General features: G+C 73.8%; 58 protein-coding genes and 1 pseudogene (1 of these 59 cut by a window edge). 24 read left to right on the plus strand and 35 right to left on the minus strand.

Annotation, left to right across the window (positions count from 1 at the left end; all coding sequences use genetic code 11):
* From ABD990_RS15840 to ABD990_RS15855, 4 genes are all read right to left on the minus strand, one after another.
* On the minus strand, positions 1-913 hold a 913-nt coding region (locus ABD990_RS15840), incomplete at its 3' end, for a BCCT family transporter (RefSeq protein ID WP_345381275.1).
* Between the two features lie 405 nt (positions 914-1,318).
* Positions 1,319-2,407, minus strand: a complete 1,089-nt coding sequence (locus ABD990_RS15845; RefSeq protein WP_345381527.1) for an S-(hydroxymethyl)mycothiol dehydrogenase — start codon at positions 2,405-2,407, stop codon at positions 1,319-1,321.
* A 47-nt stretch (positions 2,408-2,454) separates the two neighbouring features.
* A complete protein-coding gene (locus ABD990_RS15850) occupies positions 2,455-3,870 on the minus strand; it encodes an MFS transporter (RefSeq protein ID WP_345381276.1) in 1,416 nt (471 codons plus the stop codon).
* Between the two features lie 167 nt (positions 3,871-4,037).
* Positions 4,038-4,829 (minus strand): IclR family transcriptional regulator, encoded by a 792-nt coding sequence (locus tag ABD990_RS15855; RefSeq protein WP_345381277.1) that lies wholly within the window; start codon positions 4,827-4,829, stop codon positions 4,038-4,040.
* 122 nt (positions 4,830-4,951) lie between these two features.
* Between ABD990_RS15855 and ABD990_RS15860 the strand changes: the two genes are divergently transcribed.
* From ABD990_RS15860 to ABD990_RS15870, 3 genes are all read left to right on the plus strand, one after another.
* Positions 4,952-5,314, plus strand: a complete 363-nt coding sequence (locus tag ABD990_RS15860; protein ID WP_345381278.1) for a bifunctional 3-phenylpropionate/cinnamic acid dioxygenase ferredoxin subunit — start codon at positions 4,952-4,954, stop codon at positions 5,312-5,314.
* The gene (locus tag ABD990_RS15865; protein ID WP_345381279.1) at positions 5,314-6,489 is read left to right on the plus strand and encodes an NAD(P)/FAD-dependent oxidoreductase; all 1,176 of its coding nucleotides are present in this window, start codon (positions 5,314-5,316) and stop codon (positions 6,487-6,489) included. The genes ABD990_RS15860 and ABD990_RS15865 overlap by 1 nt, the downstream gene beginning before the upstream one ends.
* 76 nt (positions 6,490-6,565) lie before the next feature.
* Positions 6,566-7,702: an aromatic ring-hydroxylating oxygenase subunit alpha gene (locus ABD990_RS15870; RefSeq protein WP_345381280.1), complete on the plus strand. Its 1,137-nt coding sequence runs from the start codon at positions 6,566-6,568 to the stop codon at positions 7,700-7,702.
* A gap of 7 nt (positions 7,703-7,709) precedes the next feature.
* On the opposite strand, the gene ABD990_RS15875 is transcribed toward ABD990_RS15870, so the two are convergent.
* The 5 genes from ABD990_RS15875 to ABD990_RS15895 form a co-directional block, all read right to left on the minus strand.
* Positions 7,710-8,501, minus strand: a complete 792-nt coding sequence (locus ABD990_RS15875; RefSeq protein WP_345381281.1) for an IclR family transcriptional regulator — start codon at positions 8,499-8,501, stop codon at positions 7,710-7,712.
* A gap of 121 nt (positions 8,502-8,622) precedes the next feature.
* The gene (locus ABD990_RS15880) at positions 8,623-10,044 is read right to left on the minus strand and encodes an LLM class flavin-dependent oxidoreductase (protein WP_345381282.1); all 1,422 of its coding nucleotides are present in this window, start codon (positions 10,042-10,044) and stop codon (positions 8,623-8,625) included.
* Positions 10,041-10,319 (minus strand): hypothetical protein, encoded by a 279-nt coding sequence (locus ABD990_RS15885; RefSeq protein ID WP_345381283.1) that lies wholly within the window; start codon positions 10,317-10,319, stop codon positions 10,041-10,043. The genes ABD990_RS15880 and ABD990_RS15885 overlap by 4 nt, the downstream gene beginning before the upstream one ends.
* A gap of 44 nt (positions 10,320-10,363) precedes the next feature.
* Complete coding sequence (locus ABD990_RS15890; protein ID WP_345381284.1) at positions 10,364-10,612, minus strand: flavin reductase family protein; 249 nt, start codon at positions 10,610-10,612, stop codon at positions 10,364-10,366.
* 45 nt (positions 10,613-10,657) lie between these two features.
* Positions 10,658-12,010, minus strand: coding sequence for a flavin monoamine oxidase family protein (locus ABD990_RS15895; RefSeq protein WP_425569611.1), 1,353 nt, complete (start codon positions 12,008-12,010; stop codon positions 10,658-10,660).
* A 337-nt stretch (positions 12,011-12,347) separates the two neighbouring features.
* Here ABD990_RS15895 and ABD990_RS15900 point away from each other — a divergent pair, with 337 nt between their 5' ends.
* From ABD990_RS15900 to ABD990_RS15915, 4 genes are all read left to right on the plus strand, one after another.
* A complete protein-coding gene (locus tag ABD990_RS15900; protein WP_345381286.1) occupies positions 12,348-12,818 on the plus strand; it encodes a 3,4-dihydroxy-2-butanone-4-phosphate synthase in 471 nt (156 codons plus the stop codon).
* The gene (locus tag ABD990_RS15905; RefSeq protein WP_345381287.1) at positions 12,815-13,936 is read left to right on the plus strand and encodes a zinc-binding dehydrogenase; all 1,122 of its coding nucleotides are present in this window, start codon (positions 12,815-12,817) and stop codon (positions 13,934-13,936) included. Before ABD990_RS15900 ends, ABD990_RS15905 begins: the two co-directional genes overlap by 4 nt.
* Before the next feature lie 220 nt (positions 13,937-14,156).
* Complete coding sequence (locus ABD990_RS15910) at positions 14,157-15,149, plus strand: phosphotransferase (protein WP_345381288.1); 993 nt, start codon at positions 14,157-14,159, stop codon at positions 15,147-15,149.
* Positions 15,150-15,254: 105 nt separating this feature from the next.
* Positions 15,255-15,764 carry a hypothetical protein gene (locus ABD990_RS15915; protein ID WP_345381289.1) on the plus strand — a complete coding sequence of 170 codons (510 nt, stop codon included), beginning with the start codon at positions 15,255-15,257 and terminating at the stop codon, positions 15,762-15,764.
* A gap of 53 nt (positions 15,765-15,817) precedes the next feature.
* Here the strand turns inward: ABD990_RS15915 and ABD990_RS15920 are convergent, their stop codons facing one another.
* From ABD990_RS15920 to ABD990_RS15935, 4 genes are all read right to left on the minus strand, one after another.
* A complete protein-coding gene (locus ABD990_RS15920; protein WP_345381290.1) occupies positions 15,818-16,183 on the minus strand; it encodes a Rieske (2Fe-2S) protein in 366 nt (121 codons plus the stop codon).
* The gene (locus ABD990_RS15925; protein WP_345381291.1) at positions 16,180-17,247 is read right to left on the minus strand and encodes an amidohydrolase family protein; all 1,068 of its coding nucleotides are present in this window, start codon (positions 17,245-17,247) and stop codon (positions 16,180-16,182) included. Before ABD990_RS15925 ends, ABD990_RS15920 begins: the two co-directional genes overlap by 4 nt.
* Positions 17,229-18,323, minus strand: coding sequence for an amidohydrolase family protein (locus ABD990_RS15930; RefSeq protein WP_345381292.1), 1,095 nt, complete (start codon positions 18,321-18,323; stop codon positions 17,229-17,231). Before ABD990_RS15930 ends, ABD990_RS15925 begins: the two co-directional genes overlap by 19 nt.
* 86 nt (positions 18,324-18,409) lie before the next feature.
* On the minus strand, positions 18,410-19,219 hold the full coding sequence (locus tag ABD990_RS15935; RefSeq protein ID WP_345381293.1) for an N-acyl homoserine lactonase family protein: 810 nt from the start codon (positions 19,217-19,219) through the stop codon (positions 18,410-18,412).
* Between the two features lie 233 nt (positions 19,220-19,452).
* On the opposite strand from ABD990_RS15935, the gene ABD990_RS15940 reads away from it, so the two are divergent.
* Complete coding sequence (locus tag ABD990_RS15940) at positions 19,453-21,201, plus strand: sigma-54-dependent Fis family transcriptional regulator (RefSeq protein ID WP_345381294.1); 1,749 nt, start codon at positions 19,453-19,455, stop codon at positions 21,199-21,201.
* A 320-nt stretch (positions 21,202-21,521) separates the two neighbouring features.
* Here ABD990_RS15940 and ABD990_RS15945 read toward each other — a convergent pair whose 3' ends face one another.
* The 11 genes from ABD990_RS15945 to ABD990_RS15995 all read right to left on the minus strand — a co-directional run bounded on the left by ABD990_RS15945 (position 21,522) and on the right by ABD990_RS15995 (position 29,282).
* Positions 21,522-22,661 carry a mandelate racemase/muconate lactonizing enzyme family protein gene (locus ABD990_RS15945; RefSeq protein WP_345381295.1) on the minus strand — a complete coding sequence of 380 codons (1,140 nt, stop codon included), beginning with the start codon at positions 22,659-22,661 and terminating at the stop codon, positions 21,522-21,524.
* Positions 22,662-22,695: 34 nt separating this feature from the next.
* Positions 22,696-23,040, minus strand: a complete 345-nt coding sequence (locus ABD990_RS15950) for an NIPSNAP family protein (RefSeq protein WP_232868793.1) — start codon at positions 23,038-23,040, stop codon at positions 22,696-22,698.
* A complete protein-coding gene (locus ABD990_RS15955) occupies positions 23,037-23,753 on the minus strand; it encodes an EthD domain-containing protein (RefSeq protein WP_345381297.1) in 717 nt (238 codons plus the stop codon). The genes ABD990_RS15950 and ABD990_RS15955 overlap by 4 nt, the downstream gene beginning before the upstream one ends.
* Complete coding sequence (locus ABD990_RS15960) at positions 23,735-24,331, minus strand: thiamine pyrophosphate-dependent enzyme (protein WP_345381298.1); 597 nt, start codon at positions 24,329-24,331, stop codon at positions 23,735-23,737. Before ABD990_RS15960 ends, ABD990_RS15955 begins: the two co-directional genes overlap by 19 nt.
* Positions 24,318-24,842 (minus strand): thiamine pyrophosphate-binding protein, encoded by a 525-nt coding sequence (locus ABD990_RS15965; RefSeq protein WP_345381299.1) that lies wholly within the window; start codon positions 24,840-24,842, stop codon positions 24,318-24,320. The genes ABD990_RS15960 and ABD990_RS15965 overlap by 14 nt, the downstream gene beginning before the upstream one ends.
* 29 nt (positions 24,843-24,871) lie before the next feature.
* Positions 24,872-25,087 (minus strand): dodecin, encoded by a 216-nt coding sequence (locus tag ABD990_RS15970; RefSeq protein ID WP_345381300.1) that lies wholly within the window; start codon positions 25,085-25,087, stop codon positions 24,872-24,874.
* 117 nt (positions 25,088-25,204) lie between these two features.
* A complete protein-coding gene (locus tag ABD990_RS15975) occupies positions 25,205-26,449 on the minus strand; it encodes an LLM class flavin-dependent oxidoreductase (RefSeq protein ID WP_345381301.1) in 1,245 nt (414 codons plus the stop codon).
* A gap of 137 nt (positions 26,450-26,586) precedes the next feature.
* A complete protein-coding gene (locus tag ABD990_RS15980; protein ID WP_345381302.1) occupies positions 26,587-27,006 on the minus strand; it encodes a MaoC family dehydratase in 420 nt (139 codons plus the stop codon).
* Positions 27,003-27,470: a hypothetical protein gene (locus ABD990_RS15985; RefSeq protein ID WP_345381303.1), complete on the minus strand. Its 468-nt coding sequence runs from the start codon at positions 27,468-27,470 to the stop codon at positions 27,003-27,005. Before ABD990_RS15985 ends, ABD990_RS15980 begins: the two co-directional genes overlap by 4 nt.
* The gene (locus ABD990_RS15990) at positions 27,470-28,690 is read right to left on the minus strand and encodes a CaiB/BaiF CoA transferase family protein (RefSeq protein ID WP_345381304.1); all 1,221 of its coding nucleotides are present in this window, start codon (positions 28,688-28,690) and stop codon (positions 27,470-27,472) included. Before ABD990_RS15990 ends, ABD990_RS15985 begins: the two co-directional genes overlap by 1 nt.
* A gap of 61 nt (positions 28,691-28,751) precedes the next feature.
* Positions 28,752-29,282, minus strand: coding sequence for a GNAT family N-acetyltransferase (locus tag ABD990_RS15995; protein ID WP_345381305.1), 531 nt, complete (start codon positions 29,280-29,282; stop codon positions 28,752-28,754).
* A 501-nt stretch (positions 29,283-29,783) separates the two neighbouring features.
* Between ABD990_RS15995 and ABD990_RS16000 the strand changes: the two genes are divergently transcribed.
* Positions 29,784-30,356, plus strand: coding sequence for a dihydrofolate reductase family protein (locus ABD990_RS16000; protein ID WP_345381306.1), 573 nt, complete (start codon positions 29,784-29,786; stop codon positions 30,354-30,356).
* A gap of 33 nt (positions 30,357-30,389) precedes the next feature.
* Here ABD990_RS16000 and ABD990_RS16005 read toward each other — a convergent pair whose 3' ends face one another.
* The 3 genes and pseudogenes from ABD990_RS16005 to ABD990_RS16015 form a co-directional block, all read right to left on the minus strand.
* Positions 30,390-31,076 carry a DUF899 domain-containing protein gene (locus tag ABD990_RS16005; protein WP_345381307.1) on the minus strand — a complete coding sequence of 229 codons (687 nt, stop codon included), beginning with the start codon at positions 31,074-31,076 and terminating at the stop codon, positions 30,390-30,392.
* A gap of 247 nt (positions 31,077-31,323) precedes the next feature.
* Positions 31,324-32,016: pseudogene (locus ABD990_RS16010) on the minus strand (EamA family transporter); the annotation flags it as partial.
* Positions 32,017-32,135: 119 nt separating this feature from the next.
* Complete coding sequence (locus ABD990_RS16015) at positions 32,136-32,780, minus strand: TetR/AcrR family transcriptional regulator (RefSeq protein ID WP_345381308.1); 645 nt, start codon at positions 32,778-32,780, stop codon at positions 32,136-32,138.
* 115 nt (positions 32,781-32,895) lie between these two features.
* Here ABD990_RS16015 and ABD990_RS16020 point away from each other — a divergent pair, with 115 nt between their 5' ends.
* Positions 32,896-34,035: an App1 family protein phosphatidate phosphatase gene (locus ABD990_RS16020; protein ID WP_345381528.1), complete on the plus strand. Its 1,140-nt coding sequence runs from the start codon at positions 32,896-32,898 to the stop codon at positions 34,033-34,035.
* A gap of 81 nt (positions 34,036-34,116) precedes the next feature.
* On the opposite strand, the gene ABD990_RS16025 is transcribed toward ABD990_RS16020, so the two are convergent.
* Positions 34,117-34,332 carry a hypothetical protein gene (locus ABD990_RS16025; protein WP_345381309.1) on the minus strand — a complete coding sequence of 72 codons (216 nt, stop codon included), beginning with the start codon at positions 34,330-34,332 and terminating at the stop codon, positions 34,117-34,119.
* Between the two features lie 161 nt (positions 34,333-34,493).
* On the minus strand, positions 34,494-35,591 hold the full coding sequence (locus ABD990_RS16030) for a CHASE3 domain-containing protein (RefSeq protein ID WP_345381310.1): 1,098 nt from the start codon (positions 35,589-35,591) through the stop codon (positions 34,494-34,496).
* Positions 35,592-36,251: 660 nt separating this feature from the next.
* Here ABD990_RS16030 and ABD990_RS16035 point away from each other — a divergent pair.
* Both ABD990_RS16035 and ABD990_RS16040 read left to right on the plus strand, forming a co-directional pair.
* The gene (locus ABD990_RS16035; RefSeq protein ID WP_345381311.1) at positions 36,252-37,262 is read left to right on the plus strand and encodes a TerC/Alx family metal homeostasis membrane protein; all 1,011 of its coding nucleotides are present in this window, start codon (positions 36,252-36,254) and stop codon (positions 37,260-37,262) included.
* A 3-nt stretch (positions 37,263-37,265) separates the two neighbouring features.
* On the plus strand, positions 37,266-37,406 hold the full coding sequence (locus tag ABD990_RS16040; protein ID WP_345381312.1) for a hypothetical protein: 141 nt from the start codon (positions 37,266-37,268) through the stop codon (positions 37,404-37,406).
* A gap of 82 nt (positions 37,407-37,488) precedes the next feature.
* Here the strand turns inward: ABD990_RS16040 and ABD990_RS16045 are convergent, their stop codons facing one another.
* A complete protein-coding gene (locus tag ABD990_RS16045) occupies positions 37,489-37,974 on the minus strand; it encodes a carboxymuconolactone decarboxylase family protein (protein WP_345381314.1) in 486 nt (161 codons plus the stop codon).
* A 131-nt stretch (positions 37,975-38,105) separates the two neighbouring features.
* Between ABD990_RS16045 and ABD990_RS16050 the strand changes: the two genes are divergently transcribed.
* The 5 genes from ABD990_RS16050 (at position 38,106) to ABD990_RS16070 (ending at position 43,252) form a co-directional block, all read left to right on the plus strand.
* Positions 38,106-39,011 (plus strand): RNA polymerase sigma-70 factor, encoded by a 906-nt coding sequence (locus ABD990_RS16050; protein ID WP_345381315.1) that lies wholly within the window; start codon positions 38,106-38,108, stop codon positions 39,009-39,011.
* 89 nt (positions 39,012-39,100) lie between these two features.
* A complete protein-coding gene (locus ABD990_RS16055) occupies positions 39,101-40,291 on the plus strand; it encodes a cation:proton antiporter (protein ID WP_345381316.1) in 1,191 nt (396 codons plus the stop codon).
* 68 nt (positions 40,292-40,359) lie between these two features.
* Positions 40,360-41,340, plus strand: a complete 981-nt coding sequence (locus ABD990_RS16060) for an ATP-dependent DNA ligase (RefSeq protein ID WP_345381317.1) — start codon at positions 40,360-40,362, stop codon at positions 41,338-41,340.
* Positions 41,341-41,462: 122 nt separating this feature from the next.
* Positions 41,463-42,317 (plus strand): STAS domain-containing protein, encoded by an 855-nt coding sequence (locus ABD990_RS16065; protein WP_345381318.1) that lies wholly within the window; start codon positions 41,463-41,465, stop codon positions 42,315-42,317.
* A complete protein-coding gene (locus ABD990_RS16070; protein ID WP_345381319.1) occupies positions 42,317-43,252 on the plus strand; it encodes an MEDS domain-containing protein in 936 nt (311 codons plus the stop codon). The genes ABD990_RS16065 and ABD990_RS16070 overlap by 1 nt, the downstream gene beginning before the upstream one ends.
* 59 nt (positions 43,253-43,311) lie before the next feature.
* Here ABD990_RS16070 and ABD990_RS16075 read toward each other — a convergent pair whose 3' ends face one another.
* Positions 43,312-43,809, minus strand: a complete 498-nt coding sequence (locus ABD990_RS16075) for an ATP-binding protein (RefSeq protein ID WP_345381320.1) — start codon at positions 43,807-43,809, stop codon at positions 43,312-43,314.
* A 192-nt stretch (positions 43,810-44,001) separates the two neighbouring features.
* Here ABD990_RS16075 and ABD990_RS16080 point away from each other — a divergent pair, with 192 nt between their 5' ends.
* Entirely contained in the window at positions 44,002-44,382 is a 381-nt protein-coding gene (locus ABD990_RS16080; protein ID WP_345381322.1) for an STAS domain-containing protein, read from the plus strand.
* A gap of 16 nt (positions 44,383-44,398) precedes the next feature.
* On the opposite strand, the gene ABD990_RS16085 is transcribed toward ABD990_RS16080, so the two are convergent.
* On the minus strand, positions 44,399-45,697 hold the full coding sequence (locus tag ABD990_RS16085) for a PP2C family protein-serine/threonine phosphatase (protein WP_345381323.1): 1,299 nt from the start codon (positions 45,695-45,697) through the stop codon (positions 44,399-44,401).
* A gap of 184 nt (positions 45,698-45,881) precedes the next feature.
* Here ABD990_RS16085 and ABD990_RS16090 point away from each other — a divergent pair, with 184 nt between their 5' ends.
* The 3 genes from ABD990_RS16090 to ABD990_RS16100 all read left to right on the plus strand — a co-directional run bounded on the left by ABD990_RS16090 (position 45,882) and on the right by ABD990_RS16100 (position 48,370).
* A complete protein-coding gene (locus ABD990_RS16090) occupies positions 45,882-46,181 on the plus strand; it encodes an isoamylase early set domain-containing protein (protein WP_345381324.1) in 300 nt (99 codons plus the stop codon).
* A gap of 80 nt (positions 46,182-46,261) precedes the next feature.
* Positions 46,262-47,668, plus strand: a complete 1,407-nt coding sequence (gene proS / locus ABD990_RS16095; RefSeq protein WP_345381325.1) for a proline--tRNA ligase — start codon at positions 46,262-46,264, stop codon at positions 47,666-47,668.
* Positions 47,669-47,866: 198 nt separating this feature from the next.
* Positions 47,867-48,370 carry an ATP-binding protein gene (locus ABD990_RS16100; protein WP_345381326.1) on the plus strand — a complete coding sequence of 168 codons (504 nt, stop codon included), beginning with the start codon at positions 47,867-47,869 and terminating at the stop codon, positions 48,368-48,370.
* A gap of 93 nt (positions 48,371-48,463) precedes the next feature.
* Here the strand turns inward: ABD990_RS16100 and ABD990_RS16105 are convergent, their stop codons facing one another.
* From ABD990_RS16105 to ABD990_RS16115, 3 genes are all read right to left on the minus strand, one after another.
* The gene (locus ABD990_RS16105; protein WP_345381327.1) at positions 48,464-50,326 is read right to left on the minus strand and encodes an FUSC family protein; all 1,863 of its coding nucleotides are present in this window, start codon (positions 50,324-50,326) and stop codon (positions 48,464-48,466) included.
* A gap of 64 nt (positions 50,327-50,390) precedes the next feature.
* On the minus strand, positions 50,391-51,065 hold the full coding sequence (locus ABD990_RS16110; RefSeq protein WP_345381328.1) for a hypothetical protein: 675 nt from the start codon (positions 51,063-51,065) through the stop codon (positions 50,391-50,393).
* Between the two features lie 156 nt (positions 51,066-51,221).
* On the minus strand, positions 51,222-51,842 hold the full coding sequence (locus tag ABD990_RS16115) for a TetR/AcrR family transcriptional regulator (protein ID WP_345381329.1): 621 nt from the start codon (positions 51,840-51,842) through the stop codon (positions 51,222-51,224).
* Between the two features lie 98 nt (positions 51,843-51,940).
* Between ABD990_RS16115 and ABD990_RS16120 the strand changes: the two genes are divergently transcribed.
* The 3 genes in view from ABD990_RS16120 to ABD990_RS16130 are tightly spaced (each overlapping or abutting the next) and all read left to right on the plus strand, a layout consistent with a single transcriptional unit that may run on beyond the window.
* Positions 51,941-52,909, plus strand: coding sequence for an alpha/beta fold hydrolase (locus ABD990_RS16120; protein ID WP_345381330.1), 969 nt, complete (start codon positions 51,941-51,943; stop codon positions 52,907-52,909).
* Entirely contained in the window at positions 52,909-54,102 is a 1,194-nt protein-coding gene (locus ABD990_RS16125; protein WP_345381331.1) for an LLM class flavin-dependent oxidoreductase, read from the plus strand. The genes ABD990_RS16120 and ABD990_RS16125 overlap by 1 nt, the downstream gene beginning before the upstream one ends.
* Positions 54,102-54,916 carry the 5' portion of a zinc-binding dehydrogenase gene (locus ABD990_RS16130; protein WP_345381332.1) on the plus strand. 217 nt of this gene lie beyond the right edge of the window, so 815 of the gene's 1,032 nt are visible here — the first part of the coding sequence; the start codon lies at positions 54,102-54,104; its stop codon lies off the right edge, out of view. The genes ABD990_RS16125 and ABD990_RS16130 overlap by 1 nt, the downstream gene beginning before the upstream one ends.

The following is a 54,916-nucleotide window of genomic DNA, read 5'->3' on the forward strand; positions in this document are numbered from 1 at the left end:
CGAAGAACGCCAGGATGGCGGCGAGCACCATGTTGATGTTGCTGAGGTACTGGATGCCCTTGGCCACGCCGCTGACCGCGGAGGCGATGAACGCGATGGTCAGCACCACGATGATGCCGACGAGCAGGCCCGTGCCCGGGTTGTTCATCCAGCCGAGCGCGGCGATGCCGCCGCCGATCTGCAGCGCACCCAGCCCCAGCGAGGCCGCGGATCCGAACAGGGTCGCGAAGATCGCGAAGATGTCGATCGCCTTGCCGAGCGGACCCTCCGTGCGCCGGGTCCCGAGCAGCGGGGCGAAGGCCCTGGAGATCAGCTGACAGCGGCCCCGGCGGAAGGTGCCGTAGGCGATCGCGAGCCCGACGACGGCGTAGATCGACCACGGGTGCAGGGTCCAGTGGAACAGCGTGGTCGCCATCGCCACGTCGAGCGCCTGCGGCGTGCCGGGCACTGCGGTGCCCGGTGGCGGCGAGGTGAAGAAGGACAGCGGCTCGGCCACGCCGAAGAACATCAGGCCGATGCCCATGCCCGCGGAGAACATCATCGCGACCCACGAGCTGGTGCGGAACTCCGGCCGCTCGCCGTCGCAGCCGAGCGGGATCCGGCCGAAGCGGCTCACGGCCAGCCAGAGGGCGAACACCACGAACCCGCTGGCGGCGAGGATGAAGAACCAGCCGCCCATGCTCATGATCCCGGACAGCACCGCACTGGAGACGGTGGAGAGGCTCTGGGTGCCGGCGATGCCCCACACGATGAAGGCCACGACGAGCACGGCCGAGACGCCGAAGACGACGCGGTCGGTCGGCTGCCGACGGTCGGCAGCTCCCGACCCGGTCGTCGTCACGACACCGTCGGTGTCCTCCGGGCCCGGCCCGGTGGCCGGATCCCGGCCCGTGGTGGGTTCCTTGACTGTCATCGCTGCGTTCCCTTCGTCGGAGATGGTGCGGTGCGCGTTCGGGTTCGGGCGGGTCTCGTCGAGCCGCCCCCGCGGCGCCACGGCACCGTGGTCACCTCGTGTCGCGGGACGGTGACGGGGTACGTGCACGTGCAGGTCGTGAGGAGTGGGCGAGGAACGTCCCGACGTCCGCAGCGATGTCCTGTGGGCGCCGTGCTGTCCGAGTGTCGGCCGCGTGCGGCGTGCGTCAAGGGGCTCGTCGAATTCGGCCCGCAGGTCCGGCCGGTCGGCGCAACCCCCGTGGCCGGCGACGATCGGCGCGGCGGCCACCGCCGTCCGGGGTTCGGTGACCGCGAGCGGTCCACTTCTCGAGGTAGGGACCCTCGGGACCGGCGGCGGGGGAGCCGCCGGGCCCGGAGCCGGGGATCAGAGGACGGCCACCGAACGGAGGACATCGCCGTGGTGCATCTTCTCGAAGGCGGTCTCGATGTCGTCGAGGCCGATCTCCTCGGTCACGAACCTCTCCAGCGGCAGCCGGCCCTGCAGGTACAGGTCGACCAGCATCGGGAAGTCGCGGGAGGGCAGGCAGTCGCCGTACCAGGAGGACTTGAGCGCGCCGCCGCGGCCGAAGTACTCGATCAGCGGGATCTCCGGGGCGACCAGGTCCGGGGTCGGGACCCCGACGAGCACGACGGTGCCGGCCAGGTCGCGGGCGAAGAAGGCCTGCTTCCAGGTCTCGGGGCGGCCGACCGCGTCGACCACGACGTCCGCGCCGAACCCGCCGGTGGCCTCCTTGATCGCCTCCACGGCGTCGGTCTTCCTGGCGTTGACGGTGTGGGTGGCGCCGAACTCGCGGGCCCAGTCGAGCTTCCGGTCGTCGGTGTCGACCGCGATGATCGTGGTCGCACCGGCGAGGGTGGCCCCGGCGATGGCGGCGTCCCCGACTCCGCCGCAGCCGATGACGGCGATGGAGTCGCCGCGGCCCACGCCGCCGGTGTTGATGGCCGCGCCGAGGCCGGCCATGACGCCGCAGCCGAGCAGGCCGGCGACCTGCGGCGTGGCGGCGGGGTCGACCTTGGTGCACTGGCCTGCGGCGACGAGGGTCTTCTCGGCGAAGGCGCCGATGCCCAGGGCGGGGGAGAGTTCAGTGCCGTCGGCGAGGGTCATCTTCTGCCGGGCGTTGTGGGTGTCGAAGCAGTACTGCGGCCTGCCCTTGCGGCACGCGCGGCACTGCCCGCACACGGCGCGCCAGTTGAGGACGACGAAGTCGCCGGGCGCGACGTCGGTGACGCCCTCGCCCACGCTCTCGACGATCCCGGCGGCCTCGTGGCCGAGCAGGAACGGGAACTCGTCGGTGATCCCGCCCTCCCGGTAGTGCAGGTCGGTGTGGCAGACCCCGCACGCCTGGACCTGCACGACCGCCTCGGCGGGACCGGGGTCCGGGACGAGGATCGTCTCGACGGAGACCGGCTGCCCCTTGGCGAGGGCGACCACGCCGTTGACCTTCTGCGCCAACGTCAACACTTCCAATCTGTGGTGGACGGCTCCCGGTCGGACCGCGGTCACGGCCCCGACCGGGAGGGGTTCTCGAGCGGCACCCCGTCGGGCGACAGGACGGGTGCGGGGAGATCGGCGCTGGACTGCAGCGGTGCGGCACCGGCGAGGGCCCGCCCGGCCGGCTCGCGCAGGAACCACGTGCTGACCAGACCGACCACTCCCGCGCCGACGAGGTAGTAGCCGGGCCAGTCGAGGTTGCCGGTGACGGCCACGGCGGCGCCGATCGCCGTCGGCGCCGTGCCGGCCACGGCGGAGACCGCGACGTTGAAGATGATCGCCAGGCTCCCGTAGCGGATCAGGGTCGGGAAGAGCGCCGGGAGCGTCGACGGGGCCACCGCGGCGAAGCAGAGCAACGCGCCGCCCATGATGAGGAGACCGGCGACCTGGCCGGCCGGGCCCTGCCGGAGCAGCCACACCGAGGGCAGCCCGAGGACCACGAGCGCCGTGCTGCCGACGAAGAGGATGGGCTTGCGGCCGATCCGGTCGCTCATCCGGCCCACCCCGAGGATCACGCACAGCATCAGCACCATCACGGCGACCTGCATCGTGGTGGTCACCGTCTCGCTCGTCCCGCTCTCGCCGAAGTCCGGCAGCGTGCGCGTCAGATAGGTCGGCACGTAGTTGGTGAGGACGTAGTTGGTGACGTTCCAGGCGACGACGAGGCCTGCGGCGACCATCGCCGCCCGGCGGTAGCGCCGGACGAGGATCTGGAAGGCCCGCCGGGGCGACATGGTCGAGATCGCCGGCGAGCGCTCCAGGAGCTGCCGGAAGGCCGGTGTCTCCTCCAGGCGCAGCCGGAGGAAGATGCCGGTGATCCCGAGGGGGAGCGCCAGCATGAACGGCAGCCGCCAGCCCCAGGAGAGCAGGTCGTCCTCGGACAGCAGGGCGACCAGGACCGCCGAGGTGCCGGCGCCGAGCGTGTAGCCGACGAGGGTGCCGAACTCCAGCCAGCTGCCGAAGAAGCCCCGGCGCCGGTCGGGGGCGTACTCGGCGACCAGGGTCAGGGCGCCGGTGTACTCGCCGCCCACCGAGAAGCCCTGCAGCATGCGGATCACCAGCACGATCAGCGGGGCGGCGACGCCGATGCTCGCGTACCCCGGGACCAGGCCGAGCGCCACCGTCGCGACCGCCATCATGATCACGGTCGCCGCGAGCACCCTGGTGCGCCCGATCCGGTCGCCGAGCGGCCCGAACACCACCCCGCCCAGCGGACGGACCAGGAAGGCCGCGGCGAAGGTGCCGAGGGTGAAGACCGGGGCCCAGGGGCCCGCGTCGGGGAAGAACACCCGGTCCAGCGCGACGGCGGCCAGGTAGGAGTAGATCCCGAAGTCGTACCACTCGGCGACGTTGCCCACCGCGGCCGCCAGGGTGGCGCGGCGGACCGTGTGCTCCCGCTCGATGGCGGGCGGGCCGACGGTCACGAGGCGGTCCCCGGGGTCGCCGCTCGTGTCCCCTCTCCGAGCCGCCGGACCTGCGACGTGGAGCGGTGGTGACGGGTCATGAGCACCCTCGGTCGTGATCGAAGAACTGATATATCTGTTGACCGTAAGAGGTGTGTCACACCACGTCAACCCCCTCCCCGCCCGGATCAGGGGCTGCTCAGGTGTTGCAGGCGGGCGAAGATCGCGTCGGCTCCGCGGGTCAGCGCCGCCGCGACGGACCGGAAGTCGGCGGGGCCGAGCAGGCCGCCCCGGGCGGACACGCTGAGGGCGCCGGCGATCTGCCCGCTCCCGCCGCGCAGGGGCACGGCGACCGCGTCGAGGTCGGCCTCGAACTCCCCCTGCGTCACCGCCCAGCCCCGGTCGCGGACCCGGGTCAGCTCGGCGAGCAGGGCGCCGCGGGCGACCACGGTCCGGTCCGTGAAGCGCTGCCGCGGCCGGTCGAGCGCGTCCTGCAGGGCCTCGAAGCCGAAGCTCGCGAGCAGGACCTTGCCGGCGGCGGTCGCGTGCAGCGGCGAGCGCATGCCGATCCAGTTCCGGTCGGTCGGCGGCTCCTGCGCGACCACGGTCGCGTACCCGCCCTCGAGCACGCTGACGCTCACGGTGCCCGACAGCTCGGCCGCCAGCCGGGCGCAGACCGGCCTGCTCTCCGCGGCGATGTCGAGCTGCGCCGCGGTCGCGCCGGCCAGGCGCACGATGCCGAAGCCGAGCCGGTACTTGCCGCGGCCGCCGGCGGGCTCGACGAGCCGGTGCTTCTCGAGCACGGCGAGCAGGCGCGACACCGTGGACTTGTGGACCCCCAGTTCCCGCGCGAGTTCGGTGGCGCCGGACGGGCCGTGCCGCGCGAGCAGCGGAAGGATCGACAGCGCGCGATCGACGGCCTGGGAGGCGGAGCGGGTCCCGGCGGTCTGCTCGGGCCGCTCCTCGTCGTTGTTGCACATGCTGCAACTCCGAAACTCGTTGCCGACGAACCGGTCGTCGTCTGTTGACGACGTAGCGTGCACCACCGCATCCTCCGTTGCGAATCGCATGGCGAGTTCCGCAATAAGCAACAGGAGCGAGCATGATCTATGTCGGCACGGTCGCGGACATCCCCGACGGGGAGGCCGTCCGGGTGCAGGGCGAGGTGGCCATCGCGGTCTTCCACGTCGAGGGCACCCTCTACGCGATCGACGACACGTGCACCCACCAGGACGCCTCGCTGTCCGACGGCTGGGTCGACGGCTGCGCGGTCGAGTGCCCGCTGCACGCGGCCTGCTTCGACCTCCGCACCGGCCGGCCCAGCGGGCCGCCGGCGAAGAAGGCCGTCCGGACGCACCGGGTGGTCCTCGCCGACGGCCACGTCTGGGTCGAGGAGACGGTGGGTGTCGAGGCCGAGGCCCGGGCCGGCGTCCCGGTCGCCGTGGGTGCGGGGGAGTCCGCCTGATGCGCGCCATCACCGTCGTCGGGGCCTCGCTCGCCGGGCTCGCCGCCACCCGGGCGTTGCGCGACCAGGGCTTCGACGGCCGGATCGTGGTGGTCGGGGACGAGACGCACGCGCCCTACGACCGGCCACCGCTGTCCAAGGAGTTCCTGGCCGGGGCCCTGTCGGCCGAGGACCTCGCGCTGACGACACCGGAGGACGCCGAGCTGGCCGCCGAGTGGCGGCTGGGCCGCCGGGCGACCGGGCTCGACGCGGCCGAGCGCACCGTCGTGCTCGACGACGGGGAGCGCATCACCACCGACGGTGTCGTGCTGGCCACCGGCGCCCGGGCCCGGCCCCTGCCGGGGACCGTGCCGGCCGGCGTGCACACGCTGCGCAGCCTGGACGACGCCCTCGCGCTGGGGGCCGACCTGGCCCCGGGCGTGCGGCTGGTCGTGGTCGGTGCCGGCTTCATCGGTTCCGAGATCGCCTCGACCGCCGTGGGCCTGGGCGCCGAGGTCGAGGTCGTCGAGGCCGCCGCGGTCCCGCTGGAGCGTCCGCTCGGCACGGAGATGGGCCTGGTCTGCGCGGGGCTGCACGCCGCCGCCGGCGTCCGGCTGCACACCGGGTGCGGGGTCGCGGAGATCGTCGGGTCGCCGCGCGTCACCGCCGTCCGGCTGACCGACGGGCGGGAGCTCCCCGCCGACGTCGTCGTGGTCGGGATCGGGGCGATCCCCAACGTCGAGTGGCTGGCCGGGGCGGGCGTCGTGCTCGACGACGGGGTGGCCACGGACGCGCAGGGCGCGACCTCGGTCCCCGGCGTCGTGGCGGTCGGGGACTGCGCGAACGCGCACCGCGGCTACACCGGCTCCACGATGCGGCTGGAGCACTGGACCAACGCGGTGCAGCAGCCGGTCGGTGCCGTCGCCGCCCTGCTCGGCCGGGTGCACACGCCGGCGCCGCACCACGAGGTGCCCTACTTCTGGTCCGACCAGTACGGGCACCGGATCCAGTTCGCCGGCCACCGCACGCCGGACTGCCGCGTCGAGATCGCCGAGGGCGATCCCGCGGCGGCCGACTTCCTCGCCGTGTACCTCGATCCCGCCGGGAACCCGGTCGCCGCGCTCGGCGTCGACCGCGCCCGCTCGTTCGGCCGGATGCGCCGCCAGCTCGGCAGCCGTCTCGCCGCCGCCAGCTGACCCGCTGCACACGACCCGCCGCACACCGACCCGCCCGCACACCGACCCGCCGCCCGCCACCTGTGAAAGGACCCCAGTGAGCACCGTCGAGATCCCTGGACAGCAGTCCACCACCAGCCTGATCCCGACCCTGCCCGGTTCGCACTACACCGACCCCGCCGTCTTCGAGCTCGAGCAGTCCCGCATCTTCCAGGCCAACTGGTTCGCCGCCGCGCGCAGCAGCGACCTCGCCAAGCCCGGCAGCTTCCGGAAGGTCGAGGTCGGCGGCGAGAGCGTGCTGCTCGTCCGCGGGCGGGACGGCGGCGTGCGGGCCTTCCTCAACGTCTGCCGGCACCGCGGCGCCCAGCTCTGCGTCGAGCCCGAGGGCTCGCTGCGCAACAAGATCCAGTGTCCGTACCACGCCTGGACCTACGGCCTCGACGGCGCGCTGATCGCGGCCCCGAACCTGAACTCGATGGCCGACGTCAACCGCGACGAGTACGGCCTCCACACGGTCCACCTGCGGGAGTGGCTCGGCACGATCTGGATCTGCCTCGCCGAGCAGCCGCCGTCCTTCGCCGACACCGTCGAGGCCGCGGTGACCGCCCGCCTCGGCGACCCGGGCGCGATCGACAAGTGGGCGATCGACACGCTCGCGGTCGGCCGTCGGATCACCTACGACGTCAAGGCCAACTGGAAGCTGATCGTCGAGAACTTCATGGAGTGCTACCACTGCGCGACGATCCACCCGGAGCTCACCGAGGTGCTCCCGGAGTTCGCCGACGGCTACGCCGCGCAGTACTACGTGGGCCACGGGGCCGCGTTCGGGGAGGACGTCAGCGGCTTCACCGTCGACGGCAGCGCCGGCTTCGAGACCATCCCCGGGGTCGACGCCGACCACGACCGCCGCTACTACGCGATCACCGTGAACCCGCAGGTCTTCATCAACCTGGTGCCCGACCACGTGATCTTCCACCGGATGTACCCGGTGGCCGCCGACCGGACGATCGTCGAGTGCGACTGGCTCTACCCGCAGGAGGTCCTGGACAGCGGCCGCGACCTGGACCGCTCGGTCGAGTTGTTCCACCGCGTGAACCAGCAGGACTTCGACGCCTGCGAGCGCTGCCAGCCGGCGATGTCCTCCCGGGCCTACGCGAACGGCGGCGTCCTGGTGCCCAGCGAGCACCACATCGGCGAGTTCCGCGACTGGGTCGCCGCCGCGATCGCCGGCTGACCGGCACTCAGAAGCTCGGTCCGCCCCAGAGCAGCTCGGTCAGCCGGTCGATCGTCTTCTGCATCTCCTGCAGGCCGCTCGGGATCCGGCTGCGGGTGAAGCGCGTCCTGGGCCCGTTGAGGGTGAGGATCGCGATGAGGGTGCCGCTCCTGTCGCGGACCGGGCGCGACAGCGAGAGCAGCTCCGGTTCGAGCTCGTTGTCGATGATCGCGTAGCCCTGCTCACGGACCTGGCCGAGCTCCGTGAGCAGGGCCTCGCGGTCGGTGATGGTGAAGGGCGTGTAGGCGGGCAGCGTCTCGGGCAGCTCTGCCCGGAGCCGTTCGGGGGAGCGCTCGGCCAGCATGACCTTCCCGGTGGAGCTGGCGTGCAGCGGGTAGCGCTGTCCCACCATGTTGCGGGCCAGCGCCCCCAGGACGTGGGAGCCGGCCGCCTCGGCGACGAGGTCGAGCCCGCCCTCGAGGTTGGGGACGGACAGCGTCACGGACTCGTTGACGGCGTCGGCCAGTTCCTGGAGCAGCGGTTGGGCGTGCGCGACCAGACCGGCGGCCGGGTCGGCCCGGCGTCCCAGCCGCGCCAGCTCCCAGCCGAGCACGTAGTTCGTGTCCACGCGGTCGACGAGGCCCTCCTGCTGGAGCGTCTGGAGCAGTCGGAAGGCGGTGGGCCTGCTGAGGCCCACCGCCTTGGCGAGGGTGGTGACCGTGGCACCGGTGCGTGGGTGAGCCGCGAGCGCGCGCAGCAGGGCCACCGCCTTGGCCACCGACTTGTTGGTGAGATCCGTCGGCTCCGTCGCCTCGCCCATCGTCTCCCCTCACCGAGTGCTGCTCACCTTACGGATCCTCTGTTCACTGAGCGAACGCGGCCGCCGTGCACAGGTCGGTGGAGGCCCCGAGGACCAGGCGCCGTGCGTGCGCGGACGTCTCTCAGACGGCCACCTCGTAGTCGGACGCGGCAGCGGGCCGGGGCCGGTCGTCGGCCCGGACGGTGTAGCGGCTGCCCGGGTGGTCGTCGCGCAGCCGGACCGTGCCGGGGCCGTAGAGCTTCTCCCGCAGGGTCGAGCCCTCGTACTCGGTCCAGACCACCCCGCGACGCTGCAGCTCGGGCACGACGAGCTCGACGAAGTCCGCGATGTCCTGGTACTTGACGCCGTGCCCGAGGTTGAAGCCGTCGATGCCGGTCTCGTCCATCCACCGGATCAGCTCGTCCGCGATCGTCGCGGGGGAGCCGACCAGGGTGGGGCCGGTGCCGCCGATGCCGATGAACTCCGCGATGTCGCGCGGGGTCCATTCCTTGTCGGGGTCCATCTTCGAGAAGAGGTCGACCATGGTCTGGCCGGCGTTGGTGTCGACGTTCCGGAACGGCACGTCGGGGTCGAACTGCGCCATGTCCAACCCGGTCCAGCCGCTGTAGCGGGCCATCGCCCCCGTGTAGCCGACCAGTCGCCGGTAGGACTCGTACTTGGCGTGGGCCGCCTCGTCCGTCGGGGCGCACACGACCGAGAGCATCTGCAGGACCCGGACGCTCTGCGGGTCGCGCCCGGCCCCGGCCGCGAGACCGCGCAGCTGCTGCACCTGGCGGGCGAGCGAGGGGATCGACACGGCGTTGACGAAGACGGCCTCGGCGTGGCCGGCGGCGAGGGCGCGCCCCTTGGCCGACCCGCCCGCCTGGAAGATCACGGGGGTCCGCTGCGGGGACGCCTCGCACAGCGCGATGCCCGGGACGTCGAAGTAGCGGCCGTGGTGCCCGATCTCGTGGACCCGGGCGGGATCGGCGAACACGCCCGCGGCCCGGTCGCGCACGACGGCGCCGTCCTCCCAACTGCCCTCCCAGAGCTTGTAGCAGACCTCCAGGTGCTCGGCGGCGACGTCGTAACGCTCGTCGTGGGGGACCTGGGTGCCGGTGCCGAGGTTGCGCGCGGCGCTGTCGGCGTAGGAGGTGACGAGGTTCCAGCCGACGCGGCCGTCGGTGAGGTGGTCCAGCGTCGTGAACCGGCGGGCCAGGGCGTAGGGGTGCTCGTAGGAGGTGGAGGCGGTCAGCCCGAAGCCGAGGTTCTCGGTCACGGAGGCCATCGCGGAGACCACGAGGAACGGGTCGTTGGCCGGGATCTGCCCGGCGTCGGAGAGGGCGCCGGCCACGCTTCCCTGGTAGACGTCGTGGTAGCCGACGTTGTCGGCGAAGAAGACGCCGTCGAACCGCGCCTGCTCGAGCAGCCGGGCGTAGTCGGTCCAGTAGCGCAGGCTCGTGTACCGGTCGCCCCGGTCGGCGCCGTGCCGCCACAGGCCGGCCGAGAGGTGGGCCGGGCCCTGGAAGTCGAAGGCGAACAGGCGCATGCGGCGGGAGGTCATCGTCGGTCTCCGTTCTGGTCGTTGCGGGTGCGGGTCCCCCACGAGCCGGACTCACCGGCGACGTTGACGGTGCGGGGAGCCCCGAGCGGGTTCGTCTCCTGCACGGCGGGAGGCAGGACGGCCTCGGGCGCGTCCTGGTGGACCACCGGGCGGAGGAAGCGCCGGATCGCGGTGGATCCGACCGCGGTGTGTGCGGCCGAGGTGGTGGCGGGGTAGGGGCCGCCGTGGTGCTGCGCCGGGGTGACGGCGACACCGGTCGGCCAGCCGTTGAACACGAGCCGTCCGGCGCGTGTCGCGGCCAGGGTGCGAACTTGTCCGGCTACTTGTCCGGCTGCCGCCGGGACAGGGCCCGGCGGACGTGCTCCTGCCCCTCGGCGAGCACACTCGCGCAGAGCCGCCCGGCCCGGCGGACCCCTGGCCGGCTCGTCGAGGTGCGGGCCACGCTGAAGGTGACCAGGGCAGGGGCCAGGGACAGGGACTGGAAGGTCCCGACGACGAGCCCGTGCGGGCCCGCGGCGGGGTCCGGCAGCCCGGCCAGGGCCACGAGGCCGGCCGGCAGGGTGCCCATCACCGAACGGAAGTTGGGCTTCGTCGATCGTGGGGACGGACCTGGTCACGGCAGGTCCCTCTCGGTCGTGCGGCTCGTGACGGACGGTCGACGGGGGAGCCCGGCGCTGATCTGGCGCGCGGCGCGCAGGGCGCTCTCGACAGCGCCGTCGATGAACCCGGCCCAGAGGTCGGCGATGTCGCTGCTCGCGAAGTGCAGCACGCCCTCCGCCGCCTGCTGGTCGGCGAGATACCCGGTCAGCTGGCCGGGGCGCTGCATCAACCAGGTCTCCCGCGAGAACGGGTCGCCCATCCAGTCGTGCCCGGTGGTCTCCAGGACCTCGAGGTCGTCCCGCCAGACGGTGAGCGCCCGGGCGACGGCGTCGCGGTCGTTCGGGTCCAGCCGGTCCGCGTCGGCGCCGAACGCCACGAGGACGGCGTCGTCGTCGCCCAGGTACTCGGTGCGGACGACCGAGAGCGGGTGGGCGGCCGAGGAGTAGGCGAAGAACGGCTGGACCGGTCCGCGGACGCGGATCCACGCCTTCAGCCCGCGCGACGCGGTCTTCTCCCGGGACGCCGCGAGCTTGCCCGCGTTCAGCGGCGGGTCGACCTGGAGGTCCCCGAGGATGTTCTGCGGGAGGGTGAGCACCACGCGGCGAGCCGAGACGGCCTGCCCGTCCGTCGTCCGCACCACGGCGCCGTTCGCGTCGTGCTCGATCCGGCTCACGACGGTGCCGGCGCGGATGTCGGCCCTCGTGTCCGCCGCGAGGGCGGCCACGAGGGCGGCCGTCCCGTCGGTGAGGCGGAAGACGGCCGACGCCTCGTGCATGAGGTGCCAGGACCCCGCGGTCGCCGCCGTCCACCGGAGGGCGTTCGCGAACGCGCCGTCCTCGAGGGGGGCGTTGAAGTGACCCACCCACGCGGCCTCGTTGGCGTTGTACTCGTCCTCGGACAGCTGCAGCTCCGCCAGCTTCTCCCCGACGGTGAACTTGTCGGCCTCCGCGACCTCGGGCCCGGCCGTGGGCGCGTCGGGGCGCGGGATCACCCGCATCGTGTCGGCGAGCAGCCGACGCATGCCCGGGTCGATCAGCTGCATGAAGCCGTCCAGCGTGCCGGTCCGGACCTCGTCCCCGGCCAGCCAGTAGGCCTTCTCCGGGCGCGGGCCCCGGGTGACCCCGAGGCCGTAGCGGCTGACCTCCGCCCAGACGTGGGGCTGCACCCAGTGGATCCAGGTGCCGCCGATCTCGAGGTCGCGCCCCAGGCGGTGATCCGTCCAGACCCGGCCGCCGAGCCTGTCGCGGGCTTCGAGGACGACCACCCGGAGACCGGCCCGGGTCAGCTCGCGGGCGGTGACCAGCCCTGCGACGCCGGCTCCCACCACCACCACGTCGGCATCGACGGTGCTCCCGTCGGCTTCCACGATCATCTCCCTTCGTCGGATACGTTCACATAATGAACAATGCGTTCAAAGCAGTGCGGCAAGCGTGAGGTGGGCCACCGGTCCTGTCAAGGGGTGGTCGCGGGGCTTCCTCGCGTGAATCCGGCCTGTCACGAGGGTGGACGTCCTCGATCCGAGGACGCCCTAGCCGTTGACGCCGGGCGGCGCGGCTGCCACTCTTCGGTCGATTCGTTCACTAAGCGAACGCATCGTGGTGAAGCTCGCACAGCGGCCCGATCGGGTCGCCCGTCGGCCGAGCCGGTCCACGGTCGGACACCGAGGGAGCCGACCACCAGCCCAGGAGGAGGGATGTCCGACGATGGCGTCCACCGAGAGGCCCTCGCCGTCCTCGGCGCCGGGAGGCAGGGTCCTGGTGGTCGACGACGACCGGGAGAACGAGGGCGACCTGATCATGGCCGCCGAGCAGGCCGACACGGACTCGGTCGCGTTCTTCCTCGAGCACACCTCCGGGTTCCTGTGCGTCGCGATCGACCAGCGCGGGGCCGAGGCCCACCGGCTCGGCCCTCCGTCGAGCAGCTGCGGACGACCTCCGCGGGGCCGGATCCTCGACGAGCTCGGGATCGGCCGGGTGCGGCTCGCGACCGACAACCCCGAGAAGATCGGCGCGCGCGAGCAGCACGGGATCGACGTCGTGCAACGGATCGCGCACGAGTCGTCGGCCACCCTCCACGACGTGGAGTACCTGACCGCCGAGCGCGACCGCATGGCCATCTCCTCGAGCGGCTGCGCTGACCACCCCCACCCACGTCGACAGCGAGGAAACGCATGACGAGGACGAGGACGACCGTGCCGGACACCATGCCGGCCGCGGTACTGGTCGGCTTCGGGGGCCCCGTGAGCCTCGAGCTCCGGCAGGTCCCCGTCCCGGCACCGGGGCCGGGGGAGGTCCTGGTCGAGGTGTCCGCGGCCGCGGTCAACAACACCGACATCTGGACCCGGAAGGGCGCCTACGGTCTGCCCGGGCACCCCGACGCGCTCGCGGGTTGGCGCGGTCCCGTCGACTTCCCGCGGATCCAGGGCGGGGACATCGCGGGCCGGGTCGCCGCCGTCGGCCACGGCACGGACGACGCCCTGCTCGGGGCGCGGGTCCTGGTCGACTCCGCCCTCTACGACGGGGACGGACCGGACGCCAACCCGGTGGGCCTGCTGGGCAGCGAGGCCGACGGTGGGTTCGCCTCCTACGTCGTCGCCCGGGCCGACCGGGTCCACCGGATGGACGGGTCCCCGCTGTCCGACGAGGAGCTGGCGTGCCTGCCGATCGCGTACGGCACCGCGATGGGCATGCTCGAACGCGGCCACCTCCGCGCCGACGAGACGGTCCTGATCACCGGCGCCTCCGGCGGGGTCGGATTGGCCGCGGTCCAGCTCGCCGCCGCGCGCGGCGCGCGGGTGGTCGCCGTGACCTCGCCGGAGAAGGAGGACCTCGTCCGCGAGGCGGGCGCCGCCGAGGTCGTGCACCGCGACCGGGATCCCGCCCGCACGGCCGGGGCGGCGGCGCGCGTGGCGCCCGACGGGCTCGACGCCGTGGTCGACGTCGTGGGCGGGCCCCTGCTCACCCGCCTGCTCGAGCACGTCCGGGACGGCGGCAGGTGGGTGATCGCGGGCGCGGTCGGCGGCGCCTCCACCGAGCTCGACCTGCGCCGGCTCTATCTGCACAACATCAGCCTGATCGGGTCCTCGATGCACACACCGACCCACTTCGCCCGCCTGGCCGAGGACGCGGCGGCGGGCCGGGTCCGGCCGCGCATCGCCGCGCGCTACGACCTCGCCGCCATCCACGAGGCGCAGGAGGCCTTCGCGCGCTCGGCCGACGTCGGCAAGTTCGTCCTGACCCCTCCGTGCGGGCACGACGCCCGTCCCGCAACGACGACGACGGTGACGTCGTGAAGATCTCGCGGATCGAGACCACGCCGCCGGAACTCCGGGCGGCCGGTTCGGGATGGGCTGTCACATCCGGCGAGATCGAGACGTCTGTAGGTCGAGCCCACCTCGTCGGCACGTGGGGGGAAGGCGAGGTGGGTGGCCCGGCCCGCCACCGGGCGCCCCCGGTGGCGGGCCGGTTCGGTCTGCGCGGAAGGTTCTCCACGGGCACGCGATGATCACCCGCGTGCTGACGGTGCCCCGGGACTGGTCCGAGCTGACGCCGGCCTGGATGAGTGCCGCCCTGGGCCGGGCCGTGACGCGAGTCCGCGTCGCCGACGTCGTCGACGGCACGAACTCCCGCGCGGTCGTGGAGCTCGGGTACGCGGGCTCCGGCGGGCCGCCGCGGGTGTTCGTCAAGCGGGAGGGGCGGCTCCTCAACCGGGTGGCGCTCACCGCACTGGGTGCGCGCGAGGCCGAGGCGAACCTGGTCCGACACGGCCCGGACCTGCCGCTCGAGCACCCCGCCTTCCACGCCGCGGCGACCGACCGCCGTCGCCTCGCCGCCGTGGTCGTCATGGAGGACGTGACGCTGCGCGGCGGGCGCCCGAACAGCGCGCTCGCGCCGCTGACCGTCGAGCAGGTCGCCGCCGGTCTCGGCGAGCTGGCCCGCCTGCACGGGACGTTCTGGGACGCTCCGCTGCCGGCGTTCGTGCGTCCGTGGCGGCTCGGTCCCGCCTGGGCTCCCGTCGCCCGGGCCGGCTTCGTCCACGCCCTCCGTAAGCTGCGGCGGGCCGGGCACCCCCTCGGCCTCGACGCCGGGGAGATCGAACGAGGGTTCCGCGGGTGGGCCCGGATCGCCGCCGCCGGCCCGCAGACGCTGCTGCACGGCGATCCCCACCCCGGCAACACCTACACGGTCGGGAACACCGTCGGCTTCTACGACTGGCAGCTGGTCCGCTCCGGCAGCTGGGTCCACGACGTCGGCTACTTCCTCACCTCCAGCCTCCCCGTCGCCGACCGGCGCGAGCACGAGCGCGCGCTGCTGGCCGGGTACCTCGACGCCCTCGGTCGTCGGCCCCCCGACGCCTGGCGGCTGTACCGGTCGACGCCGGTGTTCGGGCTCGGGGCCTGGCTGCAGACCTGGGCGGCGGGCACCTTCCAGCCGCACGACATCTGCCTCGTGACGATCGAGCGCTTCGCCGCCGCCCATCACGACGCCCGGCGGGACGGCGGCTGAGGGTCTCCGAGGAGGGGGACGTCGTCGGCAGGTGTGCCGGCGCAGGCCGACCGACCGGCCTGCCGTGCCTGGACCACGCGATCGAGGTCCGGCACCATGCCCGTCATGACCGACGAGGAGGGACCCGCTCAGGGCGAGCAGGATCCCGCGAGCACGCCGTCCGGGACCGGCACGATCGCGTCTGTCGGCAGCGTCGGGACCACCGACAGTGTCGCGGTCGCGGGCAGCGCGGGCACCGTCAGCAGTATCGCCGTGGCCGGGAGCGTCTCGACCGCCGGCAGCGTGGGCGTGGCCCGGAGCGCGTCCACCGCCGGCAGCGTCGCGGTGGCCGGGAGCGTGGCGACGGCCGGCAGCGTCGCCGTGGCCGGGAGCGCGGCCACCGCCGGCAGCGTCGCCGTGGCCGGGAGCGCCGCCACCGCCGGGAGCGTCGGGATCGTGGCCAGCGTGCTCACCCTCCTCGGCGTCGGCCTCCGCTGGTGCGTGGGCACCCTGGCCTGCGTGAACTGCATGCGCTGCGTGGCCTGCATCGGGTGTGTCGACTGCGTGGACTGCGTCGGGTGCATCGGCTGCGTCGGCCTCCGCGGGGCGATCGGGCAGCGAGGCGTCCGCGCCTGACCGGCGCCGGAGGCGCGCAGCACGTCGTCCGGCCCCCGGGCCCTCGGCCGACGTCACAGGTGGAGGACGACGTGCTCGCCGTCGCTGGTCACCCGGTAGCTGCGGACCCGGAGCCCCTCCGGGTCCACCCAGGAGCGGCCGGTGCGCATGTCGAACTCCCACTGGTGCCACGGGCAGCGGAGGATCTCGCCGCGTCGCTCGTAGTGGTACACGCCGGGCCTCGGTGACGTGAGCGCCCCGGACGGCACGCCCTCGCACAGCGGCGCGCCCTCGTGCGGGCAGGTGTTGCGGAGCGCGACGTAGTCGTCGCCGAGGTTGAACACCCCGATGGAGCGCCCGTCGACGTCGACGATCTTCCGGCCGCCCGGGGGGATCTCGTCGGCGGCGGCCACGACGACCTGCCGGTGCGAGCCGGTCACGAGGCCAGCCGGTAGGTCGCGCACGCGTTGTCGTGCATGATCCGTCGGCGCAGGTCCGGGGGCACGCGGGTGCGGAAGGCACGGTACGGGTCGTCGAAGTCCCAGTGCGGGTAGTCGGTCGAGAACATGAGCAGGTCGGCACCGACCTCCCGGAGCAGCGGCACCAGGTCGGCGGCCCGCTCGGGTTCCTCCATCGGCTGCGTCGTGATCCTGATGTGGGTGCGCAGGTAGTGCGACGGCGGGTACCGCAGGTCGGGCACCTCCTCCCCGAGCCGTGCGTGGAGCGCGTCGAGGCGGTGCGCGAGGGCGGGGACCCAGGCGAAGCCGCCCTCCAGCAGGACGACGCGGAGCCCGGGGAACCGGTCGAACACCCCGTTGAAGATCAGGCTGACGACCTGGGCCTGGAAGGCGACGGCGAGCCCGGTGTGGTCCTCGATGTAGTACGAGGGCCAGCCCGTCGCGGTGATGGGGCCCGGTGTGGTCGAGGCGGCATGGATGCCGACGGGCAGTCCCGCCCGGCAGGCGGCCTCGTAGATCGGCCAGTACTGGCGCCGTCCGAGGGGGGCGGCGGTCCGCGGGTACAGCAGGACCTGCACGAACCCCGGGTGTGCGGACGAGCGGTCGATCTCCGCGGCGGCCAGGTCGGGGAACTCGAACGGCACGGTGACGGACGCGCGGAGACGCTCGTCGCGCTCGAGCCACTGCTCGACCTGCCAGTCGTTCACCGCGGCGGCGAGTGCGGCGCCGTAGGCGTCGTACCGCTGCTCGGGGGCGCGGAAGAGACAGTTGAGCACGGCGCGCTCGACCGGGTAGGCGTCGAGCAGCTGCCCGCGCATGAAGTCCAGGTCGGAGCCGGGGAGCCCGCCGGTCGGGGGCCACGCGTCCCGCCTGCTCGCCAAGCGCGCCGCCTTGGGGTAGGCGTAGCCCTTGGTGAACGGCGAGAAGGTCCGCGAGCCGACCAGCTCCATGTGCCGTCGCCAGCGCTGCGACAGGTAGGGCCGCAGCTCCTCGTCGCCCGACACGGCGTTGTGCACGTCGCAGTCGATCAGTCCGCCTGTGCCCATCCGGCCTCCTCGGGCAGTCGGTACAGCCGCATCGCGTTGCCGGACAGCACGAGCTCCCGTTCGGCGGGGGAGAGCTGCTCGAGCAGTGCGGTGGGTGCGTTCCCATGGTGCCAGTGCGGGTAGTCGCCGGCGTGCAGGAGCATCTCGACGGACCCGAGCCGGGTGAGGAACCGGTCCACCCACGCGTGGTCGAGGCCGGGAGGAGCGTCGAGCGGCGTGGTGCTCAGCAGCACGTGCTCCCGGATCACCTGCGACGGCGGCCGGTCGACCCAGGGCACCTCGCGGCGGAGGGCCTTCCAGTTCTTGTCGAAGCGCCACATCAGCGAGGGCAGCCAGGTGACGCCGCTCTCCAGCAGCACCACCCGAAGGCCGGGATGTGCGGCGAACACCCCCTCGGCCACCATGCTGGTCAGCTGGGACTGCAGCGTGAGGGCCGCGCAGGCGTAGTCCTCCACGTAGTGGGACGGCCATCCCACCGGTGACAGCGGGTTCGCCGAGCCGACGCCGGGGTGCACGGCCACCGGCAGGTCCGCGGCCTCGGCCGCCGCGTAGATGGGCCAGTGGACCCGCTGCCCGAGCGGCGCCGGGGTCGACGCGGGCAGCAGGACCTGCACGAAGCCCCGCCCGGCCCAGCGCGCGACCTCCTCCGCGGCCGCGTGCGGATCGCGCGTCGAGACCACGATCGACGCGCGGAAGCGGGGGTCCGCGGCCAGCCACTGCGCGGCCTGCCAGTCGTTGAGGGCGCGGGCCATGCTCGCCGCCCAGTCCGGGTTGTGCACCGCGGACACGGCGTACAGGCAGTTCAGGACGGCGTACCGCGCGCCCGGGCCGTCGAGGACGTGGTCGCGCACGACGCACGGGTCCGAGCCGGGCGGTCCCTCCCCGACGCGGCTCCCCGGCCGTGCCGACAGCGGAGCACCCGGCGGGTAGAAGGCCGGGTCGAACCCCTCGACGCCCGTCTCCCGGCAGTAGTCGACCCAGCTGGCGGGCAGGTACGGGAACAGCGCCGAGAGCCGGGGGACGGCGTTGTGCACGTCGCAGTCGACGGCGCCGGTCGCCCTGATCGTCGTTCCCACGTCCGCCACCTCCCCTCACCCGGGCCGGGCGGCACCGCCTGCGATCCGCGGCGCCGCCCGTCCCTGCCGACCGACGACAGGACCGGCTACGCGTACGTGTGGCCCTCGTCGAACCGAATCGCCTTCAGCTCCTTGCGCCCGTCGAAGTGCTGGATGCCGGTCTCGTCGTGACCCGGGAAGAGCCAGGCGTCGTTCTCCCGGGCGACCTGCCCGAGCGACTCCAGCGAGGTCCGCCACTTGTCGATGTCCCAGTAGATCTGCGGCTCGCCGGTGGGCTCGACGTAGTTCTCGTGATGGTAGAGCGCGTCCGAGGTGAGCAGGACCGTGCCGGTGGTCTCGAGCTGCAGCTGCAGGGCCATCTGCCCGGGTGTGTGGCCGGGCAGGTGGAGCAGGCGCACACCGTCGGCGATCTCCATGGAGCGGCCCGACACGAGGGTGGGCTTCTTGTCGCCGAGGAAGGCCCAGTCGACGCGGGCGAAGAAGTCCTTGTCCTCGTCGAGGCTCATGATGTGCGCGTACTCGTCCTCGTGCACGACGATCTCGGCCCCGGCGTCCTCGAACAGCCGCAGCCCGCCGGCATGGTCGGTGTGCATGTGTCCCTGGATGACGTACCGGAAGTCGTCGGGCCCGAGGCCCAGCTGCTCGAGACGGATCTCGAGGCAGGCCTCCGGGGTCACGGCGCCGAGGTCGACGACCTGCTTCCATTCCGGGAGCCACTCGTCCGGACACCGCGCGGACAGGCCCGTCTCCCAGAGGATCCGGCCCTGCGGGGTCTCGATGATGTAGGCGATCGCCGGGCAGTTGTAGGGCGCGCCTACGTGTTCGGCCTTGTTCACCAGGAGCGACATGTCGAGGCCCATGTAGCCCAGGTTGACGCCGCGGAGCGTGACGCCCATCGCTTCCTCCCGAGATGGTCGTGGTGGTGTGCCGAGGACGGGCACGTCCGACGATTCGACCGCTTCGAGGGGGGTGACCGGTGTCCGAACTTGGGGCACGACGAGCCGCTCCCCGGCCGTGTCCCAGATTGCGACAGCTCCGGCCCCGGTCTCCGACCTATCGTTCGTGCGGCGGGCGGCCCTGCTGCCCTGGTCCTGCAGAACGACGAGGTTCTGGTGGAAGGGATCGAGTGGTGGACGACATCCTGGCCAGTGAACGAGAGTCCTTCCTCTCGTCGGGGGCCGCGCCGGTGCGCGTGCGTGCCGAGATCTCCTCGTCGTGGCAACGGTGCTCGAGCTGGTCGGTGGCCACCGACCGCCTCGCCCCGCCGTACCGTCCGGGCGTCGACCCGGAGTCGCGGCTGCTGCGTGCGGCCGGCCCGGTCCTGGACGCGATGAACGCGCGGCTCGGCGAGCTCGGCATCAGCTTCCTCGTGACCGACGCGACCGCGCGCATACTCGACCGCCGGGTGCAGAACCGGCGCCTCCTGCACACCCTCGACTCCCTCCACATCACCCCGGGTTTCGTCTTCGCCGAGGACGCGGTGGGGACCAACGGCGTGGGCACGGCCGTCGAGCTCGGCCGGACCACCCGCATCGACGGCCACGAGCACTACGTCGACGAGCTCGTCCGGTTCACCTGCGTCGGCGTGCCGATCATGGACCCGCTGACGCGCCGAGCGATGGGCATTCTGGACATCACCTGTGGTGCGGACCGGGACAACGGGCTGGTGACCGTGCTCGCCGAGCAGACGGCGACGGCGATCGAGCAGCGGCTCTTCGAGCAGCAGACCGTCCAGGAGCGCGCGCTGCTGGCGCACTTCCTGTCCGGCAGCAGGCGCTCCCACGCCGGGATCCTCGTCCTCAACGACCGGGTCCAGATGGCCAATCCCCAGGCGGCAAGGCTGCTCGACGGGGTGGACCAGCCGCTCCTGTGGGACCACGTGGCCCGGGTGCTCGCCGGTTCCTGCGCCGACGGAACGGTCGACGGCGACCTCCCGCTGCCCGGTGGACGCAGTGCCCGGACCCGGACCATGCCCCTGCGGGACGGCGGTGAGGTGATCGGGGCGCTGGTCGAAATCCGGCCCGCAGCCGAGCCCACAGCGTCGGCGCGGTCCGCCCCCCGCCTCACCGCGCCCGACGGACTGGCCGGAACCGACCGGGCCTTCCTCTGGGCGTGCCGCGCGGCTCGGTCGGCGCTCGCCGTCCGGACCGTAGTGCTCTGTGGTGAACCAGGGGTCGGCAAGGCCGCGGTCGGGTTCGCACTCCTCCGCGAGCACGGCGACGACCCACTGGTCTGCGATGCCGCGCAGGCCGAGGTCACCGGCCTCGACGCGTGGTTCGACGGTCTGCGCGTCGCGCTCGCCGAACCGCCCGGTGGGCTCCTGCTGCGCCACCTGGACCTGCTCGACGGGCTCGCCCGACGGCGCCTGTCCGCGATCCTCGGCGACGCGTGCGCCCGCGGGTGGCGCTGCGTGGCGACCTTCCGGTGCGCCTCGTCCTGGGACGACATGGTGCTGCCCGGGCTCGACGCCGATCAGCTCCGCCTCCCGCCGCTGCGAAACCGCCTGCGCGACATCCCCACGCTGATCGCGGCGTTCGCGGCCCCTCGAAGGGTCGCACCCGAGGCCGTGCAGCTGCTCATGCGGCTGTCCTGGCCGGGCAACATCGGAGAGTTGCGGAGGCTGGTGGAGCGGGTGCTCGAGGCGACCCCGGGCGGAGCGGTCGCCGGGCTCGCCAACCTGCCCCCGGAGGTGCGGCGGGCCGCCCCGCGCCTGACGCTCACGCGCTTCGAACGGGCCGAGATCCACGCCATCCTCGACGCTATGGCCGAGACCGGCGGGAACAAGAAGGACGCCGCCGCACTCCTCGGCATCTCGCGGTCGACGCTGTACCGGAAGCTGCAGGCGGCCGGCATCGACCTGGACAACACGACCTTCTGACCCCGAGCGAAGGAGCGCAGGCGGCATGAACACCGTCGACCCCACGTCCGCGGCGGGCGTCGGAGCACCCGCCGATCCGAAGGCGTCCCGGAGGGAGGCCGCGCGGCACTGAGCGAGCTGATCGAGCTGCCGCTGCCCTTCGTCGCCGACCTGTACGAGGCCACGGTCGACGACATCTCCTTCGCCTTCCCCGAGGGTCACCCCGCGGGCAGGCTCGCCCCCTTCACTCCGCTGTCGGCCCCCTCGGTGATGTGGGCGGACGTCACCTTCACCTACTCGATGGGCGCGTGATCCGCGACTACCTCGCCGAGGCGTGAGGGTCACCGCACGAAGCCGGGGCCCTCGATCACGGGGTGGGCGGCGAGGAAGTCCTCGTCGACCTCCACCCCGAGCCCCGGTCCCTCCGGTGGGAGCACGGTGCCGTCCGGGCGGGTCGGGAGCGGAGTCGGCACCAGCTCGTCGCGGAACAGGTTGTCGTGGCTGACGTCGGCCTCGTAGTAGCCCGCGTTCTCGGTCGCCGCGAGCAGGTGCACGGTCGCGGCCATGTTCAGCCCCGTCGAGGCGGTGTGCGGGTGCACGCGCAGCTTCCACGCCGAGGCCATCGCGGCGATCCGCTGCACCTCGGTGATCCCGCCGGACTTGGACAGGTCGGGTTGCAGGACGGTGACGGCGCCGTCCTCGACCAGCCGGTGGAACTCGAAGCGTGTGTAGTGGTTCTCGCCGGCCGCCAGCGGCACACCGATGATGCGCGCGGCCTCGGCGTAGCTGCGGTGATCGTGCGGCGGGAACGGCTCCTCCAGCCAGCCGACCCGGTGCTCGCGTAGCCCGGGGGCGACGCGTCGTACGTCGTCGAGGTCGTAGGCCGTGTTCGCGTCGACGAGAACGTCCAGCTCGGGGAACTCCGCGCGGACCGCGGCGATGCGGGCGAGGTCCGGTCCCGGGCCCTCGCCGATGCGCAGCTTGACCGCCTGGTACCCGCGCTCGACCAACGGTCGTACCTGGTCGAGCAGTGCCTCCGGCTCGCTCCAGCCCAGCGCCACACCCCCGGCGTAGACCCGGACCGGTCGGGCGGCGCCGCCGAGCAGCCGGTGCAGCGGCCAGCCGGCCGCCTTGCCCCGCACGTCCCAGAGCGCCATGTCGATCCCGCTCAGCGCGATCGCCGCGGCGGCGCCGAGCCCGTGGCTGGCGAGTTGGGCGGTGTAGACGCTGCGCCAGATGCCGACGACGTCGGCGGCGTCCAGCCCAAGGACCAGCTCGCGCAGCGTGCTGTTGATCAGGTGTCCGATCGTGCCGGGCGAGCGGGCGTGGTGCGCCTCGCCCCAGCCCACGAGACCGTCGCCGGTGCGCACGCGCACGACCACCGCGTCGCGCTTGACCGCGCGGCCTATCCCGAGCCGCTCGCCGCCACGCGGGCTGACGGGGAACGAGGTGGGGAACGCGGTGACGTCGACGATCTTCATCGGGGACTCCGCGGCAGGCGGGCCCTGGTGCCGGTCACCCCGTGGGCCCGGACTCGACGCCCGGGAAGTCCGCGGTCGTGAGCAGGCGGCGGCGAACCCGCGCGACGAGCGGACCGGCCTCCTCGCTACGCGCGGCCACGGTCTTCCACTCGGGGTCGGCGAAGAAGGCCGCCCACTTGCTCTGCAGGTCGTCGTAGGAGTCGAAGCGCAGGACGTAGACGATCTCGTTCTTCGAATCGTCCCCGACATCGGTGCGGCTGAGGAACACCAGCTCCATCCCGTGCTTGCGGAAGATCCGGCAGGTGGCGGAGTTGAACCGCTCGACCAGCGCCGGCAGGCGTCCGGGCACGGCGGTGTACTCGCGCAGCTCGTAGATCATCGTGACGCTCCCGGTGCCGACGGGGACGTCGGCGAGTCGACGGTGACGGTCTCGGTCGTGATGAGGAACGGCAGGTGTCCGGGCGCGAGGAAGCGCGGCTCGTCCTCGCGGGTCGCACGGTACTCGGGCAGGGTCGCGGATCGGCGCATCGCCGCGACGTCGGCGAACCAGGTCGTCGCCAGCCCGTCCCAGCGCGGCGCATCGTCCTCGGTCGTGTAGCACGAGGACAGGCAGTGGCTCTGCACGTACCTCCGGATCGGCGCGATCGTGGCGGCCAGGGGCCCGTGCACCTCCCGCCAGTAGCGGCGGAACTCCGGGCACGGCAGATCCGGCCGACGGGTCACGAACTCGATGCTCTTGACTGCGCCGGCGGGGTTCCCGAGATCCTTGACGACGTGCTCCTCGACGTGCAGCACGGTCAGCGAGGCCGGGTCCAGCGCGCGGTCGCCGATCAGCGCGGTGAAGGCCCGGGAGGCGCTGGCCCACCGGGCCACCGCTTCGTCGGGGAACCACAGCTCGTGGACGAGGTCGTAGATCGGGTCGCCGCGGCGGTAGCCGCCGAGCAGGGTGAGCGACTGGACCTGACGAGTCGCACCCTCCAGTCCGGCGAGCCCTCGGGCGAGCTCCTCGGCCGCCCAGGCCCGGAACTGCTCGAGCGGCCACTCCGACGCACGACGGCCGAGCACGACCACCTTCACAGGTCCGCTGTGCACGTGGTGACCTCCTGTTCCGTGTCCCGCCGACCAGCGGCGCGGACGGCCGCGGTGAACTGCGTTCGGACCGAGCCGGGATCGACGAACGGCGACGGGCCCGGCCTGCTGCCGGTCTCGACCACGGCCTCGACCAGCGCCGGGCGGGGCAGCCCCAGCAGCGCGTCGCGCAGGTTCCGGCCGTCCGACACGCGGGCGGCGCTGAGGCCGGGAAGTGCGCCCGCCACGTCGGCGAAGCAGGGATCGACGGGCAACGGCTGCCCCCCGGTGATCGAATAGTGCCCGTCGTTCAGTACCACCGCGACGAGGTTCGCCGGCCGGTACGCGGCGACGGACCAGAGCCCGTTGGCGCTCATCAGCAGTTCGCCGTCCCCGAGCAGGGCGACGACGGCGCGCTCGGGCACCGCCTCCGCGACCCCCAGGGCGGTGGCGAGCGCCGACCCCATCGCGCCACCGAGGTACAGGTGCGGGCCGTCGTCGGACGCGAGCCGCAGCGCCGACGTCGCTGTGCCGAGCGCGGCGACCACGAGAGCGTCCGGGTGCGTCGCCAGTACCACCGCCGCCACGTCAGTGGGCTCCACGGCCACCACCCAGTTCCGGTTCGAGCGCCACCGCGGCGGTACGCCCGGCCCGCCGGGCCAGCGTGAGGACCCCGCCCACGATCGAGGCCGCGTCCCTGCCGTCCGGGTCACGGATCGAGTAGACGGGGATTGCGAGCGCGGCGAGCAGCGCGGGAGTGGCCAGCCCGATCGGCACCTGCGCCGGGTTGGCCTCGCCGAGGGTCCCCCGCATCGAGAGGACCAGGGGCAGCCCGATGCCGTAGGGCACGACGAGCGAGCCCAGGGCGTTCAGGCTGTTGCCCAGACCGGAGCACTGCATGAGCACCGCCGGCCGCCCGCCCGCGAGCGCACGGCCCGCCGCGTAGCCGACGCACTCCTCCTCCCGCGTCAGGCAGCGCATCGCCACCCCACGCTCGGCCAGCCGCGCGAGCACGCCCTGCAGCCGTGAGTCCGGCAGGTGCGCGGCGACGTCCACGCCGCCGTCGACGAGCGCGTCGCCCACCGCAGCCGCCCAGGCGATGCTCCCGCTCACGTCGTCGTCCGCCTCCGCACAGCGTCCGCCTACTGCGCCTCGTCCAGCCGGAACCCGACCTTGAGCCCGACCTGGACGTGATCGACGGCCCCCTCGGCGAGGTGCCCGCGGATCTGGGTGACCTCGAACCAGTCGAGACCGTGCATGGTCTGCGCAGCGCGGGCGATCCCGTTGTGGATGGCCTCGTCCACCGACCCGGGCGAGGATCCGACTATCTCGATGACGCGGTAGATGTGCTCGGACACATGCGCTCCTTCGATATCGGCGGTGGTCCACGGATGTGCGGCCGGTGCTGCCCGGGAACACGGTGGGCGCGGCGTCCCCCACGGTCCGCCGCGCCCCCCGCCCCCGGGGCCGGTCGTCTAGCGGAACTCGGGGATGATGTGCTCGGCGAAGAGCTCGAGCTGCCGCCTGGCCTCGTCGATCGGCATCAGGCCCTGGTCGAAGAACCAGGAGAACCACTCGAGCTCGCCGCCGTTGCCGTGGATCGTCGCCAGGTCCTCGATGTCCCGCTTGATGTCGTCGACCGTGCCGGCCAGGCCGTACTTAGTCCCGGTGAACCGCTCCATCGTCCACTCCTCGGGTGGCAGCAGCGCCGAACCCTTCGGGTACTTCTGCTCGTCGCTCGGGAGGCGCAGGGCCTCCCAGAACCCGAACCCGGAGAAGTAGATCTGGAACCCGTAGTAGTTCGTCCGCTCCATCAGGTTCCAGGCCTGCTGCCGGTCCTCACCGAATGCCACCGCTCGGAACGCACCGATGTTCTCGCCGAGCTTGAGATCGCGACCCGCATCGGCAGCCGAGGACTGGTACAGCTTGGCCAGGTGCGTGAACTGCCCGGGCTCCGCCACGAGGATGATCGGCATGACGCCGTGCTGCGCGGTGTGCACCATCGTCGACTCGGACACCGAGAACGGCTGGAACGCCGGGGGATAAGGCTGCTGGTAGGGCTTGGGGATCACCGAGATCCCACGGATGTGGCCGTTCTCGTCGATCTCGTCCGGGTGCCCGTACTGGCGGGTCCACTCGGCGGCCGGCCACCGGGTGATCCCCTCCTTCGGGGGCACCTTGTAGAACTCGCCGTCGAAGGTCAGCAGGTCGTCCGTCCACGCCTTGTAGATCAGCTCGAGGTACTCCTCGTGCACCGCGCGGTTGTGCTTGTCGTCGGGGCTGCCGTCCATGGGGGTGCCCTTGACCGGGATGTGCTGGCCGAAGACGTTCACCCAGCGGTCCTGGTAACCGCGCGCGTAACCGCCGTACACCCGGCCCTTCGTGAGGTGGTCGAGGTAGGCGACCTGCTCGGCCACCCGCAACGGGTCGTTGGCGGGCAGCACCAGCGACAGCGGCGCGAAGGCGATGTTCTCGGTACGGGCGGCCAGGTCGGCATAGAGCATCATCGGCTGGACCGACGCCTCGAACCCCTCCGAGTGGAAGTGGTGCTCGGTGGTCGAGAACACGTCGAAACCCGCCTGGTCGGCGATGACCGCGAGTTCGCGAACCTCGTCGATCATCGCCTGGAAGGCGTCGACGTCCCGGCCGATGGGGCGCTTGGCGGCGCGCTCCTCCAACGTCGCCGGGATCGTCGGCAGCATGAACAGCTGGAACTTCACCGTCGGGCTCCCTTGCTCTGCACGGGACCGGCGGGGAGGCCGGGCCCGAGGACGGTTGGCGTGCTGACGTGACGATGGAACCTCGGAATCGGGAGCCGTCCGTGTCCCAATTTGCCCCATGGGGCGCGGCCGGACGATCAGCCCGGAAGCACGCGCGCCGTGCCGACCACGGCGGGTCCCGAGGGCGTCGTACCCAGCACGCTCCACGTCAGGGATCGCCCGCCCGCCTCCCCGGGGCCGGTGGTTCCCGTGACGTCCGTGGTCTCGCGGATCTCGACGATGAACGGGGTCCCCTCCGTCACCGGGGCGACGAACCCGACCTCGAGCTCGCCACCCTCGGCCCAGCGGGGGACGTGCTCGCACAGGTGCCTCTCGATCACGGCGAGCAGGTAGACGCCCTGCACCAGGGTCGCCCCGAAGGGGGTCGTCGCAGCATAGGCGGGCTCGGTGTGGATGAGGCCGGTGCCGCCGCTCGCGATGCCGAACTCGTCCATGTCGCGCTGCGTGAAGGTCCGCGTCGGCTCGACGGCCGCCGGGTCGCCGGGTGGGTTCGTCATCGGGCCGCGTACCCCCACAGGATCGTCGAGGTCGTGCGACAGACGAGCACGCCTCGGCGGACGTACTCGGCGACGAGCTCGACCGTGGGCCGGCCCGCGCGCAGCTCGGCCGCGCCGACGGTGACCTCGACGTCGAGGACGTCGCCGACGAACGCCTGCGCACGCTGCTCCACCCGCTGCCGGGTGTGCACGCTGCCCTGCTCCATGCGCCCGCCGAGGGCGCGGTAGATCGGGAGGAAGGTGCAGTACACGTACGGCGGCACGAGGCGAGGCGTGTCCGCGGCGGCCACGTCCGGGGTGCCGACGGCGGCGGCGTCGTTGTCGGCGTCCTCACCGGCGTCGTCGACGAGGCGGCCGTACGTGGCGACGAGGTCGGCGGTCAGCGCGTACCGCGTGCGGTGGACCGAGCCGGGCACGAGCCGCGCGAAGGGGATGTCGGCGAACTCCTGGGCGATGCGCGGCATCAGGCCTCCGCGACCGGGGTCGGGTCGGCAGGCCCCGCGCGCCGACGCCCGTTGCCCGGCGCGTCGATCTCCTCCGGCGGGTAGCCGAGCTCGGCGAGGATCTCCGGCCCGTGCTCCCCGAGCCGGGGTGCGGGCCGGAGGTCGACGCGCGGGGACCCGGCGAAGTCGACCGGGAACCGGGCGAGCCGGAGCGACCCCTCGGTGGGGTGCACCGCGTCCTCGAACATGCCCGTCGCGCGCAGGTGCTCGTCGCCGAACAACCCGGGCACGGTCAGCACCGGCATCGCCGGGATGCCGCGCGCGTCGAACGCCGCCAGCCACTCCGCGGTCGACCGCCGGCCCACCTCCTCCTCGAGCAGCCGGTACAGCTCGTCGATGTGCACCGTCCGGGCGGTGATCGTGCGGAAGCGGGGGTCCTCGGCGAGCTCCGGCCTGTCCACGAGGTCGAAGAACGCCCGCCACTGCGCGTCCGTGTAGACCATGACGCCGACGTGGCCGTCGGCGGTCCGGTACGGCCTGCGGTACGGCGAGTCCGTGCGGGCGTAACCCGCGGGACCGCGCGGGGGATCGAAGACGTAGCCGCCCTGCTGGTCGAGCAGGGTGAACGAGACCATCGTCTCGAGCATCGGCACCTCGATCGCGCAGCCACGCCCCGTCCGCTCCCGCTGGTACAGCGCGGCGGCGATCGCTCCGACGGCCATCAGGCCGGTCGCCTTGTCGGCGACCGGCGTCCGGACGTAGGTCGGCTCGCCCGGTCCGCCCTGCACGGCGGCGAGACCGGAGGACGCCTGGATGACGTCGTCGTACGCGGCCTTGTCGCGGTACGGGCCCGCGCTGGAGAAGCCGCGGACCACGCAGTACACGGCGCGCGGGTTGGCGGCGTGCACGTCGCCGGCGCGGACCCCGAGCCGCGTCACCGCGTCCGGCCGCATGTTGTGCACGAACACGTCGGCGGTGCCGATCAGACGCGTGAGCACCTCACGACCCGCGGGCTGCTTCAGGTCCAGCACGATGCTGCGCTTGCCCCGGTTCGCGTTGAGGAACACCGGGCCCAGCCCGGTGCCCTGCTCGTCCCCGACGTACCGGACGACGTCGCCGGCGGGCGCCTCGACCTTGACGACGTCCGCACCCATCTGCGCGAGCAGGAGCGTGCAGTAGGGACCCATGAACGTCGTGGTCAGGTCCACCACCCGCACATCGGCGAGCGGCGGCTCGCCCACGGCATCCGGAGTCATACGACGCCCCGCCCCTCCCGTTGTCCGCGCTCCTGCACCCCGCGGATCATTCCAGCGCAGGCGGCCCCGGTCGCGTGTCACTTCCGGACACGTCCCGGGCAGGCTCGCACGCGGCGACCCGCCGCTCGGCGAGTCCGATCTCCCACCGCCAGAGCGGGCCGTCCTCGGGATCCTGCAGCTGCGCGACCCGCGTGAGGCCGCAGCGGCGCAGCACCGCGGTCGACGGCCCCTCCTCGGCGAGGGTGTGGGCGATCACGCGGGTCGCCCCGCGGGCGCGGGCCGAGGCGATCCAGGCCGCCGCGGCCGCGGTGGCGTGACCGCGGCCGCGGTGGCCGGGCGCGACGCTGTACCCGATCTCGACGGCACCGTCGCGGGGCGGACCGGTGTAGCCGCCCAGCCCCACGACCAGCGCGCTGTCCGGGTCGACGATCAGATGGCTGGACCACTCCGGAGGGGTTCCGGCGGCGAGGGCGTCCCGTGTGGCCGGGAGGGCCTCGGGGAAGGCGAGGTAGCCGTCGGCCGGAGCCAGGCCGTACTGCGGGGCGAACCGCCGGGGGTCCTCGATCAGCAGGGTCACCTGCTCGAGGGTCAGCGGATGGACCTCGGTGCGGGAGGGTCCCGGCAGGGGCCGGGCGGGCGTCGTGCGAGCCCGGTCAGCTGTTGAGGAGGCCGGACCTGAGTCGTTCGGCACCGAGGAGTCGGGCAGCGAGGAATCGGGCACCGAGGAGTTCGGCACTGAAGAAGTCGGCACTGAGGAAGCACTCCACTCGGGACCGGCGCGGCCGTCCGCGCCGGATGGACGTTCAGGAGATCAGGAGTGGGGCGGTTCAGTGCGCACGCCGGGGAGCGCCGTGCGGTCGGCCGTACTGCGGCCGGAACGTCAACCGCCCCGGAGGGTCCGGGCGGTGACCATGGCATCGCCTTCTCGCGGTCGTCCGAGCAGTGCCCGGTGGTCGGCGCAGCGACGCTACCGCCGGGGAGGCCGGGGCCGCAAGCAGCCCGCAGCGGCGCCTCCCGCCGTCCTGACGACGACGCACACCGCCACCGCACGGACCGCAGCGGCTGGTAGGGGTTGTCGATGCGAACCCTCACGTACTACGTCAACAGCAGCCTCGACGGCTTCATCGCGGCGCCGGACGGCAGCTACGACTTCTACCCCGCCGAGGCGGACCTGCTGACCTGGATCACCACGAACCTGCCCGAGACGCTGCCCACGCACGTCCGTGCGGCGCTCGGCATCGCCGAGGCGCCGAACACCGTCTTCGACACGATCGTGATGGGGCGCGGCACCTACCTCCCCGGCCTCGAGGGCGGGTTCCCGAGCCCGTACTCGCACCTGCGCCAGTACGTCTTCGCGCACGGCCTCGCCGGTGTGCCGGACGACGTGACGGTGGTCGAGGGCGACCCCGCCGAGCTGGTCCGCACGCTCAAGGCCGAGGACGGGCTCGGCATCTACCTCGCCGGCGGGGGCAACCTCGCCGGCCAGCTCCGGGACGAGATCGACCAGCTGATCGTCAAGCTGAGCCCGATCACGCTCGGTACCGGCATCCCGGTGCTGACCGGGCCGTTCGCGGCTCAGCGCTGGGAGCGCACCGGCACCGAGCCGCTGCCCGGCGGGACCGTGGTCCTGCGGTACCGGCGGCAGGCCTGAGTCCCGACCGGTGGTCGACGGCCGCGGGCCGTCTCAGTCGGCGGTGCCGTAGGCCGCGGCGATCTCCTCCGACTCCATCCACCGGCTGTAGGTCGGCGACTGCGGCCACCCCGCCGGCGAGTCCTGCCACACCTCCTGCCGACCGTAGGGCAGCAGGTCGACCAGGCCGAACAGGTAGCTCAGCTGCTCGGTGCCGCGGCCGTTCGTGTGCCACGTCCGGTAGACGGTGTCGCCGTCGCGCAGGAACACGTTGACCGCGAACCCGCCACCGGGCGGGGCCCCGACGTCCGCGCCGAACGAGCTGTTGGCCGTCGAGTACCAGGTCATGGTGTTGCCGACCCGGCGCTTGTAGGCGAGCGCCTCGTCGATCGGGCCCTGGGTGACGATCACGAACCGGGCGTCGAACTTCGCCAGGCCCTCGAGGCGGGTGAACTGCGAGGTGAAGCCGGTGCAGCCGCCGCACTGCCACTTCTCGTGGTCGAACCACATGTGGTGGTAGACGATCAGCTGCGGGGCGTCGCCGAAGACGTCGACGAGGCGGACCGGGCCCTCCTCGCCCTCCAGGACGTAGTCGGGCATCTCGACCATGGGTAGCCGCCGGCGCTGGGCGGCGATGGCGTCGAGCTCCCGGGTGGCCGCCTTCTCCCGGACCCGCAGAACGGCGAGTTCCTTCTCCCAGGTGGCGGCGTCGACGACGGGCGGCAGTGCGGACGTGGTCATGGTTCCTCCTCCGAACCGGGTACGTCTGGGCAGACGGTCCGGGCGGCGCGAACTCATCGGTGGGACGACGTCGGACCGTGCACCTGGTGGGCGCCTCCGTGCGGCGGGAGCTGGTCGGGCATCCCGACCGGCGCGGGTGGCAGGGACCGGTCGCCCACGGCGTCCGGATCCGATCGGCAGTGTCCGCGACGAGCAGCACCAGGCCGACGACGAGGATCGCCATGCCGGCCCAGCCCAGCGCGGGGAGCCGTTCGTGGAGGACCAGCACGGCGATCACGGCGGCGACGGCGGGCTCGAGCAGCGACAGGGTGGTGGCGGTCGTCGCGGAGACCCGGGCCAGGCCGCGCCCGAACAGCACGTACCCGAGGAACATCGGGACGACGGCCAGGTAGGTCACGACCGCGAGGCTGCGGCCGCTCTCGACGATCGCGGCCCCGGTGAGCAGCAGGACCGGCATCAGCACCAGCCCGCCCAGCCCGAAGACCGCCCCCATGACCGGACGGGAGGGGAGACCGCTGCGGATCACCCGCGTGGCGCCCCAGGAGTAGAGCGCGTAGGTCATCCCGGCCACGAGCCCGAGGCCGATGCCCAGGACCGCGGGACCGACGCCGGTACCCGGGTCCGCGTGACCGGTGCGGGAGAGCACCAGCGCCAGCACGCCGAGCAGCGCGGCCACCGCGCCGAGGGTCCACCGGCGCGTCACCGGCCGGCGGTCGACGACCAGTTCGACGAGGGCCGCCGCGAGCGGGGCCGAGCCGATCGTGACGACCGTGCCCACCGCGACGCCGGCCAGGCGCATCGAGCAGTAGAAGGCCACCGGGTACACCGCGACCGCCGCGGCGGCGGGCGCGACCATCCGCCACCGCGCGAGCAGACCGGCCCGGTGCCGGCGGAGGTCCGGCAGCGCGGCGGCCGCCTGCAGCAGGCCGCCGATGCCCATCGCCGCCGCCCCGACGGCGACCGAGCCGACCTCCGGCGCCAGCGCCGCGGCGGTCCCGGTCGTGCCCCAGAGCGCGGCCGCAGCCAGCACGCACGCGCTCCCGGGGCCGCTTCCCCGGATCACCGCGGGTGCCCGGCCGCCGAGCGCACGCCGGCGTCGACCAGCTCGAGGGTCAGCTCGCGGACGCGGTGCAGCCGTCCGGACGCACCCTCCAGCCCCGCGCGGGCCATGGCGCCCTCGAGCAGGAACGACAGGTGCTCGGCCAGGTCCGGGACGCGTGCGGCGGGAAGACCGTCGACCTCGGCGAGGTGCGTGGCCAGCAGCGCCTCGACCTCCTCCTTGTGGCGACGCACCACCTCGCGCCCGGGTGCGCCGGCGGGCAGCTCGGCGGCGGCGTTGAGCAGCCCGCAGCCGCGGAAGCCGTGCCGGTAGGCCATCTCGGCGTGGTCGACGTAGGCGTCGACGACCGCGGCCACCCGCTGCCGGGCGCCGGCCGCGTCGGCCAGCCGACGACGGTAGAGGCCCAGCCACTCCTCGTGCCGCGCGGTCAGGTACGCCAGGACCAGGTCGTCCTTGGAGGCGAAGTTGTTGTAGAGGCTCATCTTCGCCACCCCCGCGGCCGCGGTGATGGTGTCGATCCCGGTGCCGTTGATCCCGTGGTCGTAGAAGCACTCGGCCGCCGCGGCCAGCACGCGGTCGCGGGCCCGTCCCCGGGCGGGCGCCGAGCCGCTCCCGGATCCGGTGCCCTGCGCGGAGCCCGTCATGCGCGATCCCTCCCGAGGATTAGGTAGACCAGTCTACCTAGGCGTGGGTGCCCGGGACGGGGAGGGTCCGCCCGGAGTGGCGCGCTGATCGTCTTCACGCCACGCTGACGGCGTGATGCGCGCGCAGGTCAAGGCCGCCCTCGTCCGTGCAGCAGTCGCCGCGGAGCGTGTGCTGGGACGTCTCGTCATCATCGTCGTGGTGCTCCGCGGGCGGCGCCGTCCGCTGGTCCTGCCGTTCATCGGGCACGGCTCCACCGAGCGGGTCCGCATCGGCGCACGGGTGGCGATGGGGCATCCCGACGCCGTCCCCGACGACGACCTCGCCCCCGGCCCGCGCTCGCGCCGCCAGGTGTTCCTGTCCAGCCTGAGCCGCTTCTTCACCATCGAGCTGCCCGGCGCGCGCGTCGCGATCCGCACGCCTGCCGGCGTCGAGCACGTCCGGGCGGACTCCGAGGGGTACGTGGACGCCGTCGTCGAGCGGCCCGGTCTGGAGCCCGGCTGGCAGGAGGCCGAGCTGACCCTCGAGGACGGGACGGCGACGCGGGCGACGGTGCTGGTCGTCGACCCGGACGCGGACGTCGCGCTGGTCAGCGACGTGGACGACACGATCCTCGAGACCGGTCTGACGCGCGGGCTGGCGTTCCTGCGGGCGACCCTGCTGACCGAGACCGCGGACCGTGCCCCGCTGCCCGGGTCGGCCGCGCTGTACCGGGCGCTCGTGTCGCCGCCGTCGGGCGTGTGCCGGCCGGTCTTCTACGTGTCGACCAGCCCGTGGAACCTGCACGGCACGCTGCTGGAGTTCATCGCGCTGCGGGCCTTCCCGCTCGGTCCGCTGCTGCTCACGGACTGGGGTCCGGGACACGGCAACCTGTTCCGGATCGGCGCGCGCGAGCACAAGACCGGGCTGATCACCCGCATCCTGGACGAGCACCCGGGGCTCGGGCTGGTCCTCGTCGGCGACACCGGCCAACTCGACCCGGAGATCTACGCGGCCGTCGCGGAGGCGCACCCGGAGCGGATCCGCGCGGTCTACGTGCGCCGCCCCCCGGGGTGGAACCCGCGCCGGGACGCCGACGTCCGGGCGCTGGCGGAGCGGGTGACCGCGCTGGGCGTGCCGATGCTGGCCGTGGACGACAGCACGGAGATCGCCGAGCACGCCGCATCGATCGGGCTGCTCGATCCCGCGGACATCCAGGCGGTTCGGGTCGCGACGACCGAGGGGACGGTCGCCGGAGCGGTCGAGGCGGCCTCGTGAACGCCGCGACACCCTGCCCGGTGGTCTGCGTCAAGGCCACCTGAGGGCCCGCAGCGCACGCCGACCGCGCTCGGTGCCCGCCTACAGCGCCCCGTCGGCGGCCAGGAGCCGGCGGGCCGACTCCTCCTCGGAGGCCGCGACGAGCACCCGGACGCCCTGCAGCTGCAGCTGGGGTTCCTGGCCCCCGGCGTCGTCGGCCGACACGGCCGCCCACAGGCCGTCGCCGCGCAGCAGCCCGACGATCAGCTCCGCCTCCAGGCGGCTGGACACCACGGTCAGCACGACGACGTCGTCCACGCTCCACCCCTTCGCCGCGGCCGGGAGACCCGGCCGTGCCCTGCCCGCGCGCCGTGATGGGAGACCGTCACCGCGGGCCGTGGGCGCACGGTCGTCGCCGCCGGTCCGGGCTGCCTCCTCCCGTGCGGGTGAGTCCGTCCGACTGGCCCCGGACACCGTGGTCAGGCGGGTGGGGGGAGCGGATCGGGGCGTCCGAAGATCGCCTTGCGGATGGCCGTGATGGTGAGGTCGAGGCGGCGGACGACGGCGTGGAGCTCGGCGGCGGCGCGCGGGTGCCGACCGGCGGCGGCGGTGAGATCCATGGTGAGCGAGGACAGCTCCACGATGACGTCCCGGCGGAGCGTGTCGGCCATCCGTTCGGCCTGGTCGGCGTGGGCTCGACGGCGTTCGGCACGCGCGGTCAGGTCGGCGTGCGCGGTGAGGCGGTCCCGCATGGTCGCGACGCCGCGGCCGACCGTGGCCAGCTCGAGCAGGCCGTCGTCCCGGATCGGGTGCGCGTAGTCGCCGTCGGCGACCGCGGCGACGTCCTCGCCGAGCCGGTGCAGCGGGGCGAGTACCCAGCGTCGCTGGAGCGGCAGCGTGATCAGGCCGAGGGCCACCGCGAGGGCGGCGACGACGCCGAGCACGACGACGAGGCGGGAGCGCGCCGCCGCCGCGGCCGCGTAGGCGGTGTCCGCCTCGGACCGGATCTGCGTGCGGAGGGCGTCGACCCGCTGGCGGAGGGCGTCGAAGCGGGACTTGCCCACGCCCCGGGCCGCCAGCGCGGAGGCCTGGGCGACGTCACCGGCGCGGCGGAGGTCGATCAACGGGAGCGCGGCGTTGGCCGACCAGTCGTCGTGGGCGGCGGTCACCGCGGCCAGGCTGCCGCCCAGTTCGGGCACGGCGCCGGCGAGCAGCCGCTGTTCGGCGGCGATCACGGCGGTCGCGGCGGTGAACGGTCGGAGGAAGTCCTCCTGCCCGGTCAGGAGGTAGCCGCGCATCCCGGTCTCCTGGTCGACGTAGGCGCTCTGCAGGCGTTCGACGGACGTCGTCGCCGGACCGAGGCGCTCCATCATCTCCCGGTCGGCGGCGGAGGCCTGGGCCATGCTGCCCAGCGCCACCGCGAGGAGGGCGAACACGGCGACGAGGACGACCAGCACGAGCACCTGCAGGCGCCGGCGCAGCGACCCCCACGCCCGCGCGGACCCCTTCGGCGCCGGGTGCCCGGGTTCCGCCGCTCCTGCGGACGCCGTCGGGTCGTCGGGTTGCTCCACGGTCATCCGCCTCCTCGCCCGGTGGGACGTCGATCGTGAGGGAGATCCCCCCGGGGGATCTCGAAGCGGCACCGGGATCCGTGACCGGCGCCGGCGCCGACGTGCGGTGCCCCTCCGGGACGACCGGCACGGTACCCGGCGCCGCCCGTGGTCCTCGACCAGCTCAAGCCCACGCTGGAGAAGGTGGCCGGACCGGGCCGGTAGGCCGGCGCCCGCCGTGCTTCGCGGACCACCGGGCCGAAGAGCGCAACGGCCGTCCGGCATGGGAGGGCCGCGGCTGGCCCGTTCCGCGCAACTTACGACCGGTCCGGGGGAGGGCCCGGGCCGGGGCGCATCGCGGACGGCCTCGTGGGTATCTGCCCGCCCCGGGCGCTGTTGCGGCAGCAAGAAGCTCCGGGCGGAGGGGTGGGGTGAGGCCGGAGGGGTGCTCGCCCCACCCTGGGCACCCGCCACCGCGCCCCGGTCGCGCCGTCCGCGGCGAGGGTCCGGAAGGAAGCCGGCTGCCGTCTTGACAGGGTGCCGCCCGGCTCCTAGCGTCCGGCCCTTCGAGGGGAGTACTTCCGTCGGGTCGGCCCGGTCAGGACGGACGCTCACGAGCATCCCCGGGTCGCCGTCCCTCTCCGGGACGAAGGAGACCTCGAGCGCGTCGGCGTTCGAGGAGGTCCTGTGCCCGGCTCCCTCTCGACCACCTGGGCGGCCCCGACCGGGCCCGTCGGGTCCCCCGTGCTGTGGGCGACGAGCCTCGCGGTCCTGCTCGCGCTGCTGACGGCCGACTTCCTCCTCACGCGGCGCCCCCACACCGTGCAGCTGCCCGAGGCCGTCGGCTGGTCGGTGTTCTACCTCGCCCTCCCGGGCGTGTTCGGCCTGTTCCTGTGGGGCGTCCACGGCGGCGCGCCGGCCCTGGAGTTCGCCACCGGTTTCGTGGTCGAGAAGTCCCTGTCGGTGGACAACCTGTTCGTCTTCGTCCTGCTGCTCGGCGCGTTCGCGGTGCCGGCGGAGCTCGCTCAGCGCGTGCTGCTCTTCGGGATCGTCGGCGCCCTGGCCCTCCGCGGCGTCCTCATCGGGCTCGGAGCCGCCTTGGTGCAGGCCGGGACCTGGGCGTTCCTGGTGTTCGGCGCGATCCTGTTCGGGACGGCGGCGAAGCTCCTGCGGGAGCTGCTCGCGAAGGTGGACCGCGAGCCGGACGTGTCGACGATGCGGTCGGTCCGGCTCCTGCGGAGGCTGGTGCCGGTCACCGACGGCTACCGCGGCAGCAGGCTGGTCGTCCGCGAGCAGGGCCGGCGCGCACTCACCCCGCTGAGCGTCGTGGTCGTCGCCGTGCTCGCCACCGACGTGGTGTTCGCGGTCGACTCGGTCCCCGCCGTCTACGGCGTCACCGAGGACCCGTACCTCGTGTTCGCCACCAACGCGTTCGCGTTGCTCGGGCTGCGTGCGCTGTACTTCGTGCTCAGCTCCGTGCTGGGCAGGCTCCGGTACCTCAACCACGGGCTCGTGGTCATCCTCGCGCTGATCGGCGTGAAGCTGGTCCTGCACTGGGCCCACGGCGTCTGGCCCGCGGTGCCCGAGATCCCCACACCGGCCTCCCTCGGCCTCATCGTGCTGATCCTGACGGTCGTGACCGTGGCGAGCCTGCGCGCGGCCGGGCGGCCGTCCGACGAGCTACCCACCGAGGGCTGAGCCGTGTTCTTCGACGCCGTGTTCCAGTTCGTGGGGACGGTTCTCGTGGTCACCTCGTTGATCGTCGCCTGCCTCGTGCTCGTCCTGACCGTGCCGGCACCGCCACGGCGGCGCACGCGCGGCCGGCGCGATCCGAAGAAGTGAGGAGACGTGGGCGGGCCGGCCCGGGCCGGGACCCGGGCCGGAGCCCGCCCGCTCAGCTCGTCACACCTCAGCTCGTCATGTCTCAGCTCGTCATGCCGGCGAACATGCCGGGCTCGTAGGACCCCGCGGGGTTGCGCACGATGACGTTGATCCGGTTGGCCGCGTTGATCAGGGCGAGCAGGCAGACCAGCGCGGCGACCTGGTCGTCGTCGTAGTGGCTGCGCACCCGCGCCCACGTCTCGTCGGACACGCCGTGGTGGGCGTCGGCGAGGCGGGTGCCCTCCTCGGCCAGCGCCAGCGCGGCCCGCTCCGCCTCGGTGAACACGGTGGCCTCGCGCCAGGCGGCGACCAGGTTGAGCCGGGCCTGGGACTCGCCGGCGGCCACCGCGTCCTTGGTGTGCATGTCGACGCAGAAGCCGCAGCCGTTGATCTGGCTGGCGCGCAACGACACCAGCTCCTGGGTCGTCGTCGGCAGCGGCGACCGGTGGATCACCGTGGCGGCGTTGGCGAAGCGCTTGCCGAATGCGGCGGCGATCTCGTTGGTGAACAGGTCGATCCGGGCGTCCATGGCCTCGTCCTCTCCGTGGTGCTGCACTGGACGACCACGAGATGCCGGCGGCCCGGCCCGCGTGACAGCACTCCGCTGTGACGTACGCCATCGTCAGCCGGCTGTCACGGAAGGGCGAGGAGCGGCGTCTGATGGACATGAGCCAGGACCCGGCCGTCGCGAACCCGGCCACCGAGGCGTTCCTCGCCCACCGCAACCTGCTGTTCACCGTCGCCTACGAGATGCTCGGTTCGGCCGCCGACGCGGAGGACGTCCTGCAGGAGACCTGGCTGCGGTGGGCGGACGTCGACCTCGCCACGGTGCGCGACCGGCGCGCGTACCTCGTCCGGATCACCACCCGCCAGGCGCTCACCCGGCTGCGCACGCTGGGCCGGCGCAAGGAGTCCTACGTCGGCCCCTGGCTGCCCGAGCCGCTGCTCACCGCGCCGGACGTGGCCGAGGACGTCGAGCTGGCCGAGAGCGTGTCGATGGCGATGCTGCTGGTGCTGGAGACGCTCACGCCGACCGAGCGGGCGGTCTTCGTGCTGCGCGAGGTGTTCGACCTCGGGTACGACGAGATCGCGGACGCCGTCGGCAGGAGCCCGGCCGCGGCCCGCCAGATCGCCCACCGGGCCCGGGAGCACGTCGCCGCGCGGCGCCCCCGCGGGGTCGTCTCCCCTGCCGAGGCCCGGGGCGCGCTCGACGCGTTCCGGCGGGCGGTCGAGACCGGCGACCTGCAGGGCCTGCTCGACATCCTCGCGCCGGACGTCGTCCTGGTCGGCGACGGCGGCGGCGTCAAGCAGGCGGTGCTGCGGCCCGTGGTGGGGGCGGACAAGGTCGCCCGCCTGCTGACCGCCGGGCTCGGCAGGGTCGCCGCCACGGCGACGCTGCACCCGGCCCAGGTCAACGGCTGCCCGGCGCTGGTCCTGCGGCTCGACGGCGAGCTCGACAGCGTCGTCGCCGTGCGGATCGACGACGGGCTCGTCACCGGGCTCTACGCCGTGCGCAACCCCGAGAAGCTGTCGCACATGGAGCGGGAGACCGCCCTGAGCCGGTGACCGCTCGTCGACGGACGGAGCGGTAATGAGTCGCCGCGTGGCTCCGACCAGCAGCGAGGACCGTTCCCGTCGACGAAGGAGACACCCAGGTGGACGTCGGCAGCGCCCTCGACAGCCTGCTCGCCATCGCGGTCGTCGCCGCGCTCGCCCCCTTGCTGCTCGGCCTGTTCCCCCGGCTGCGCGTCCCGCAGGTGGTGCTGCTGCTCGTCGGCGGGATCGTCGTGGGCCCGCAGGTCCTCCACCTGGCGACGCCCTCGGCGGTCGAGCCGCTCGCCGACCTCGGACTCGGGTTCGTGTTCCTGCTCGCCGGCTACGAGATCGACCAGCGGCTGTACCGGCAGGACGCCGGCCGGCGGGCCCTGCTGGCCTGGGTGGTGTCACTGGTCCTCGCGATCGGTGTGGTCGGGCTGCTCGCGTGGCTGGGTGTCGTGCGGGCGTTCGTGCCCGTGGCGCTGGCGATGACCACCACCGCGTTCGGCACCCTGCTGCCGATCCTGCGGGAGAACGCCATGCTGCGCGGCCGGCTGGGCGGCTACCTGATGGCCGGTGGCGCCGCCGGGGAGCTGCTCCCGATCCTCGCGATCGCGGTGTTCCTGGGCATCGGCAGCCGGTTCGCCGCGCTGGCCTCGCTCGCCGCCGTGGTCGTGCTCGCGGTGCTGCTCAGCGTCGCGTCCCGCGTGATGCGCCCGGGCAACCGGCTGTCCACGGTCTTCCTGGAGCGCCAGCACGAGACCAGCCAGATCACGCTGCGGTTCACGGTGCTGCTGCTGGTGCTGCTGCTGGCGGTGACCGAGCGGTTCCACCTCGACGCCGTGCTGGGCGCGTTCGTGGCCGGCATGGTGCTGCGGCGGTGGGCCGGCCCGAGCGCGCCCGTGCTGGAGGAGAAGCTCGACGTGGCCGGGCACGGGTTCCTCATCCCGATCTTCTTCGTGTACTCGGGCATGACGATCGACCTGCGCGCCATCGCGGAGGCTCCGCTGCGCCTGGTGCTCTTCTTCGCGCTCATGGTCGCCGTCCGCGGGATGCCGGCGCTCCTGGTCTACCTCGGCGTGCTGTCGCTGCGCGAGCGGGTGCAGACCGCGCTGGTGACGGCCACCGCCCTGCCCCTGGTGGTCGCCCTGGCCCAGATCGGGCAGCGCAACGGGACGATGCTGCCGGAGAACGCCGCCGCTCTCGTCGGCGCCGGCGTGCTCACGGTCCTGGTGCTGCCCACGGTGGCCGTGGCACTGCACCGGCCGGAGGTGCAGGAGAGCCCGCGCCACGACGCGGCCTCCCCGTGAGCCCCCCGGTCCCGGGTGACGGTTCGTCCGCCGTCGGGGACCCTCGGTGATCTGCTTATCGTCCGGACGTGCGCTCCCTGCCCTACCCGCTCGAACCGATGGTCGCGGTCCGTGCGGAGGATCTGCCGGTCGGGGAGAAGTGGATCTACGAGCCGAAGTTCGACGGCTTCCGCTGCCTGGCCCACGCCGCGGGCGGCCGGATCCGGCTGCAGAGCCGACAGAAGCGCTCCCTGACCCGGTACTTCCCCGAGATCGTCGCGGCCGTCGCCGCGCTCGGCGAGGACGTGGTGCTCGACGGCGAGCTCGTGATCTGGCAGCAGGGCCGGCTCGCCTTCGACGCGCTCCAGGACCGGATCCACCCGTCGACCGCGCACGCGGGCCGGCTCGCCGCGGCCTTGCCCGCGGCCTTCGTGGTGTTCGACCTGCTGGCTCACGAGGGCGCGGACCTGCGCCCGCTGCCGTACGCGGAGCGGCGCCGGCGCCTGGAGGAGCTGCTCGGCACACGGCTGCCGCACGGCCTGGTGCTCGTGCCGGCCTCCACCGACGTCGGCGTGGGGCGGCTGTGGCAGCGCGAGCACACCGCGTCGGGCATCGAGGGTGTGGTGGCCAAGCGCGTCGACCAGACCTACCGGGCCGGCTCCCGATCGTGGCGCAAGGTCCGGACCCGGTTGACGGCCGAGGCCGTCGTCGGGGGAGTGCTGGGCTCGCTCGAGGATCCCGAGGCGCTCGTGGTGGGCCGGTTCGGGAGGCACGGCCGGCTGCGCGTGGCCGGCCGGACGACACCGCTCGGCGGTGCCGCCCGTACGCATCTACGACGCCTGCTCAGCGCGGCCGACGCCGAGCACCCCTGGCCGACGGTGCTGCCGCCGAGCCGCTTCGGGCAGCGCCCCGGCCGGCCGGTCGAGTACGTGCAGGTACGGCCGAGCGTCGTCGTCGAGCTCGAGGTCGACGCGGCGTACGAGCAGGACCGCTGGCGCCACCCGGTCCGCTTCCTGCGCTCGCGCCCGGACCTCCGGCCCGAGGAGATCGCCCGGGCCGCCACCCGCTGAGCCGGGCGTCCGCGAGCCCTCGAGGCTGCAGGTGTGGGAGCCGGGCACCGGGATACACGGCTCTGACGGACCCCCGGGAACGCCGGGTCGTCCGGGGGCCGAGAACGCAGGAGCAGGCAGGGATGGGGTCGTTGCCCGGGATGACTGCGGAGCCGGGAGCGGGCGGCGCGGTGGCGCCGTCGGCGTGGGACGGGCACCAGTTCCTGCTCGCCACCCGCACCGAGGCGGCCACGGCGCTCGCGGGCTGGGCCCGGCAGGGCCTGGAGCGCGGGGAGACGCTGCTCTTCGCCGCGGACCCGGCCCATCCCGACCTGCCCAGCCTGATGACGACGCTGGCCGACGCGGGCCTGGGCCGTGCCGACGCCACCGAGGCCGCCGCGCGGGGCCGGATGGTGGTGGTGGACAACGACCGCTTCTACTCGGTGACCGGCTTCGAGCTCCTGGTCGAGGACGCCTGGCAGCAGGGGTCGGGCGGGGTGCGGGCGTGCGGCGGCCCGGACGCCGCGGCCGAGGTCCTGGACCGCGCCGGGTTCGAGCAGTTCGAGCACATGCTCGCCAAGGCGTGGGCGGTGCGCGGGGTCACGTCGCTGTGCCGCTACACCCCCTCGCTCCTGGCCGACGAGCCCGAGCTGAAGAAGGCGATCGGCCGGCACGCCTCGGGCTGGGCCGAGCAGCTCGCCCACCTGAACGCCCCCGAACCCGGCCTTCTCGTCCTGCGCGGAGAGGTCGACTCCTCGAACGACGCGTTCGTCGCGGCGTTGGTCGGCGAGTCGGTGCGGAACGCCGGTGCCGAGCTGGTCCTGGACTGTGGCGAGCTCGAGCACATGAGCGTGGGCGGCTGGCGTGCCGTGGTGCGCGCCACGGCGCCGGTGCGGGAGCGCGGCGGGAAGGTCCGGCTGCGGTCGTTGTCGCCGGCCGGCGCCCGCGTCCTGGGGGCGGTCGGGTTCGCGGCGGCGTTCGAGCCGGAGCCGGGCTGATGGGGGCGGGGGGCTATGTGCACGACATGGCGCTGTTCGGCTCGGACGCCGAGCTGCGCGCGGTCACCCACCGCTTCATCGCCGACGGCGTCGCCGCCGGCGACGTCGTCATCGTCTACGGGCCCGAGCACGACGTCGAGGTCCTGCGGGACCTGTTCGACGACGACGCCGGGGTGCGGTTCGAACCCGGGATGGACCGCTACCGGCACATGATGGGCACGATCGGGGAGTACCAGCGGCTCTGCGAGCGGGAGACCGGCAGCGGGCGCCGGGTGCGCAGCACCGGGCCGGTCCCCTTCGGCGAGGACCCCGCCGTCCGGGCGGAGTGGATGCGCTACGAAGCGCTGCTCGACCGGGCGCTCGGCCCGTACCGCTTCTCCGGGCTCTGCCGCTACGACACCCGGAGCACGTCCTCGGACATCATGGACCTGGCGCTCGCCACCCATCCCCGGGTCGTCACGGCACGGGGTGTCCGGGTCAACGACGAGGTGCGCCCGGCTCCGCAGCTCCTCCGCGAGCTGGCCCCACGGGATCCACGCCACCCGCTCGAGGACCTGCCCCCCGTGCTGGACGACCCGGACTGCGCGACCGAGGCCTCGGGCCGCCGGGCCCTCCGCCGGATCCTGCACGGCCCGCCCGATCCCGGCGAGACGGTCACCGCCGTCAGCGAGGTCCTGGGCAACGCGCTCCGCCACGGGCGCCGCCCCGTCCGCTTCCGCGTCCACACCGACGGCCGCCGCTGGGTGGTCGTCGTCACCGACCACGGCCCCGGGATGGCCGATCCGTGGACCGGGGTCGACGCGCCGCTGCCGGGGAACCCGCCGCAGGTCGGCGCCGGGCTGTGGCTGGCCCGCCAGCTCTGCGACCAGCTCACGATCACCCGGTCCGCGGGCGGGGGAGCGGAGGTCCGGCTGCTCTTCGACGCCCACCGCTGATCCTGCACCGCAGTCGGGCCCTGCCGTGCACCGCGGCGACGATCCCGTGCGGGCCGCTCTCAGGCGTGCAGGTCGGCGAGGGCGCGGCTGATCAACGTGACCTCCGTGCCCGCCTCGCCCCCGAGGGCGTCCGGTGCGCCGCGCCGGATGTGCATCTCCTCCGTGAGGTCCTCCATCGCGCGCAGACCCCGCGACTCGACGTTCAGCGCGCTCAGCGGGTTCCAGGAGCCGTGGTCGCGCACCACGACCCGCACCCGGCGGCGCTCGGCGCCACCCGTCAGGGAGGCCGCCACCATCACCGGGCCGCCGAGGCGCACGGCGTGCTGCGGGCCCTGGACCTCCACCGGAGGGTACGCGTGTCTGACGGCGTTGCTGACCGCCTCCGCGGCCGCCGCGACCATGCCGGTCAACTCGTCCGTGGGCCGGCCCACCTGGTCCAGCCAGGTCGTCAGCTCCGCCCGCACCACCCCCACGGCCCAGACCTCGGCCGGGACCGCCACGAAGCACGGCTCGACCGAGGCGGTCTCCGCCTCGTCGCCCGCCCCTGCTTCAGCCACTGCCAGGCTCCTCACCTCGACGTCGGTGGACCGGCGACGCGAACCCGGGCGGCCCGGAGCGTCCCCGTCACCGCCGTCACCGCCTGCCCGCCTCCGGGCGGGCCAAACCGAGCGATCCCGCCTGCGCCTCCCCGTTTCCCGCCGACCGTGACGGGAACACCCCGTTCGGTAGTCGGTGAGGGAGAGTGCACGGTGGCGGCGCGGAACGACGGCCTCGACTGCACCCTCGACTGCGCGCTCGATCGCGACGGCGACGCGATGGTCGTCGCCCTCACCGGCACGGTGGACTACACGACGATCCCCACCATGCGTGCGGCCCTGGGCACGGCGTTCACCGAGCCGGGCTCACCCACCGTGATCGTCGACCTGACCGGGGTGGAGTTCCTCGGTTCGGCGGGGATCGCCGCGCTGGTCGACGCGGCGAGGGCGCAGCACGACGACACAGTCGCGGCGTTGCGCATCGTCGTCGACGACACCCGGCCGGTCATCCGGCCGATCCAGCTGACGGGGCTCGACGGCGTCCTGGCGCTCTACCGCTCGCGCGAGGACGCCCTGGGCGACGCCGACCGGTGAGGAGCCACGTCGGACCTCAGCGGCCACCGCCCCCTCCGGGCTCGGGTCCGCGCCGCCCGTCGAGGTCCTCCTCGTGGCCGGGCAGGGTGGGGAAGATGCGCAGGTGCCCCGCAGCGAACCAGTCGACGAGCAGCAGCGTGGCGTCGTCCTGGAGCCGCCCCTGCTGGTGCTCCATGACCGCGGCCCCGAGTCGGCGCAGCGTCTCCGGGGCGGACAGGTCGGCCGCGGCGGCGTGCTCGGTGAGCTCGATGAGGCGCTGCTCGCCGAAGAACTCCCCGTGGGCGTCGCGTGCCTCGGTGATCCCGTCGGAGTAGAGCAGGAGCCGGTCACCGGGCTCGAGCTGCTCCCTGGCCACCGTGGCGCGCGGCGCCGGCGCGGACGCGGCCAGCCCCGCCACGCCGAGAGGGAGCCGGGGTGGCGCGACGAGCTCCTTGACGATCTTGCTACGCCGGAGCAGCAGCGGCGGGGGATGGCCCGCCAGCAGGTAGTGCAGTACGCCCGTGGTCGTGTCGAACCGGGCCAGGACCGCGGTGGCGAACTGCAGCGGGCCGGGCTGGGAGCCGATGAACGCATCGGCCCGGTCCGCCACCGCCGCGAGGTCGCGGACGCCGTCCCGCCGGGCGTTGCGGACGGCGGTGAGGGCCGACACAGTGGTGAGGCCGGCGCGGATGTCGTGCCCGAGGGCGTCGAACACGGCGAGCTCGACGACGTCCTCACGGACGTCGTAGTCGTAGGCGTCGCCGGCGACCTCGCGTGCCGGCTGCAGCAGCGCCGAGACCACCACCCGTTCGGTGGCGAAGGTGCGCGGCGGCAGGATGTGCCACAGCAGCTCGGCGGGTGGCGACAGCGGGCCGTTGCTGCGCCAGCGCCGCAGCCGGTCGCTGTGCGGGACCTTGGCCATGACGACGTGCCCCATCAGCCCGGAGAGCGTCCACAGCCGGCGCCGCAACCACGGGCCGTCCTCCACGGTGCCGCCCGCGCCGAGGCCGATCCGGAGGACGCCGACGCGGTCCGTGCCGTCGAGCAGCGGCACCCACAGCACCCGGCCGTGCTCGTCCGTCCCCGCCAGGATCTCCGCGTGCTGGTACGCGCGCCCGGGCAGGGTACCGACGACGTCCACCGGCGGCCCCGGCTCGCGGCCGATCGGGGTGAGCACCTGCTCGGCCAGGTCCACCAGCAGGAGCTCGGCGGTGAGGCCCAGCGCGCGCACCGCCGCGTCCACCACCGAGGAGAGCTGCTCGCCGGTGGCGAGGTGCGAACGGTCGACGACCTGCGCGAGCACGCCCGCCCACGCCGCCTCCTCGGCCTGCGTCACACACCCTCACCTTCCGCACGGAGCCGACATCCCTCGCCGGGTCGCCGGCGAGCGCCGACCCTACAAGCCGTCCGACCGTCCCGGCCTGGCGCGACCCCGATGTTCACACGCTCCCGTGTGTCGCTCACGCCCCTTCGGGTCCGCCCTCTCTAGAGTTCTCGCCGGAATCGGTTCAGGAGGTCGGATGCTCAGGCGTGCACCGTTGTTCGGTGGCAAGAATCGGGTCACGTTCAGCCTTCCCGCCCACGAACCCGCCGGGCAGGTGAGCGTGGTGGGGGACTTCAACTCCTGGGAGCCCGGGCGGCACGAGATGGTGCGGCGGCGCAACGGGACCCGGAGCGTGTCGGTCGTGCTCCCGCCGGGGGAGTACCGCTTCCGTTACCTCGCCACGGACGGTGTCTGGCTCGACGACGAGACCGCGGACGCCGTGGACGCGGACGGGAGCTGGGTCCGGGTGGAGGCGCGCGCCCTCGTCCCGAGGTAGCGATAACGGTTTGCCGGCCCGGTTAGCGTCGCTGCTGTCAGCTCACCCGCTCCCGGGAAGGCAGCACCGTGGCCGGAGCCGTGCTCACCCCGCAGGCGGAGGACTTCCCCGCCTGGTACCAGGACGTCGTCGCCCGCGCCGAGCTGGCGGAGAACGGCCCGGCGCGGGGGAGCATGGTCGTCCGGCCGTGGGGCTACGCGGTCTGGGAGCTCATGCAGGCCGACATGGACCGGCGGATCAAGGAGACCGGCGCGTGCAACGCCGCGTTCCCCCTGTTCGTCCCCCTGAGCTTCCTGGAGAAGGAGAAGCAGCACGTCGAGGGCTTCTCCCCGGAGCTTGCCGTGGTCACCCACGGCGGCGGGGAGGAGCTCGCCGAGCCGCTGGTGGTGCGCCCGACCTCCGAGACGGTCGTCAACCACTACTTCGCCCGGTGGGTGCAGTCCCACCGGGACCTGCCGCTGAGACTCAACCTCTGGAACAACGTGGTGCGGTGGGAGCTGCGGCCACGGCTGTTCCTGCGCACCACGGAGTTCCTCTGGCAGGAGGGCCACACCGTCCACGCCACGTACGCGGAGGCGGTCGAGGAGACCCGCCGCATGCTGGAGGTCTACCGGCGGTTCATGGAGGAGTCGCTGGCGATCTCGGTCGTGACGGGGGAGAAGTCGCCGGGTGAGCGCTTCGCCAGCGCCGATCACACCTTCACCTGCGAGGCGCTGATGCGGGACGGCAAGGCGCTGCAGATGGGGACCAGCCACAACCTGGGCCACAACTTCGCGCGCGCCTTCGACATCCGGTTCTCCGACGTCGGCGGCGCGAGCCGGCACGCCGCCACCACCTCCTGGGGCACCTCGACCCGCATGATCGGCGGAATGATCATGGTCCACGGCGACGACCACGGGCTGCGCCTGCCCCCGGCGATCGCGCCGCACCAGGTGGTGGTCCTCCAGATCGACGAGCAGCCGGGGACCGGCGAGGCGGCCCGGCGCCTCGAGGCCGAGCTGCGCGGCCTCGGCGTCCGCACCCACGTCGACGCCCGCACGCACACCTCGTTCGGCCGCCGGTCCGTCGACTGGGAGCTGAAGGGTGTGCCCGTCCGGATCGAGCTGGGTGCGCGGGAGCTGACGACGGGCCGGGCGACGCTGGTGCGGCGTGACGACCGCAGCAAGAGCGCGGTCCCGCTCGACGGCGCCGCCCGCGCCGCCGCGGACCTGCTCGACGAGGTCCAGCGGGTCCTGTTCGCCGCGTCGCGCCGCTTCCGCGAGGACCACACCCACCCGGCCACGGACCTCGACGAGTTCACCCGGCGCCTCGGCGACGGCGGGCTGTTCCTCGCCGCCTGGTCCGGCAGCGAGGAGTCCGAGCAGACGCTCCGCGAGACCACCGGCGCCACGATCCGCTGCCTCGTCGACGCGGACCCGCCCGCGTCCACCTGCCTGGTCACCGGCCTGCCCGCCCGGCACACCGTGCTGCTCGGCCGGGCCTACTGAGCGAACCGGCACAGCGGTGCAGGGCACGCACGTCGTCGTCCGGCGGGCACGCGGGTGGGCACGTCCGCGTCCGCCGACGCGCCGCGGGACCGGGCGTTTGAGAGTCGGGCGGCGGGATAGAGGCGCCCCGTTCAGTGCGCGGTGCCGACCGGTCACCTCCGGTGCGCCGCGCCGACGCCGAGCGGATGGGTGCGGAGGATGTTCGGGCAGACGGGATCGCCGGACGACGGGACGGAGGCCGATCGTAGGTTCGCGGTGATCCTGCCGAGCGAACCGTGGGCGGCGAGTGCGATCGGCGATGAGCTGCGGGAGTGGCTGGAGCTGCAGAGCTGGCCGGCGGAGCAGCGGGCGGCGATCGTGACGGCCACCCTCGAGGCGGTCGTCAACGCCATCCGGCACGCGTATCCGCCGGTCGAGCTCGGTGGCGGCGGCGTGCTGGAGGTCGGCGGGTCGGTCCGGGTCGCCGCGAAGGTCCTGGCCGTCGACGGACAGCGGCGCACGCAGGTGCGCATCGAGGACGAGGGGACCTGGGACCCGCTCGGCGTGATCCACGCCGAGGGCGGCGGCCTGCGCCGGATGACCGAGCTGATGGACGAGGTGGCCGTCCGGCGGAGCGAGCTCGGGGTGTCCGTCGATGCGGTCGGGACCGACCGGGCGGGAACCCGGGTGGTCCTGCTCAGCCCGCCGGCCGCGGACGGCTGAGCCCGCACACCGTCCGGTCACCGGGAGGCCTCGGGCCGAGAGCTACTGCTCGGCCGGCGGGTCCTCGGGGCCGGGCCCTCGCGTGACGTGAGGTCACGGGGAGGCGCGGGGCACGGCCTCCTGCAAGGCGTCGAGCTCGGGATCGAGGAAGGTCCCCTCCGTCCGACGGGTCGCGGGCGGAGGTGGGACGGCCTGCTCGAGGGCGTCGGCGAGCCCGCCCACCTCGCCGGCGAGCCGGTCGGCCTGTCCGGCGGGCACCAGCGAGGCGGCCACGGCCGCGCGGTCGGCCGGCGCGGCCGCGTCGACCCGCCAGCACGCCGACAGGGTCCGGTAGGCGACGTGCTGGGCGGCGGCGAGAGCCGGCCACCAGCGCGTCACGAGGCTGCGCCTGCGGGCGGTGAGCGCGTCGGAGCCGCTGTCGTAGACCTCGGGCAGGGACAGGGCCAGCCGGTCCAGCTCGGCCCGCGCCTCGCGGCCCGGCCCGCCGGCGGTGCTGCCGTCGGCCACGTGCGGGAGCACCCGGAGCACCGCGCGCATCGTGTCGACCACGGCCCGGCGGGGCTGCGGTACCGCCGGGCCGGGGGCGACGAGCAGGTAGGCCAGTACGCCGATCACGCACCCGACCAGCGTGTCGATGCCCCGGCTGAGCAGGAGCGCGCCGAGGTCGGGCGGGTGCCCCGCACTGCCGATGGTCAGGGCGAGCGGGGTCACGAACACGACCCCGAGGCCGTAGTTGCGCGGGACGGTCAGCTGGACCACGAACTGCAGCGCCGTGATGGTCAGCACCAGCGCCACGCCGGCAAGCTGCATCGCCAGGACCGCGCCCGCGAGCAGCAGCCCCACCCATGTCCCGACCAGCCGCTGCACGGCCCGCTCGGCGGTCCCGGCCCAGCCCAGGCCCTGGTGGAGCACGAGGACCGCGGCGGCGGTGGACCAGTAGGCGTGCTCCAGGCCGAGGGTCGACCCGGCCGCGCCCGCGACCAGGGCGGCCACGCCCACCCGGACGACCACGACCCGCCACGGCGAGCCCGCCGCGAGCACCTGCCGCGCCGACCGCAGCGGGCCGAGCCCTCCCCAAGGGAGGTCGTCGCGGCCCAGGGGCCCCGGCGCGGGCGGCGGATCCGCCACCTGTGCCGCGAGGTCGCGGGCTCGCGCGAGGCTGTCGGAGCGGACGGGCCGGCCCTCGTCGTGGGCGCGCATCGTCTCGGCGAGCAGTCCGTGCAGCCGGAGGGCGATCGCCCGGAGCCGGACGACCGGGTCGGCGGGGTCGGTGGGGCGGGTGCGGTTGCCGGCGAGGTGCACCCAGCAGTGGTGCATCGCCCGGGCCGCCTCGTCACGGGCGTGGACGTACCCGGCGCCGTCGGCCTCGAGGAGCCGGACGACGGCCGTGGCGCCGGCGGACACCGCGGCCGTCTCCGGTCCGTGCGGGCGGACGAGGGCCCCGGCCATGTGCACGAGCCACGACAGCACTCCGCCGGCGAGGACCAGGACCCCGGTCCGCCACGGCGGCCCGCTGCCCGAGACGGAGGTCGCCATCGCGCAGGCCAGCACGAACAGATAGGCCCCGGGCGGGCCGGTGTCGAGCGCCCGGCACAGCCAGGTGGCGGCCATCGCGATCGCGGCGACCACGAATGCCGACGTCCAGGGCACGGCCACCGACAGGCCGCCGAGGGTCACGACCAGCGCGAACGCCACGGCGATGAGCGCGAGCTGCCGCGCCCGGTACGGGTAGGGCCGCCCGGTGCCGTACAGGGAGGTGAAGGCGCCGATGCTGGCGATCAGCCCGGCCTCGACGTCGCCGACCCACCAGCCGATCAGGACGGTCCCGCCCACGCAGCCGGCCGCGCGGGTCGCGTCCGCCCACGGGAACCGGCCCGGCCGCAACCGGACGAGGTCGCGGGCCCGGCTCCACGCGGTCGCCGCGGCACCGGGAGGATCGGCCGACGGCGGGGGCACGACGGGCACGATAAGGGGTGTCCGGGTCGCCGTCGTGGAGCACGGGACCGGCGCCCCGGGGGTCTCAGCCCCGGCGCACGAGCGCGGCGATCCCGGCGACCGGCGCGAAGAGCGGGAAGACCAGCGAGCTGCTGTAGGGCAGGCCGATCGCCAGGGTGGCGACGAGCGAGGCGCCGGCCAGGACCAGGGCCACGATCCCCACGGCCTTCGGCAGCAGGGCGCCGCGCAGCGACAGCACGCCGGCCGCGGTCATGACGCCCAGTGCCGGCAGGTAGGTGCCGGTGGACATCTGGTCGGCCAGGACGGCGGCGGTCGCGCTGGCCTCGGTCGTGTACATGGACTGGTCCATGGCGCCGGGTGCGCCTCCGGCGGCGACGTAGCGCATGAGCACCCCGACCGCCGTCGTCGCGAGCAGGGCGATGGACGACCAGCGCAGCGCCTCCACCCAGCCGGTCCGGCCGGGTGCCGTCTCCGCGGCGCGGCGGGCGAGGCCGAGGGTGAACACCGTCGTCGCCACCACCGCGACCATGCCCAGTCCGCCGCCGAGCCGGATGAGCAGCTCCGGGTTCATGGCCCCGACGATGAACTCCCCGGACTTGACCTCCTGGTCGCCGAAGGTCCCGGGACCCTGGGCGAGGATCGCCCCGGAGGCGCCCGCGGCGAGTCCGGCGACGATCCCGGCCCAGCCCCACCCCGTGGCGCGGGCGGTGGTCGTGGGGGTGGCGGCGGTGCTGGTCATGGCGGGTTCTCCCTGGTCGAGCGGGTGTGTCGGTGTCGTGATCACCCTGGCGGGACCGGGGCCGCCGCCCCAGGACGCCACCTCGTCGATCTTGTGCGGCCAGCTCCGCGCCGCCCGGTGGTGGTAGGCCCACTCCGGGCCGCCGATCAGCGCCGGTCAGCGCCGTGTCGGTGCCGCGGCCGCCGCGGCGTCGGCGAGGCGACCGCCCGCCCGGCCCAGCGCCAGGAAGAGCTCGGTGGCGGCGTGCACGAGCTGGTCGCGGTCGACGGGGATGTCGCCGTCGAGCCACCGGGTCAGCAGCTCGCTGAACCCCCCGACCAGGAACGCCGCGACGATCCGGTGCGCGGCACCCGGCTCCCTGCCGGCCGCCTCGGCGGCCACCAGCCCGGCGATGAGCGACGACGACTCCGCCCGCCGGCGCTGCAGCCGCTCGTGGCCGCGGCCCTCGACGTAGAGCACGCGGGCGCGGCGGCGGTCGGAGTCGACGAACTCGGCGGTGGAGGCGACGGTGGCCCGGATCCGGGCGACGGGGTCGGGGCCGGCCGCCGCCACCGCGGCGTCGACCGCCTCGCGCAGGTCGGCGACCACCCGGTCGAACACGGCCACGACCAGGGAGTCGAGGTCGGGGAAGCTCTCGTAGAAGTAGCGCGCGTTGAGCTGGGCCTCCGCACAGAGCCCACGGACCGTGGTGCCGGCCAGGCCCTGGGTGCCGAGGAGCTGGAGGCCCGCGTCGAGCAGCAGGGCGCGACGCCCGGCGGCGCGGTCCGCCGCGGGCACGCCCGCCCAGCGGGTCGGCCTCGTCGTCCGATCAGTCCTTGGCAACGCGCGTGACCATACCCTACGGTTTCTGGTAACGCTCGTTACCAGGAGGCATCGTGGCCACTGAACGCACCGTCGAGGTCGACGGCGCCCGACTGCACGTCGTGGAGGACGGCCCGCCGGACGGACCGGTCGTCGTCCTGTCCCACGGGTTCCCGGAGCTCGCCTACTCCTGGCGGCACCAGATCCCGGCGCTGGCCGCGGCCGGGTACCGGGTGCTCGCCCCCGACCAGCGCGGCTACGGGCGCAGCTCGGCCCCGGAGGCCGTCGAGGACTACGACATCGCGCACCTGACCGGGGACCTCGTCGCGTTGCTCGACGCGGCCGGCGCCGACAAGGCGGTGCTCGTCGGACACGACTGGGGCTCGATGGTCGTGTGGCAGACCGCGCTGCTGCACCCGGAGCGGGTCGCCGGGGTGTGCGGGATGAGCGTGCCCTTCGCCCCCCGGCCGCCGGCGCCGCCGACCACGGTGTGGCGCGAGGCGTTCGCCGGGCGGTTCTTCTACATCCTCTACTTCCAGCAGCCCGGGATCGCGGACGCCGAGCTGGCCGCCGACCCGGCGCGCACCATGCGCCGGCTGCTCTGCGGCACCCGGACCGACCAGGGCGCCACGAGCTCGGACGACGACGGCCGCGGCTTCGTCGACCGCTTCCCCGAGCCGGACCGGCTGCCGGACTGGCTGAGCCAGGAGGAGCTGGACTTCTACACGGCCGAGTTCACCCGCACCGGCTTCACCGGCGGCCTGAACTGGTACCGCAACTTCGACCGCAACTGGGAGCTCACCCCGCAGCTGGCCGGGGCGAAGGTCGAGGTGCCCAGCTTCTTCATCGGCGGCGCACTCGACCCGGTGCTGACCATGGCGCCGCCGGAGCGGCAGGACCCCTGGCTGGCCGACCACCGCGGCAGCGTGCCGGTGCCCGACGCCGGCCACTGGGTGCAACAGGAGAAGCCGGCGGAGGTCGACGCCGCGCTGCTGGGCTTCCTGGGCGGCGTCGACCGGGACGGGAACGGGAGGTGGGCCTGATGCGGCCGCTGAACTTCGGGGTGTTCTACGCCCCGTTCCACCCCTACGGCCAGGACCCCACCCTGGCCCTGGAGTACGACCTGGAGCGCATCGAGGCGCTCGACCGGTTCGGCTACGACGAGGCCTGGGTGGGCGAGCACCACTCCGGGGGCTACGAGCTCGTCGGCAGCCCGGAGATCTTCATCGCCGCCGCCGCGCAGCGCACCCGGAACATCCGGCTGGGCACCGGCGTCGTGTCGATGCCCTACCACCACCCGTGGCTGCTGGCGGACCGGATCTGCCTGCTCGACCACCTCACCCGCGGCCGGCTGATCTTCGGCACCGGGCCCGGAGCGCTGCCGACGGACGCCTACGTGCTGGGCATCGACCCCGTCGACCAGCGCCGCCGGCACGAGGAGGCCCTCGAGGCCGTGCTGGCGCTGTTCCGCAGCGAGGAGCCCGTCACCCGCGAGACCGACTGGTTCACCATGCGGGAGGCGCGGCTCCAGGTCCGGCCCTACCAGTGGCCGCACCCCGAGGTCGCGGTCGCCGCGATGGTCTCCCCGTCCGGGCCGCGGCTCGCCGGGAAGTTCGGCGCGTCCCTGCTGTCGCTGTCGATGTCGGCCGCGGCCGAGGGCTTCGCGGCGATCGGCAACGCCTGGGGCGTGGTCGAGGAGCAGGCCGCGAAGGCCGGACGGCCCGCGCCGGACCGCTCCACCTGGCGGGTGCTCGGCCAGGTGCACATCGCCGAGACCCGCGAGCAGGCCGTGCAGGACTGCACCTACGGGCTGCGCGACTTCGCGAACTACTTCGGCGGCGGCGCGGGCTTCGTGCCCCTCGCCGAGGGCGGCTCCGGCGAGGTCTCCGAGACCGAGTTCGTCGAGCAGTACGCGGCCAGCGGGCGGGCGCTCATCGGCACTCCCGACGACGCCATCGCCTACGTCGAGAAGCTGCTGGACCAGTCCGGCGGGTTCGGCACCTTCCTCATGCTCGGCCACGACTGGGCCTCGCCCGCGGCGACCATCGAGTCCTACCGGCTCTTCGCCCGGCACGTCATCCCGCACTTCAAGGGTCGGCTCGCCGCGCCGAAGACCTCGCACGACTGGGCGGTGGCCAAGCGCGAGGAGATCTTCGGGCGGGCCGGCGAGGCGGTCGTCAACGCGATCAAGAGCCACGCCGCCGAGGCGGGCGGGCGCGAGCGGGAGGGCGCCTGATGCGGGCCGGGGTGCTCAGCGGCGGGAAGGTCCTGGTCCGCGACGACGTCGAGGAGCCCGAGCCGGGTCCCGGGCAGGTGCTCGTGCAGGTCGAGGCCTGCGGGATCTGCGGCTCCGACCTGCACTTCGCCGCACACGGCGCGGAGATGCTCGCGCTGGGCCGGCGGATGGAGGGCGTGCAGCGCGGCGGCGGCGAGGTCGACCTGACCCGCGACGTCTACATGGGCCACGAGTTCGCCGCCCGGGTGCTGGAGCCGGGTCCGGGGACCGAGGCGCCGCCGACCGGCACGCTGGTGACCGCGTTCCCGGTGCTGCCGCGCGCCGACGGCTCCGGCCTCGACGCCATCGTCTACTCCAACACGATCAGGGCCGGCTACGGCGAGCGCATGGTGCTGGCCGCGCCGCTGCTGCTCGAGGTGCCCAACGGGCTGCCCGCCCACCACGCCGCGCTCACCGAGCCGATGGCGGTGGGGCTGCACGCGGTCAACCGCTCCGGCATCTCGACCGCCGAGCGTGCGGTCGTCGTGGGGTGCGGACCCGTCGGCCTGGCGGTGATCGCCGCGCTGGCGGTGCGCGGGGTGCGGACGATCGTGGCCGCGGACTACTCGCCGGCCCGGCGCGCGCTCGCCGCCCGCCTCGGCGCCGCCGAGGTGGTCGACCCGCGTGAAGAGACCGTGTGGAGCCGGGCCGGCGCGTCGACCCCGCTCGTGGTGTTCGAGGCGGTCGGGGTGCCGGGGGTGCTCGACGACATCATGCGCTGCGCCACCGCCCAGTCGCGGGTGGTCGTGGTGGGGGTCTGCATGGGCGCCGACAC

Source organism: Pseudonocardia yuanmonensis (assembly GCF_039542425.1).
GTDB classification, from domain to species: domain Bacteria; phylum Actinomycetota; class Actinomycetes; order Mycobacteriales; family Pseudonocardiaceae; genus Pseudonocardia; species Pseudonocardia yuanmonensis.

What these genes read in the sequence shown, in the direction of transcription:
- ABD990_RS16050 (WP_345381315.1), top strand. Translation starts at nt 38,106, where the DNA reads ATGGACATGAGCCAGGACCCGGCCGTCGCGAACCCGGCCACCGAGGCG.
- ABD990_RS16005 (WP_345381307.1), bottom strand. Translation starts at nt 31,076, where the DNA reads ATGACCACGTCCGCACTGCCGCCCGTCGTCGACGCCGCCACCTGGGAG.
- ABD990_RS15925 (WP_345381291.1), bottom strand. Translation starts at nt 17,247, where the DNA reads ATGGGCACAGGCGGACTGATCGACTGCGACGTGCACAACGCCGTGTCG.
- ABD990_RS15950 (WP_232868793.1), bottom strand. Translation starts at nt 23,040, where the DNA reads ATGATCTACGAGCTGCGCGAGTACACCGCCGTGCCCGGACGCCTGCCG.
- ABD990_RS15905 (WP_345381287.1), top strand. Translation starts at nt 12,815, where the DNA reads ATGACGAGGACGAGGACGACCGTGCCGGACACCATGCCGGCCGCGGTA.
- ABD990_RS15880 (WP_345381282.1), bottom strand. Translation starts at nt 10,044, where the DNA reads ATGACCTCCCGCCGCATGCGCCTGTTCGCCTTCGACTTCCAGGGCCCG.
- ABD990_RS15890 (WP_345381284.1), bottom strand. Translation starts at nt 10,612, where the DNA reads ATGGGCACCCTGCCGGCCGGCCTCGTGGCCCTGGCCGGGCTGCCGGAC.
- ABD990_RS16065 (WP_345381318.1), top strand. Translation starts at nt 41,463, where the DNA reads ATGGGGTCGTTGCCCGGGATGACTGCGGAGCCGGGAGCGGGCGGCGCG.
- ABD990_RS15945 (WP_345381295.1), bottom strand. Translation starts at nt 22,661, where the DNA reads ATGAAGATCGTCGACGTCACCGCGTTCCCCACCTCGTTCCCCGTCAGC.
- ABD990_RS16125 (WP_345381331.1), top strand. Translation starts at nt 52,909, where the DNA reads ATGCGGCCGCTGAACTTCGGGGTGTTCTACGCCCCGTTCCACCCCTAC.
- ABD990_RS15865 (WP_345381279.1), top strand. Translation starts at nt 5,314, where the DNA reads ATGCGCGCCATCACCGTCGTCGGGGCCTCGCTCGCCGGGCTCGCCGCC.
- ABD990_RS16100 (WP_345381326.1), top strand. Translation starts at nt 47,867, where the DNA reads ATGTTCGGGCAGACGGGATCGCCGGACGACGGGACGGAGGCCGATCGT.
- ABD990_RS16030 (WP_345381310.1), bottom strand. Translation starts at nt 35,591, where the DNA reads ATGACCGTGGAGCAACCCGACGACCCGACGGCGTCCGCAGGAGCGGCG.
- ABD990_RS15980 (WP_345381302.1), bottom strand. Translation starts at nt 27,006, where the DNA reads ATGACGAACCCACCCGGCGACCCGGCGGCCGTCGAGCCGACGCGGACC.
- ABD990_RS15985 (WP_345381303.1), bottom strand. Translation starts at nt 27,470, where the DNA reads ATGCCGCGCATCGCCCAGGAGTTCGCCGACATCCCCTTCGCGCGGCTC.
- ABD990_RS16000 (WP_345381306.1), top strand. Translation starts at nt 29,784, where the DNA reads ATGCGAACCCTCACGTACTACGTCAACAGCAGCCTCGACGGCTTCATC.
- ABD990_RS15860 (WP_345381278.1), top strand. Translation starts at nt 4,952, where the DNA reads ATGATCTATGTCGGCACGGTCGCGGACATCCCCGACGGGGAGGCCGTC.
- ABD990_RS16045 (WP_345381314.1), bottom strand. Translation starts at nt 37,974, where the DNA reads ATGGACGCCCGGATCGACCTGTTCACCAACGAGATCGCCGCCGCATTC.
- ABD990_RS16110 (WP_345381328.1), bottom strand. Translation starts at nt 51,065, where the DNA reads ATGACCAGCACCGCCGCCACCCCCACGACCACCGCCCGCGCCACGGGG.
- ABD990_RS15855 (WP_345381277.1), bottom strand. Translation starts at nt 4,829, where the DNA reads ATGTGCAACAACGACGAGGAGCGGCCCGAGCAGACCGCCGGGACCCGC.
- ABD990_RS16070 (WP_345381319.1), top strand. Translation starts at nt 42,317, where the DNA reads ATGGGGGCGGGGGGCTATGTGCACGACATGGCGCTGTTCGGCTCGGAC.
- ABD990_RS15875 (WP_345381281.1), bottom strand. Translation starts at nt 8,501, where the DNA reads ATGGGCGAGGCGACGGAGCCGACGGATCTCACCAACAAGTCGGTGGCC.
- ABD990_RS15935 (WP_345381293.1), bottom strand. Translation starts at nt 19,219, where the DNA reads ATGGGCGTCACGCTCCGCGGCGTCAACCTGGGCTACATGGGCCTCGAC.
- ABD990_RS15915 (WP_345381289.1), top strand. Translation starts at nt 15,255, where the DNA reads ATGACCGACGAGGAGGGACCCGCTCAGGGCGAGCAGGATCCCGCGAGC.
- ABD990_RS16090 (WP_345381324.1), top strand. Translation starts at nt 45,882, where the DNA reads ATGCTCAGGCGTGCACCGTTGTTCGGTGGCAAGAATCGGGTCACGTTC.
- ABD990_RS16020 (WP_345381528.1), top strand. Translation starts at nt 32,896, where the DNA reads ATGCGCGCGCAGGTCAAGGCCGCCCTCGTCCGTGCAGCAGTCGCCGCG.
- ABD990_RS15900 (WP_345381286.1), top strand. Translation starts at nt 12,348, where the DNA reads ATGGCGTCCACCGAGAGGCCCTCGCCGTCCTCGGCGCCGGGAGGCAGG.
- ABD990_RS16015 (WP_345381308.1), bottom strand. Translation starts at nt 32,780, where the DNA reads ATGACGGGCTCCGCGCAGGGCACCGGATCCGGGAGCGGCTCGGCGCCC.